We start from the raw sequence: 57,671 nt of genomic DNA, 5'->3' as shown, positions 1-57,671 counted from the left end.
GTAAGGATACACCGTATTGTCCGCCAATGTAATAGTGATGTTCGGCTGCCAGGAACGAGAAGAGTCCTGTTGCCCGATATTAATATTGCGTTCTTTGCTCTTCAAATAATCCAGAGCAGTCATACTGAAATCTACCAGTACAGTGTCACTTTTCACAACTGTAGCCAACAGCGATTTACCACCCGGTCCCACCAGAGTTCCCAAGTCCACGTTACGCTCACTGATATGACCCGACAGCGGAGAACGAACCAATGTATAACCCAGTTCCAACTCGGCCTGTGCCAGATCTGCCTCGCTCATAGCGACGGTCGCCACCGCACTTTCATAAGCTGCCTCCGCATTATCCAGATCCAACTGACTGGCCGCATTTTGCGCATACAACGGCTTGATACGTTCCAAATCCCGTTTTGCCTTCAATGCTTGTGCTTCATCTTTTTTCAATTGTGCCCGTGCCTTATCTGCTTTGGCACGATACTGATCCTGATTGATCACAAACAGCACCTGATTTTTATTCACATACGTTCCTTCGGCAAAAAGCATACTTTCCAGATATCCTTCCACCCGCGCCCGAACTTCGACAAACTGTTGTGCACGTATACGCCCCACATACTCTCCGAAAATCTCTACATTGTCCCTTTCTGCCGGTTCTACAATCACAGTAGGTATCTCCGGCTTTGCTTTATGTGGCCGCGTCAGAACCCAGTAAATGCCTACCACCAAAGCCAAACAGACGATGCCCACTATTGTTCTTTTTCTCCTTAGTTTCAGCTCTTTTCTCGTTAAAAATAGTCTCATGCTTGTTTGTATTATTAAAATTAACTTATCCTTTCTTAGCTACTTTACAAATCAGATACCAAACTATGTCCCGAATATATCTTTTTAACTAAAAAGCTCTCTCCAATGCCCTGAAGAAGCTGTTTTAGTGATCTTCCGAACATAACTGCCGTTTATCCAAAGTGTGGAATTGTGTCCCTGATTGGGGAATTATTCCACAAAAGGGTCACAAAGATAATTCTTTTCTGCATAAGTTCCATAACTTGCACTTTTAGTGTCATTCACTACTTACTTACCAAATAATAATATAAATTTGTAGTGCATTCATAAAAATAACACTATAATGAAAAAACATTTGTCACTGATATTAGTTCTGTTACCGGCTTTTTTTCTGGCATTGCCCGCTATGGCACAGCAACGTAAAAAAGTCGGAGTGGTACTCAGCGGAGGAGGTGCGAAAGGGGTAGCACATATCCAGGCTCTGAAAGTCATTGAAGAAGCCGGCATCCCAATCGATTATATAGTAGGCACCAGTATGGGATCCATAATCGGTGGATTATACTCCATCGGATATACTCCGCATCAACTGGACAGTATGGTACGCAAACAAGACTGGATGTTTTTACTCAGTGATCGTGTAAAGCGTAGTGCCATGTCACTCAACGAACGCGAAAAATCAGAAAAATATGTCTTTTCATTCCCCTTTACCAAAAGCCCCAAAGACGCCGTTTCCGGTGGAATCATAAAGGGACAGAATCTGGCCAACCTATTTACGGAACTGACAGTAGGCTATCATGATTCCGTTGATTTCAACAAACTGCCTATCCCCTTTGCGTGCGTATCACAAAACATCGTAAATGGCGAACAGATTGTATTCCACAATGGAGTGCTTGCCACAGCAATGCGAGCCAGCATGGCGATTCCCGGAGTGTTCACACCTGTGCGCAAGGATAGCATGATTCTGATTGACGGCGGCATGATTAACAATTATCCCGTAGATGTAGCCAAATCGATGGGCGCCGATGTTATCATCGGTGTAGATGTGCAAAACAACTTGAAAGGGATCGACAAACTTAACAGTGCTCCGGACATACTCTCCCAAATCATTGACCTGACGACCAAAAACAATCATCAAAAAAATATCAGCCTGACCGATACCTATATAAAGGTGAACGTTGAGGGATATTCTTCGGCCAGTTTTACCCCTTCGGCCATTGATTCTCTGATGCACCGAGGAGAAGAGGCAGCTCGTAAGCAATGGAACTCCCTGCTCGCTCTTAAAAAGAAAATCGGTATTGCAGACACTTTCAAACCCGAGTCACATGGTCCTTATACCTTATTTTCAAGCACCCGGACTTTGCCAGTGAAGGAAATTACTTTCTCTGATGTAGAAGAAAACGACAAGAAGTGGTTAATGAAAAAATGCAAACTGCAAGAAAACAGTGAAATCAGCATGCGACAGATTGAACAAGCACTATTCATTCTGCGCGGGAACCAATCTTACTCAAACGCCAGTTACACGTTAACCAATACCCCTGAAGGCTATAATTTAACCTTCCTGTTAGAGAAAAAGTATGAGAAAACTATCAATGTAGGTCTCCGCTTCGACTCGGAAGAGATAGCTTCGCTATTGATAAATGCCACAGCACAATTAAAGACCCACATTCCTTCCAAAGTTTCTGTTACCGGACGACTGGGCAAACGATACATGGCCCGGGTAGATTATACCCTGGAACCCATGCAACAAAGAAACATCAATTTCTCGTACATGTTCCAGTACAATGACATCAACATTTATGATCATGGCGACCGTGCCTACAACACAACTTATAAATATCATCTGGGTGAATTCGGATTTTCGGATGTGTGGTATAAAAATCTCCGGTTTGGATTCGGCGCACGAATCGAGTATTTCAAATACAAAGATTTCCTTTTCAAGAAACCGGAATTTACAATGGATGTCAACTCCGAATACTTCATCAGTTATTTTGCGCAGTTACGTTACAACACCTTCGACAAAGGATACTTCCCATCCAAAGGCAGCAACTTCTCCGGTGCTTATTCATTGTATACGGACAACTTCGCCCGATATAACGGACATGCCCCCTTCTCCGCACTCAGTGCCTCCTGGGAAAGTGTGTTCTCTGTCAGCAACCGTCTGGCCCTGATCCCGGCTATTTACGGCAGAGTACTGATCGGGCAGGAAATTCCTTATGCCTACGAGAATGCGTTGGGAAGTGACGTGTTCGGACGTTATTTGCCCCAGCAACTCCCGTTCGCCGGAATTTACAATATAGAATTAACGCACAATTCCGTTGCCGTGGCTTCTCTAAAGCTGCGCCAACGCATGGGGAGCAAACATTATATAACGTTAGCCGGAAACTTTGCCTTGAGTGACGATAATTTTTTCAAGATCCTGAAGGGCAACCGGATTTACGGTTGTAGCATCGGATATGGCTTGGACAGCATGTTCGGTCCATTAGAAGCATCATTGGGGTATTCCAACCAATCCAAGGACGTAGGATTTTACGTAAACCTGGGATTTTCTTTCTGACAATACCAACCTCTTTCTTCCGGCAGGGGGTGTAGCCCCACGAGGTAAAGGGTGTAGCCCTCCCGCCAATAGGGTGTAGCCCCGGCATACGGATGGCTACACCCTCTGCTAAAATGCGTCTGTAACCACCAAACAACAAGACAGACATAGCACGGAATTATTTAATTATTTCAAATTTATTACTCAGAACCGAAGAAAGTCGTTATCTTTACCGAAAATATTTTCTATATACTCACATAAAACATTTAGAATTATGGCAAAGAGAAGAGAACTTAAAAAGAACGTAAACTATATCGCAGGTGAATTATTTTCAGAGTGTTTGATCAACAGCATGTTCGTACCGGGTACAGATAAAGCAAAAGCTGACGAACTGATGGCGGAAATCCTGAAAATGCAGGATGAATTTATCAGCCGTATCAGCCACACCGAACCGGGAAATGTGAAAGGATTCTACAAAAAATTCCGTGTAGACTTCAATGCAAAAGTAAACGAAATCATTGACGCCATCGCGAAACTGAACTAAGAATGAAAAAAGCAATATATAGCTTTATTTACTATCGCCTGCTGGGATGGAAGATGAACGTGACAGTACCCAAATATGATAAATGTGTAGTTTGCGCAGCTCCCCATACCACTAATTTAGATTTGTTTATTGGTAAACTATTTTACGGTGCCATGGGAGGAAAGACCAGTTTCATGATGAAAAAAGAATGGTTCTTTTTTCCTTTAGGGCTGCTTTTCAGAGCTGTAGGAGGTATTCCTGTAGATCGTAGTCGCAAGACCTCATTGGTAGAGCAAATGGTTCATCACTTCAATACCAGCAAAAAGTTTCACCTCGCTATTACTCCCGAAGGAACGCGTAAACGCAACCCCAACTGGAAAAAAGGTTTCTATTACATTGCGCTCAAAGCACAGGTACCCATTGTCCTGGTCGGCATCGACTATACAACCAAGACCATTACGTCGACTAAAGCAGTCATGCCAAGTGGAGATATTGACAAGGACATGCGTGAAATAAAACTTTATTTCAAAGATTTCAAAGGGAAACACCCCGAAAACTTCTCTATTGGAGACGTTGAATGATTTATGAAAATCTCGATTGTACAAACAGATATTATCTGGGAAAATAAACAGGAAAATCTCCGTTTGCTCCGCGAAAAGCTACTTCCTCTTCGCGGAACAACGGAGATTGTTGTTTTACCGGAGATGTTCACAACGGGATTCAGCATGAACAGCCGGACATTGGCCGAACCGATTTCCGGTTTCACCATCCGGACCCTCAAAGGGTATGCCGCAGAGTTTCAGTTCGCATTGGTCGGAAGTTTCATCTGCGAAGAAGCAGGTGCTTATTATAACCGGGCCTTTCTGATTACTCCGGACGGTCAGGAATTTTACTATGACAAACGCCATCTCTTCCGCATGGGATGCGAAACTGAACACTTTTCGGCAGGCAACCGGAGGGTGATCGTCCCCTATCGGGGGTGGAATATCTGCCTTCAGGTCTGTTATGATCTTCGCTTTCCTGTCTGGAGCCGGAATATAAACAACGAATACGACCTTCTTATTTACATAGCCAGTTGGCCTACTCCACGCATCCATGCATGGAATACACTACTTTGCGCACGCGCTATCGAGAACCAATGTTACGTATGCGGTGTGAACCGTACAGGACGAGACGGCAACGGACTTCACTATCCGGGATATTCAGCCTTGTATAGTCCTAAAGGCGAGATACTGACAGGGACTCCCGACTCAGAAGAAAAGATACAAACCATCGAACTTGATATAGAAACCCTCACTGCCTTTCGCCATAAATTCCCCGGCTGGAAAGACGCAGACTCTTTTCTCCTTTATTAAATCTACAGGACATAATTTCCGCATTTAATAAAAATATCTCTTGAATTATAGTATATAAATGCAAAAAAGTATCTAATTTTGCCAGACAATCAATTTATTGTACCAAAAAACAAACCCTAATTTAACTCATAACACGAATGTTAACCCAATTAATTAACGCACGTATACTCACCCCCCAAGGATGGATGAAAGACGGTTCCGTGCTTATCAGAGACAATAAGATTTTAGAAGTCACAAACTGCGATCTGGCCGTTATCGGAGCTGAACTTATTGACGTCAAAGGTATGTATGTAGTTCCCGGTGGGGTAGAAATCCACGTGCATGGTGGTGGAGGCCGCGACTTTATGGAATGCACGGAAGATGCCTTCCGGGCAGCGGTCCATACTCACATGAAACATGGCACTACAAGTATCTTTCCTACACTTTCATCATCTACAGTCCCCATGATCCAGCAAGCTGCTGAAACCTGCACCAAACTGATGGAAGAGAAAAACAGCCCTATTCTGGGACTGCACCTTGAAGGTCATTACCTGAACATGAAAATGGCAGGAGGACAAATTCCCGAGAACATCAAGAACCCTGATCCGAATGAATATATTCCGATCGTAGAACAGTATCATTGCATCAAGCGCTGGGACGCCGCTCCGGAACTTCCGGGAGCCATGCAGTTCGGAAAATATATTGCTGCCAAAGGCATTCTCCCTTCCGTGGCACATACACAAGCCGAATTTGAAGACATCCGTACGGCATATGAAGCCGGATATACCCATGCCACCCACTTCTACAATGCAATGCCCGGTTTCCACAAGCGCAGAGAATACAAGTATGAAGGTACAGTCGAAAGTATTTATCTGTTGGATGATATGACCGTAGAAGTAGTAGCCGATGGAATCCATGTACCTCCTACTATCCTGAGACTTGTATATAAAATAAAAGGTGTAGAAAGAACCTGCCTGATTACAGATGCCCTTGCTTGCGCCGACAGTGACAGCAAAGAAGCTTTCGACCCGCGTGTTATTATCGAAGACGGAGTATGTAAGTTGGCCGACCATTCTGCTTTGGCAGGAAGTATTGCCACAATGGACCGCCTGATTCGTACCGTCGTACAGAAAGCAGAAATTCCACTGGAAGACGCAGTCCGTATGGCTTCTGAAACCCCGGCACGTATCATGGGTGTATACGACCGTAAGGGTTCCTTGCAAAAAGGCAAAGATGCCGATATCCTGGTACTCGATGAGGACCTCAACGTAAGAGCCGTATGGGCCATGGGTAAGCTGGTGCCTGAAACCAATACGCTGTTTTAATCGAATAGACGTTTTTTGAACATAAACGGTGAACAATGAACAGACCATTATAACGCAGCCTGTTCATTGTCCACCGTTTATCGTTTAACCTTCATCGTTTTATCACTCCCCTCCTCCCCATTTATAGGTAAAAAAAGATTTTAATTTAAATTCCCTGTCAACCTTATCGCATAGTTGATTGTTTTTATATATATTTGTTCAGAGTTTCCGATAACGACAAAGACTCAGTCAAACTTAATTAATAACAAACTTATGAAGACAAATCTTAGTTCTCAGATTACACTCAACAGGGTCTCCCCCAGGTATTATAGACCGGAGAATGCATTCGAGAGATCGGTATTAACCCGATTAGAGAAAATTCCTACAGATATTTATGAGTCTGTGGAAGAAGGTGCAAATCATATCGCTTGCGAAATAGCACAGGTCATTCGCGATAAACAAAAAGCAGGACGTTTCTGCGTACTGGCATTGCCGGGTGGAAATTCACCACGCAGCGTATACACCGAATTGATTCGCATGCACAAAGAAGAGGGACTCAGTTTCCGTAATGTAATCGTATTCAATATGTACGAATACTATCCATTGTCCCAAGACGCTATCAACAGCAATTTCAACGCATTGAAAGAGATGTTCCTCGATCACGTTGATATTGACAAGCAGAATATCTTCACTCCGGATGGTACGATCGCTAAAGATACCATCTTTGAATACTGCCGCCTGTACGAACAGCGCATCGAGAGTTTCGGCGGTATCGATATCGCCTTACTGGGCATCGGCCGCGTAGGTAATATCGCTTTCAACGAACCAGGTTCACGCCTGAATTCTACCACCCGATTGATTTTGCTGGACAGCGGTTCACGCAATGAAGCATCCAAAATATTCGGAACCATTGATAATACGCCAATCAGTTCCATTACAATGGGTGTGGCCACTATTTTGGCAGCAAAGAAAATCTATCTGCTGGCATGGGGTGAAGAAAAGGCGCACATGGTGAAAGAGTGTGTGGAAGGTAATGTAACAGATACCATTCCGGCATCTTATTTACAGACTCACAACAATGCACATGTAGCCATCGACTTGTCGGCAGCTTCCAACCTGACACGTATTCAGCGTCCATGGCTGGTCACCTCTTGCGAATGGAACGATAAACTGATCCGCAGTGCTATTGTATGGTTGTGCCAGTTGACCGGAAAACCAATCCTGAAACTGACCAACAAAGACTATAACGAAAACGGACTGAGCGAACTGCTTGCCCTATTCGGATCTGCTTATAACGTAAATATCAAGATATTCAACGATCTGCAGCACACCATCACCGGATGGCCGGGTGGCAAACCGAAGGCAGACGACACCTATCGTCCCGAACGTGCCAAACCGTATCCGAAACGGGTTGTCGTATTTTCTCCACACCCCGATGATGACGTGATCTCCATGGGAGGTACGATTCGCCGTCTGGTAGAACAGAAGCATGAAGTCCATGTAGCATATCAGACTTCCGGAAACATTGCCGTAGGTGATGAGGAAGTAGTTCGTTTCATGCATTTCATCAACGGATTCAACCAAATCTTTATAAACAGTGAAGATCAGGTGATCAGTGAAAAATATGCCGAAATCCGTAAATTCCTGAAGGATAAGAAAGACGGTGATATGGATACACGCGATATCCTGACCATCAAAGGCTTGATTCGCCGTGGTGAAGCACGTACAGCTTGTACCTATAATAATATCCCACTGGAACGTTGTCACTTCCTGGATCTGCCTTTCTATGAAACCGGTAAAATCCAGAAAAATCCGATCAGCGAGGCTGACGTAGAAATCGTCCGCAATCTGCTCCGTGAAGTGAAACCTCACCAGATTTTTGTAGCCGGTGACCTCGCTGACCCGCACGGCACACACCGTGTGTGTACAGATGCCGTATTTGCTGCTGTAGACCTTGAAAAAGAAGAAGGAGCCGAATGGTTGAAAGATTGCCGTATCTGGATGTATCGTGGTGCATGGGCCGAATGGGAAATCGAAAACATCGAAATGGCTGTGCCTATCAGTCCGGAAGAATTGCGTGCAAAACGTAACTCCATCCTGAAGCACCAGTCCCAGATGGAAAGTGCTCCGTTCCTGGGTAATGACGAACGCCTGTTCTGGCAACGTAGCGAAGACCGCAACCGGGGTACCGCAGCTCTTTACGACAGCTTGGGATTGGCCTCTTACGAAGCAATGGAAGCATTTGTGGAATACATTCCACTATAATCAGAGCTTATTAGTGAAATAAAAATAAAGAAGAGTGAGGAGTTTGAGACTCTTCACTCTTCTTTTCTTTAATAAAAAGACAAATCATACATGAAACAAGAAGAATATCTCCGTCTTCTCCCTGTCGAGGGAGCATATAATATGCGCGACTTGGGAGGTTATCCCGCAGCAGGCCATAAACACGTAAAGTGGAAAACATTTATCCGTTCGGGCGATCTCAATAAACTGACAGAATCCGACCTGGCCTATCTTGCCTCTTTATCCATCCGTACGGATATTGACTTCAGAAGTATACAGGAAAAGAAAGTGGCAGCAGACAGAATACCGGCAACGGTAACGCAATACATTCCTCTGTCCATCGAAGCCGGTGACATGACCGACATGGCTCACTTCAACCTGAACAACATTCCGAAAATACTTGAACAGGCATACGTCTATATCATCCAAAATGCCCAGGATACTTACCGGGAGTTTTTCCGGATTGTTTCGGAAGAACGGAACACTCCTCTTTTATTTCACTGTTCGGCCGGAAAAGACCGTACCGGTATTGCCGCCGCATTATTATTGGGAGCATTGGGTGTAGACAGAAAAGTGATTATGGAAGATTATATGCTGTCTGCCGAATACCTAAAAGGCAAATACGATGCGATCGTACAGGCCCATCCCGAATTCGCGCCTCTTACCACCGTGCGTAAGGAATATCTGGAAGCAGCCTTCCAGGCTATTGATTCCGATTACCAAGGTCTGGAGAACTTCCTGAGAAATCAATTAGGAGCAGATATCGACAGACTAAGGGCGTTGTATACCGAATAAACGGTTCATTAACAGTCTGAATTGCTAATGACTTATCGGGATCACCGGTTTTTCATTTATTTCTTCTATTTTTGTACCCGGACTATTACTCAACCGAATATATGAAAAAACTATGTATACTCCTCCTGTTGCTCCTTACGGGCACAGGTATCTTATTTGCGCAAGAAATTGAAAAGAGCGTAAAAGAACGGCTTAGCAATTACTTTGAGACTTACATCCCGGCATCTGCCAATACCGGAAGTAGTAAGTTAAAAAGCGTAGATATTGACTTTGAAGGTAAAAAACTATCCATCTATGCTTCCGAAAGTTTTGCTTATCAGCCCTTTCTATCGGAAACAGTAGATGAAATCTACCATCAGATAGCAGAGTTACTTCCGGGCCCTGTACGCTTTTTCCGAACCACGGTTTATGTCAACGACCAACCCATCGAAGAGTTAGTCCCCAACTTCTTTCGTGGGAAAAAGAAAGATAAGTCGCGACTCTCGAATGCGGAATACAAAGGAGCACCTTGGGTAAAAAATGTTTCCCGCCCCTATGAAGTAACCAAAGGACTGCAAAACCGTCACATCTCCCTCTGGCAAAGCCATGGCAAATATTTCAAAAACGATAAAGGCGAATGGAGTTGGCAACGTCCGCGACTGTTCTGTACCACAGAAGACTTATTCACGCAATCTTTCATCCTGCCTTATGTCATTCCCATGCTTGAAAACGCTGGAGCTAATGTTTATACTCCGCGTGAACGGGATACTCAGAAAAATGAAGTGATTGTAGACAATGACACCCGAAACGGTTCCATCTATCTGGAAATGAAAAGCCGCAAGGCCCGTTGGAATCAAACAAACGGTTATGGATTCGCACAAAGAAAATCTGTCTACAAAGATGGAGAAAATCCCTTCCTGACAGGTACCGCACGCTTCACCCGTACAGAAAAGAAAAAGAATAAGGCATTCGCCGAATGGATACCTACCATTCCCGAAGCGGGAAATTATGCGGTATATGTATCTTACCAAACACTCCCCAATAGCGTCAGTGACGCCAAGTATCTGGTATTTCACAAAGGTGGTGTAACGGAATTCAAAGTCAACCAGAAGATAGGCAGTGGCACATGGGTATACCTTGGTACATTTGAGTTTGACAAAGGCAGCAATGATTACGGCATGGTGGTACTGAGCAATGAAAGCAATGAAAGCGGAGTTGTCTGTGCCGACGCCGTACGTTTCGGCGGAGGAATGGGAAACATTGTCCGGGGTACTACAGTGAGCGGATTACCCCGCTATCTGGAGGGTGCGCGTTATTCCACCCAATGGGCAGGAATGCCTTATGACGTTTACGGAGGAAAACAGGGAGAAAACGATTATGCAGACGACATCAATGCACGCTCCAACACCATCAATTATCTGTCGGGGGGCTCCGTATTCAATCCCGTACAGAAAGGATTGGGTGTACCGTTAGAAATGAATGTGGCACTACACAGTGATGCCGGATACAGTAAAACGGACGATATAGTAGGGTCACTCGGCATCTATACAACCAACTTCAATAACGGACTGCTCAACTCGGGAAATAACCGATATGCTTCGCGGGATCTGGCCGACCTCATGCTTACCCAAATACAAAAGGATATTCGTGCCAACTTTAATATACAATGGACCCGACGCAGCATGTGGGACCGCAATTACAGCGAAACCCGCCTGCCTGCCACCCCATCCACCATCATCGAGTTACTGTCGCACCAGAACTTTGCCGACATGAAACTCGGACACGATCCGAATTTCAAGTTTACCGTAGGACGCGCCATTTATAAAGCCGTACTGCAATTTGTCAGCAGCCAGCACAACAAAGAGTATGTGGTACAACCACTTCCCGTAAGCAACTTTGCCATCGGATTCGGTAAAAAGAAAAATACTCTGGAACTTTCATGGCAGGGAGAGAATGATCCATCGGAACCCACTGCCCGTCCTCGTGAATATATAGTATACACCCGCATCGGATATGGTGGTTTCGACAACGGGGTACGTGTGGACAAGCCTTCGTACTCTCTAAAAATAGAACCGGGTCTGGTTTATTCATTTAAGGTTACGGCTGTCAATCGGGGAGGAGAAAGTTTCCCGTCTGAAATTCTGGCGGCCTACAAAGCCAAGCGAGAACACGGAAAAGTGCTTATCATTAACGGTTTCAATCGGTTAAGCGGACCGGCAGTTATTGACACACCGGATGAAGCAGGCTTTGATCTGGAACAAGATCCCGGTGTCGCCTACCAATATAATATTTCGTTTTGCGGAGCACAAACAGACTTTGATCGCTCTCAAGCTGGAAAAGAAGGAAAAGGAAGCCTGGGTTATAGCGGCGGCGAACTGGAAGGAATGAAAATTGCCGGGAATACCTTCGACTATCCATTTATACATGGCAAAGCGATTCAGGCTGCCGGAAACTACAGCTTCGTTTCATGCAGTGACGAAGCCGTTGAAAACGGACGTGTCCAACTGGAACACTATCCGATCGTAGATTTCATTCTGGGCCTGGAGAAAGATGATATCCAAAGTGATCCGGCCCGCAAAACGTATTATAAAACATTCTCTTCACCTATGCAGCGCTTACTGACAGCTTATTGCCAGTCAGGAGGAAACCTGCTTGTCAGCGGATCCTATATAGGCAGCGACATGAGTAATTCGCAAGGTAACCGAGAATTCACAGAGACTGTACTGAAATACGGCTATCAGAGTTCATTAAGTGATACCCGTTCCGGACAGATCTCGGGCCTGGGAGGTACCATACAGATTCCCCGCTTGCCTAACGAAAAGTCTTATGCGGTAACTGCTCCCGACTGCATTGTGCCGGTAGGCTCTGCTTTCCCGGTATTCGCATATCAACCCGGGCAACGCAGTGCCGGAATTGCCTATAAAGGAGATTATCGGGTATTCGCAATGGGATTCCCATTCGAAAGCATTGAAAGCGAAACGGACCGTGCCACAGTAATGGCAGCAATACTAAAATTCTTCGGAGAAAAATAAACTTTCAATAAACATGGTTATGTCCCGGTATTTGGTATTAGTCTTTTGTCTGCAAAGAACAAGTTCTTTGCAGACAAAACTGTCATAATGTCTGTTATTTACGTGAATTTATTTTAAGATTTACTGCCATCTGACATAATGGCTGCTATCGTTTTTGTTCCTGCCGTCATTCGGTTGTCCCATTACCATTACTGTTTTTGCCATCTTATCTTTTTCTAATTTCATAATAGAGTCTTCTAATCTGATTATTTATGATTGGATAATCATTTGTGGCATTTTAGATGAACCAATTTTTTATAATTATGAAAACAAAAATGTTTTTTTTAGTAGTAGTCATGCTACTTTGTAGAGGTGTAGCTTATGCATACAGCCCTTCCGTGAACATTCCGATTTTAAAGGTGGAAGGAATCGAACAAGATATTCCACCTCCTCATGTTCCGCCTCCCCCACTGCCAACTCAGGTCTTTCTTCATGTGGGTGAAATAGCTGATATTCCATATCCCATGTTTGGATCAATGGTATGGGAATGCGATAATCCACCGGAAGGCATAGAACAGGAAGAGTCATACGTACTTGGGCCTATGATTATTCTGCGTATAAAAGGAGTTATGGCAGGAAGATATCAGGTTAATATGAAATGGTACAATCCGCTCAATCCGGGGCAGCCCCCATTAGGACGGCAAACCATTCAGATTATTGTTCAGCCATGGCCTTGACAATTGACGGATAAACAGTCATAAGGTTCCCTCCGTGAGCATGTCTGCTCACGGAGGGAATTCTATGAAAATATGAATTCATCAAAAAAAATCCCTGCTGCATACTCCATTCTTCATTTTAAATTCTATCTTTGCTCCTAATAATAACTATTAAAATAAAAACACTATGTACACAATACAAGCAAATCCGAGCGGTACACGCAGCATGGAAATATCTGAAGAGAATTTGGTAACCATCGAAAAATACTCTCTATTCCAGCATCTGATAGACAGCAATGGCATCGTAGATGAAGCCGTTTTGGAGAAGCTGAAACTGAATATACGTTCGCTGATAGCAAGCCAGGAAGAAGACAGTAAGGACCTGCTCGACCTCTGCATAGACGTGATTTATCACAATAATATGAAAGCATTCGGGTTGCAGCAACTCATCAAACTTTATCTCACCTGGCTATCGAAGCAGGAAGCAGAAGAAGAGGAGGAAGTATGATTACCATTGATACCTGCGGAATGACAAACTATAGCCCGTTGATTCCGGCCATAAAAGCGATGTGTAATGCCAGTTCCGGTGACAAGATGGAGATTGTAACGGATCAGGTAGCCGCATTTCAGGATCTTAAGGAATATTTATCAGAACAAGGTATCGGATTCCGCGAAATATATGATGGAGAGCGGATGACTTTACAGTTTACTATCTTATGAGCGAAGTACAAAATCAAATAAAGAAATGGCCGGTAACGGCAATCAAAAAAATAAAAAATACATTCGGTAGCGCAGAAAAGTTCTACGCTACCGTTTATCTTATTGCCCGCAACGAGCATCATTGTCAAATGATGGGAGTAGCCGGAGCCGAACAGCGCTTAAAAACGATTCATGCCTATCAGGGTATGATCCGTTTTATGCTTGATGAAGAAGGACTTAACGGTAAGGAAGTTCTTGAAACCATAGCCAGCGACTATCTGGAGGATTTCGTGAACTATCGTGAGCAAGACTTCGGAATGACCAACGAGGAATTCATTGCTATTATTAAAAGAATCGGCTGAGCGCATGAATTTATTCCTGATTATTTTGGGCAGTATCTGCCTGCTTGTCGGATTGGCCGGATGTATTGTCCCCATGTTGCCGGGACCTCCTGTTGCCTATCTGGCATTGGTATGTCTACACTTCACCGATAAAGTTTCCTTCACTATTCCGCAACTGTTCCTTTGGCTGTTCATTGTGGTACTGATACAAATACTCGACTATTTCATTCCAATGTTTGGAGTGAAAAGGCTCGGAGGTACTTCATGGGGTAAATGGGGATGTATCATCGGTACCTTTGCCGGTATTTTCCTGTTTCCTCCCTGGGGGGTATTCATCGGTCCGTTTGTAGGTGCAGTAGCAGGCGAATTGCTGGGCGGTAAAGAGACCAAATACGCCCTGAAAGCCGGATTCGGAGCATTTGCAGGTTTTCTGTTGGGTACTGTGCTGAAGGTGGCCGTATGTGGTTGGTTCATCTTCTGCTTTATCCGTGCCCTCGTATAGCAAAATTATCCGTATCTTTGCTCCCATGAAAGAATATCGACTTACTGATTGGTTACCCACCACTAAGAAAGAAGTAGAGCTTCGCGGCTGGGACGAACTGGATGTCATCCTTTTTAGCGGTGATGCTTATGTAGACCATCCTTCCTTCGGAGCGGCCGTCATCGGCCGTATCCTTGAAGCCGAAGGTTTACGGGTGGCCATCGTACCTCAGCCCAATTGGCGTGACGACTTGCGCGACTTCCGCAAACTGGGACGTCCCCGCCTTTTTTTCGGCATCAGCGCAGGTTGCATGGACTCCATGGTGAACAAATATACAGCTAATAAACGTTTGCGCAGCGATGACGCCTACACACCGGACGGACGTCCGGATATGCGACCGGAATACCCCTCAATCGTGTACAGTCAGATCCTGAAAAAACTCTATCCCGATGTACCGGTCATTTTAGGAGGTATTGAAGCAAGTATGCGCCGCCTCAGCCATTATGACTATTGGCAAGATCAGCTTAAAAAAAGCATCCTTTGTGAAAGTGGTGCCGACATGCTGATTTATGGTATGGGTGAAAAGCCCATTTGCGAACTGGTCCGCAGATTAACAACACACAATGAATACCGGGACAGTACGACTTCACCGTTTAACATCTGTCGTTCTTCACTGACTACTATTCCGCAAATTGCTTATCTGACCGATGAATATGAGCCTGATGAGCAAGATATTGCCCTCCATTCCCACGAAGAATGCCTCGCTGACAAAAAGAAGCAGTCCGCCAATTTCAGGCACATTGAAGAAGAAAGCAATAAATATGCAGCAGCCCGGATTATTCAAGCTGTAGACAACAAAGTAGTAGTGGTAAACCCACCCTATCCACCGATGACACAGGAAGAATTGGACCATTCATTCGATCTTCCTTATACACGCTTACCCCATCCCAAATACAAGGGAAAACGTATTCCGGCTTACGACATGATTAAATTCTCCATCAATATCCATCGGGGATGTTTTGGAGGATGTGCCTTTTGTACGATCTCCGCCCACCAGGGAAAATTTATTGTGAGCCGAAGCAAAGAGAGCATTCTGAAAGAGGTAAAAGAGGTGGTACAACTACCCGACTTCAAAGGAAATCTTAGCGATTTAGGAGGACCTTCTGCCAACATGTATAAAATGGGTGGAAAAGACCTGGCACTTTGCAAACGTTGCAAACGTCCTTCGTGTATCCATCCCAAAGTATGCCCGAACCTCAATACAGATCATCGGCCATTGCTGGATATCTACCATGCAGTAGATTCTTTACCGGAAATCAAACGGAGCTTTATCGGCAGCGGAGTACGCTATGATTTACTGCTTCATCAAAGCAAAGACCCTTCCGTCAATAAAAGTACGGCGGAATACACCCGCGAACTAATAGCACGCCACGTCAGTGGCCGCCTGAAAGTAGCACCGGAACACACCAGTGACCGGGTACTGAGTATCATGCGTAAACCTGCCTTCAGCCAATTCGGGGAGTTTAAAAAGATATTTGACAGAATCAACCGGGAACTTGGCTTACGCCAACAATTAATCCCCTATTTCATCTCCAGCCATCCCGGATGTAGAGAAGAGGATATGGCAGAGCTGGCAGTAATTACCAAGCGGCAGGATTTTCATTTGGAACAGGTGCAGGACTTCACTCCCACCCCTATGACCGTAGCTACCGAAGCCTGGTACACCGGCTTCCACCCATACACACTCGAACCGGTATTCAGTGCCAAAACCCAACGGGAAAAATTGGCCCAAAGACAATTCTTTTTTTGGTATAAACCGGAAGAACGACGGAACATCATCAATGAACTGCGCCGCATCGGACGGGCAGACCTGATAGACAAGTTGTACGGAAAAAGATAATTCATGCTTTATTCACTCCGGAGAACACAGAGGACACAAAAGTTTCGCTCTTTGAAGATAAAATTTATCCTCTGTATCCTCCGAAGTGAACTGTCTATTCTTTTTCTCTCACCGGCAATGCCACTATCTCCTGAAGCACACTGACGGCGGCTTCCACATTCGGAATGTCTTTCACCAACATAGACCGACGTCCGTTCTGCTCCCTCAAATCGCATCGGCGGGTATATTTCATCATATAATCGATCATCTTGCCAAAAGCGGCACTCTGATAATACGGGCTATCCGGATTGCTGACAAAGAACAGAGTCATACGCCCCCCTTTCAGGAATACTTTTTCCACTCCCAAACGTGCAGCCAGACGCCTTAGCGGTACAATACGTAACAATTCCTCCGTTTCGGGAGGAACAGGGCCAAAACGATCCTCCAACCGTAAACGGAAAGCATTTACATCTTTATCAAGAGTCAATCCGTCCAATTCACGATACAGTAACATACGTTCGCTGCTACCTGTCACATAATTGGCCGGTAACAACAATTCCAGATCGCTTTCCACCTGGCACTCTTCTACAAACTCTTCACCACTTATGATGCCTTCCCCCTTTAATTCGTCGGCATAGAGCTCTGCAAATTCATCTGTTTTCAGTTCATGTACAGCCTCGGATAATATTTTCTGGTAAGTTTCATAGCCCAGATCAGCAATAAAACCACTTTGTTCGGCTCCCAACATATTTCCTGCACCACGAATATCCAGATCCTGCATGGCAATATGAATGCCACTCCCCAAATCACTGAAATTCTCAATAGCTTGCAGACGACGTTTAGCTTCAGGCGTCAACGACGATAACGGGGGAGCCAGTAAATAACAAAAAGCTTTTTTATTGCTACGTCCTACACGTCCGCGCATCTGATGCAAGTCACTCAGACCAAAGTTCTGAGCCTGATTGATAATAATAGTATTGGCATTCGGTATGTCGATTCCACTCTCAATAATGGTGGTGGCAATCAACACATCATAATCATAATTGACAAAACCGAAGATAATCTGCTCCAATTCCACCGGCTCCATCTGCCCATGCCCGATAGCAATCCGGCAATCTGGAATACGACGGAGAATCATCGCTTTGAGTTCCGGGAGATTGGCTATACGATTATTGACCAGAAAAACCTGCCCATTGCGGCTCATTTCAAAATTAATGGCATCGGCAATCACCTCTTCACTGAACGTATGCACTTCCGTCTGTATCGGATAGCGGTTGGGAGGCGGAGTAGAAATCACACTTAAATCACGTGCTCCCATCAATGAAAACTGCAACGTACGCGGAATCGGAGTTGCCGTCATCGTCAATGTATCCACATTCACTTTCATCTGGCGCAGTTTCTCCTTGACCGACACACCGAATTTCTGCTCTTCATCAATGATCAACAGGCCAAGATCCTTGAACTTGACATCTTTACCCAGAATACGGTGAGTACCGATCAGAATATTTACATCTCCGGTTTCCAATCCTCTGATAACTGCCTTTGCCTGTGCTGCCGTACGGGCACGACTGAGATATTCTACCCGACAGGGAAGCCCTTTCAGACGGTCACGGAAAGTCTGGAAGTGTTGGTATGCCAATACCGTAGTAGGCACCAGGACGGCTACCTGCTTATTGTCCGCTACAGCTTTAAACGCGGCACGTATGGCCACTTCCGTCTTGCCAAACCCCACATCTCCGCACACCAACCGGTCCATCGGCATATCCCGTTCCATGTCCTGTTTCACATCTGCCGTAGCTTTACTCTGATCGGGGGTATCTTCATAAATGAACGAAGCTTCCAGCTCCCGTTGCAAAAAGCTGTCGGGACTGTATGCAAACCCCTTCTCCTCACGACGTTGTGAGTAAAGTTTAATCAGATCACGGGCTATATCTTTAATCTTTGTCTTGGTACGCTCCTTCAACTTCTCCCAGGCACCGGTGCCCAGCTTGTTCAACCGGGGAGCTTCTCCTTCTTTCCCTTTATATTTTGAGACTTTATGTAACGAGTGGATGGAGACAAATACCACATCTTCATTCTGGTAAACCAGTTTCATCACTTCCTGCGTCGTATCTCCGTTAGGAATACGCACCAAACCGGAAAAACGTCCTACTCCATGATCGGTATGCACCACATAATCGCCGGGAGTAAACTGATTCAGTTCTTTCAGTGAAAGAGCAACTTTTCCCGAACGGGCTTTATCACTCTTCAAGTTATATTTATGGAAACGGTCGAATAATTGATGATCCGTAAACAGGCAAAGTTTCAGAGTGTCATCCGCAAACCCCTCATGCAGTGTCCGTTCCACAGCTGTAAACTGAATCCGGTCTCCACGGTCCTCAAAAATAGCCCTGATACGGTCTGTCTGTTTCGTACTGTCACTACAGATATAAAGTGTGTATCCCCGGCTCAGATAATCTTTGAAAGACTCTGCCACCAAATCGAAATTCTTATGGAAGATGGGCTGTGCCGTAGTATGGAAAGTCAACGTGGCATCCGGTGTACCGGTTGGCTTGTTGCCAAACTCCATCCGCCGGAAATCTAAGGCACGGACAGTAAATTCACTACCATCAATCAGTTTGCCTTCCAGAGTGATGCCTCCGTTCTCTTCCGCCTCTTGTGCAGCAAGAGCCTGTGGTGTAAGCGATTCATCGCGAACAGCCTGAATGCGTTCCCGCAACCAGAGAAAATCACGCATTGCCAGAGTCGTGTCTTTCGGAATAAAGTCAAGGAAAGAAGTAGTAACTTTTCCGGTTACGGCAAGGTCGGGTACAATGACAATGCTTTCCTTTTTCTCTTTCGATAGCTGTGACTCTACCTCAAAAGTACGGATACTCTCCACATCATCACCAAAAAAATCGATACGATAGGGATACTCGGACGAAAAAGAAAATACGTCAATAATACTGCCGCGAACAGCATACTGTCCCGGTTCATACACATAGTCGACATACTCAAACCCGTAACTATGTAATACATCCGTGATAAAACCGGTGTCCACCTTCTCGCCCACATGTAACTTCAATGTGTTTTCACTCAATTCCTGGCGCGAGACTACCTTTTCGGCCAACGCATCCGGATAAGTGACGATGCACAACCCTTGCTCACCTTTCTGAAGCCGGCTGAGTACCTCGGTACGCAATATCTCGTTGGCCGCATCTTTTTGTCCATACTTCACCGAACGGCGAAACGAAGAAGGAAAAAACAAAATCTGCTCCGTACCCAATACCTGAGTAAGATCATGATAAAAATAACCGGCTTCTTCCAGATCACCCAATATGAAAACAAACGGGCAAGGACTCTTCTCTACCAGTGCCGAAGCGAATAAGGAAGCAGCGGAAGCATACAGGCCACCGCAATAGATATGTCTGACTGCGGGCTCCCCTAACAGTTTGTTCAAGGCTTCCACATTCGGGTGCCCGGCATATTGATGTTGCAGTTCAGTAATCGTCATAAATAGCATTTTAGTCCATCACAAACGCACCAACTCACACAGATCGCTCAAAATCAATTTCCAATCTGTGTGAATCCATGTAACCCGTGATGCAAATTCACCGCAAAAGTACTAAATTATCCTTAGTTTTAATGCGCTATCTTTGGTTAGTAGCGGAAAAGCGTTACATTTGTCTTCAAATTTAGACACAATATGCAGACATCGGACAGCATCGTAATCATCCCTACCTACAACGAACGGGAAAACATAGAGAACATTATCCGTGCCGTTTTCGGACTGGAAAAGATTTTTCATATTCTTATCATAGAAGATGGCTCTCCGGATGGAACCGCCACCATCGTAAAAACCTTGCAGCAAGAGTTCCCCGACCGTCTCTTTATGATAGAACGCAAAGGAAAACTGGGATTGGGAACAGCATATATCACTGGGTTCAAGTGGGCACTGGAACATTCATACGAATACATTTTTGAGATGGACGCCGATTTCAGCCACAACCCCAATGACTTGCCACGGCTCTACGATGCTTGTGCCAACCAAGGAGGAGATGTAGCCATCGGTTCCCGCTACGTAAGCGGAGTGAACGTAGTGAATTGGCCGATGGGACGCGTCCTCATGTCTTATTTTGCATCTAAATATGTTCGCATCGTTACCGGACTACCGATACATGACACTACTGCCGGTTTTAAGTGTTATCGTCGTCAGGTACTCGAAACCATCGATCTTGACCACATCCGTTTCAAGGGTTACGCTTTTCAGATAGAAATGAAATTCACCGCTTACAAATGCGGGTTCAAGATTATCGAAGTACCGGTGATTTTCATTAACCGTGAACTGGGCACATCAAAAATGAATAGCAGTATTTTCGGAGAAGCGGTATTTGGAGTTATCAAACTGAAAGTGAACAGCTGGTTCCACAAATTTCCGCAGAAAACAAAATGAATTAAGATATGAAAAGAACATTAATACAAAACGCCATCATAGTAAACGAAGGACGCTCCACACGCGGTTCGGTAGTCATCGAAGGTGAAAAAATAGCCGAGATACTGGAGAAAGGACAGAAACCGGTCACTCCCTGTGAAGAGACAATCCATGCCAACGGATGCTATCTGCTTCCGGGTGTCATCGACGATCATGTGCATTTTCGCGATCCGGGCCTAACCCATAAGGCCGACATATCTACCGAAAGCCGGGCTGCTGCAGCAGGAGGGGTAACCTCTATTATGGACATGCCCAATACCAATCCGCAAACCACCACACTGGACGCACTCAATGCCAAGTTCGATTTGCTTGCCGAGAAATGCAGTGTCAACTATTCATGCTATTTCGGAGCAACAAACAATAACTATACCGAGTTTGACAAACTGGATAAAAGCCGTGTATGCGGAATCAAGCTCTTTATGGGATCGAGTACAGGCAATATGCTGGTAGACAAGATGAACAGCTTGCTGAACATCTTCAATGGAACCGATTTGCTGATTGCCGCCCACTGTGAGAATCATGAAACAATTAAAAAGAATACGGAGAAATACGTAAGAGAATATATTGAAAAATATCCTTATCAGTACTACCATGTTCACCACGAAACCCTTCCGATGGGTTACCATGCAAAGATACGTTCGATAGCAGCCTGCTACGAGTCGTCCGAACTGGCTGTACGCCTGGCACGCATTGCAGACGCTCGTCTGCATATCCTGCATATCTCCACAGCCAAAGAGCTTTCTCTTTTTGATAATGATATTCCATTGGAAGAAAAAAGGATTACGGCAGAAGCTTGTGTTTCGCACCTGTTATTCGACTCTTCAGATTATGCGGAATTAGGTACACGTATCAAATGTAACCCTTCCATCAAAGCTAAAACCAACCGGGATGCACTTCGTCAGGCTGTCAACTCCAACCTGATAGACGTGATTGCCACCGATCATGCACCACACCTGCTCAGTGAAAAAGAAGGAGGCCCGTTAAAGGCAATGTCAGGCATGCCTATGATCCAGTTCTCTCTGATCAGTATGCTTGAACTGGTGAACGAAGGTATCTTCACGATTGAAAAAGTCGTTGAGAAAATGTGCCATGCACCCGCTCAAATATATAATATCCATAACCGCGGTTTCATTCGTCCCGGTTATCAGGCAGACCTGGTACTGGTTCGGCCGGACGCATTATGGACGGTAAGTGCAGAACAAATCTTAAGCAAATGTGGATGGAGTCCGCTCGAAGGACGTACCTTTGACTGGAAAGTAGAAAAGACATTTGCCAACGGACACCTATTGTATACTGACGGACAGGTAGATGAAGCTTATCGCGGACAAGAAATCTATTTTAAACGATGAACAATTTCTGAACGATCAACCATCTAAATGATAAACAAGGAGAAGGGGGTAAACCGGGAACGATAAATGCAGAAGAATGGGAAATATATTGAAAGATAAAAGCAGGACCTTCGCGATACGAATCGTAAACCTACATAAGTCTCTGAATGAAAGAATTGTTATTTAAAACCGAATATTTATCTGAAACTGAATATTCAAGCATGTTTGCCAACGCAAACGGATCAATGAAACTTATTATCACCAGCATTAAAACAGTCAAATATGGAAAAGCATAACCCGTCATCATCCCCCGTCCATCGTTCAGAAACAGTTGATCGTTCAGCGTTTGAAAACCGTTTATCGTTCAGTGTCCATGATTTATCCCCCTACATCAACTGGATTTATTTTTTTCACGCCTGGGGGTTTCAGCCGCGTTATGCTGCCATAGCCAATATCCACGGATGTGACGCCTGTCGTGCTTCCTGGCTGACAACCTTTCCGGAAGAGGAACGGGGCAAAGCTTCCGAAGCCATGCAACTCTATAAAGAAGCCAACCGGATGCTGGACGAATTGGACAGGGACTTTGAAGTGAAAAGCGTTTTTAAACTTTGCCCGGCCAATGCCGACGGAGACAACCTGATTATCGACGGTATCACTTTCCCGCTGCTCCGGCAGCAAGTCAAGAAAAAAGAGAACGAACCTTTCTTATGCCTCAGCGACTTTGTACGTCCTCTGACTTCGGGAATCACTGATACAGTAGGAGTTTTTGCCTCTTCCATTGATGCGGATATGGAGGGACTTTACGAACAAGACCCTTATAAACATCTTCTGGTACAAACACTCTCCGACCGTCTGGCCGAAGCTGCCACCGAAAAGATGCACGAATATGTCCGCAAAGAAGTATGGGGGTATGCAAAAGACGAAAATCTCTCTATTCCCGATCTTCTTGTCGAAAAATACCAGGGTATCCGCCCTGCTGTAGGCTACCCATCTTTACCCGATCAGTCTGTGAACTTTATTCTCGACGAAATTCTTGATATGAAACAGATCGGTATCCGCCTGACAGAGAACGGAGCCATGTATCCTCACGCTTCAGTATGCGGATTAATGTTTGCACATCCGGCTTCTCACTATTTCTCGGTGGGGAAGATCGGTGAAGACCAATTGGCGGATTATGCCGCGCGAAGAGGAAAAAGCGTTGGAGAGATGCGTAAATTTCTGGCAGCAAACTTGCAGTAAATCTTTTCTTTCGATATATTTGTAACTGATCCTATACTTTAAAATAGAAAAAGTTATGAAAAAGGTTCTTATTCTGTTATTATGGTTACTTCCCTCCTGTAGCGTAGTGATCCTTGCACAGACTCAGCGGATAGCGGGTACTGTTGTAGTTGGTGACGGCCAACCCGCCGTCGGTGCCGCCATTGTTGTCAAAGGCACCAATATTGGTGCCGTAACCAACGTGGATGGCAAGTTTGTAATAGCAGAAGCACCTGCTTCAGCACAGCAGCTTGTTGTCTATCACGTAGGCATGGAACGCAAAGAGGTAGCCGTAGCTCCCAACGTCTATATTCAGCTCCAGCCCGTAGAGAAAGGTTTTTCATGGAATGTGAAAGCGGGAGTCAGCCTGTTCAGTTTTCGCCGCCCGGACGGCTTGGACGAACGCACCGGATTCAGTGCCGGTGTCGGTGCGGAATATAATTTCAGCAGGCATTGGGCTATCCAATCGGGACTGATGGTCACCAGCAAAGGAGCAACTGCCGAGTACGACGGGTATTCTCCGCTGTCCTCGTCTACCGAACCTATTTCTTATAAAGCCAAAATAGCTCCTATTTATCTGGACATCCCTATTCTGGCAGCTTTTAAGATGGATGTGTCAAACCATGTTAAGTTTGTAATCAATATCGGACCTTATTTAGCCGTAGGCATGGGTGGAAAGTATGAACTGACGAACAAAGGCGGCCATAAAGGTGAGTCGCATAACCCTTTCAAATCCTACTCTTCCTTAGCTGAAGCGAAAAATAAAGATGCCTTGTTGAAACGTTTCGACATCGGGGTTCAGGGAGGCATCGGTTTTGAAATATGGAAACATTACCTGGTCAATGCCTCTTTCCAGCACGGATTCATGGAGCCGGTTAAAGGAGGAACACTGTACGCAGGCGATACCGAGAAACATTACCCGATCGGAGGGATTCTGACAGTAGGATACAGATTTTAAATACAATACGTTATCACCACAGATTTCACAGATTATCACAGATCATAATTGCCAATAATCTGTGAAAATCCGTGTAATCTATGGTGAACTTAGAAACGATATCCTATTTCAAAAGCGACATCCAGAAAACCTTCCGAGTGATTCCATGAAGTACACCCCACTCTTCCGGTTCCTCCTATCAGGAAGTGCCCGTATTCCACTCCGATTCCATAGGCAAATCCTCCGGTAAACCGTTTGCCGAACAATGACTGGTTTTCAGTAACATATTCCACTCTATTATAATCTCCACTACTATCATAAGAACGCTTGCGAAATTCTTTCTTAACGTCTCCACTGATCCCCAAGTCAATATAAGGACCGAAACTGAATACCAGATTCAGATCATTTCCTATTCTATACTTCAGTGCAAACAGTAAAGGAATCTCCAGATAGAACGGATTGTAAGTACCACTCACCTGATCATAAGAAACGGATGAAGAGCCATCACCGTTATTTTCCGTATAATAATCATAGAAATCATACCCTTTCATTTTACGGGAAACCAACAAAAGTGAGGGTTGGAAAGCCCAGTGTTTCGACATCCGGATATCGGCCCCTACCCCTCCATAGATACTAAGACCGTCTTTCAGTTTCGATTCGGGTCCTTGCATAAACTTACCTGCTCCAATTCCGGCCTTCACGATCAACGAGAAGCGTTGCATCACTTGTGTACGCATTTGTATACGCATCGGGAGATCTACATATCCGCTGCGTTTACCTTTTGTCACCTGTAGTGAGTCGAAATAGACAGGTACTTCTTCCAGTACAAAAACTCCATTTTTATCGGTGACAGCCTGTTGGTTCGTACGTTTCAAGGTAACTACCGCCCCGTCTACCGGATAGTAATCTTCATCCACGATCTTCTCTACCACTTTTTGTTTTTGGGCCATAACGTCTGTCAGTGCCAGGCAGACCAATGCCAATGCTATATATCTTTTCATATCTTTTTATTTTTTACATTCAACATCCGATTATTCATATCCGCTTGATCAGAAACGGTAAGTAAGTCCCAAAGTAAGTGCCAGGTTATGTTCTTTCGCTTCAAAACCTTCATCATCCTGTCCCAAACACATACTCTTTCCAGAAACACCTACCAACCACTTCTTGTATTCCACACCTATGCCATAGGCAACACCAAAGCTGAAAGGATGTAACAAAGAATGTTTCCCGCCATAATAATCATATTCATACTCTTTGCTATAAATGTCATACTCTTCATCGGGTTTACCTGTTTCCGTAGCTTTTACTTTTCCTGCAAAGCCATACGAAAACACAGGTCCCACAGAAAAGGTCAGATTCATTTTACGGGCTACCGGATAACGAAGAATGAACAACATCGGCAAATCCAATGAAACCGGATTCCAAGTTTCCTGATATTTCACACCGTTTCTTTCGGCATTGAACTCTGCTCCACGGTTACAAATTTGCAGAGTAGGCTGGAAAGCCCATCGTTTTGACATGCGCACTTCAATACCCAAACCAAACTCATATCCCACCTTAAAATCGGAACCATATGTAGTGTACTTACTCATGCTGATCCCGGCATGTGCCACAAACGAAAGCTTCTTACGCTTTCCGGTGAGCTGTACCGGTACATTCAGGTCCACTTCCCGGGTCTCCATACCGATGGAAGTAACAATCACCTTTTTGACCGAAAGAGGAACTTCCTGCAAGAAGAACTTACCGTCGACATCGGTTATTGTGCTGATATTGGTCCCTTTGGCTGTGACTAATGCCCCCACAATGGGTTGCTGCTTTCTGTCAAATACTACTCCTTTTACATCGTGTGTCTGTACCTGGGCCATCACGGTGATTGCACAAATACAGGCAATCACTCCTATTATTATTCTTTTCATTTGTTTTCGTTCTTTAAATCTATATTTTATTCTGCAGGGATCTCAATGGTCCGGTAATTACTGTAACTAATCCCTACTCCATTTTTCGCATAAACACGGAAAGCATAAAGCGTCCCGGGACGCAATCCGGTAACGATTTCATCAAACGTCTGTCTATAATCATCAGTAAAAGGTACTTCTATCATCTGTTCATTCGTCACCACTCCCGTTTCCTGTGAATAAACGCCATAACTATAACCATAATTTGTAATAAGGAAATCATTTGTATAGAAAGAAGCATACAACTCTACCGCCGTACCATTATATTGATACAACGAAAAATTATTGATAACCGGTTCTGTACCCCGTTCGGTCGTGAACTCAGCCACCGGCCCATAGCCTGTCCCCTCCTCAGTAGTCACATAGGGGCGTATATAATAGTGGGTAGCAGGTAGCAGGTCCATCACCTCCACCTCAAAATTCGAGTAATTATACATCCGGGTTCCCCGTGCCAATGCCTTCTGATCGGTAATTTCCGGCAATTCTTTGACTGAACTATAACAAGCACCTTGCTCTATAATTCCGGCATCGGTTTTAAAACGTACTTCCGCAGATAAATAATAACTGTATCCTGTGAACTGGGTATCGTGTACAATCAGTTTTGGCAGACCAGAAAGGCGGAATGCTTTTACTTCACTAAAACGTTCTTTGTTTGAATTTTCGCCCAATACATGATCCAGCAACCCCGGGCGTCCGCTATAGCCATACTGATAATCGTTCATTGCACAATAATAAGTTTCGCCCAAAGTCAGCATATCCGGATCCAGAAAAGCATAAAAGGTATTTCCTGTATTATGACGGATATAGGCTTCCATAATCACTTCCTTCATTTCTTTATCTTTAGCAATCAGAAACCTGGGATAGTAATAATGACCTGCTTCCCCACCTGTCACTTTTCCTATCATGACAGCGTCTGCCCGATACAGTTCTTCTGTATTCACTCCCATAATATCAGATAGCAGATTTACGGAATCTTGTGAAAGCGTAGCCATATCACAAATGCGCTCCAGCGTCAATGTTGTCTTGGAAGTTTCCATGGCTCCCCAATAATCCCCCTTATTGTCACAGGAGGTGGCCAGCAATGCCATCAGGCAGAGCAAGCCCAGTAATCTTCTCTTGTTCATCTTTGTCTATTTATAGTGTTAATTGCCGGCAAAGTTACAATATTTATTATAAATATAACAAAAGAGAACATTTTGATTCCAAACAAATCCGAAGTACCTCTGTCCTCTCTTCCAGTAACATACAAGAAGACGTGACAAAACTACATATCCGAAAGAAGTATTACAAAGATACAGAGACAAACTGTTGTGAAGAAAGCATGATTCAGGTATGGATGGGATATTATGGGACTCAATATCCCGGCATCCTCCTGTAGGGAAAAGATCCGGCCATTCCCATTCTGTCCGCCATTATCAGACAGGACAAAAAGACCAATGGGTATGTATGATTTTCCACTGTTCAGACGAATCCAGTTTAAATACTTCCGTACAATGCATCCTGAATGTCCGGTCATCTCTATAAGCTTCATAATCATATGCCAGAACAGCGACATCGGATGACAGCAATACAGTGGGTTCTATCATTTTATACCTGTCAATCTCGACTTTTCCCCGAATGCTGTTATAATACTCTTCCAGAGCCTTTTTACCTTCCAGTTTGTTTTTGAAAGCGGGGTCGATATAGACAACATCATCAGATGACAGTTCTATAAACCCATCCGGGTTTCCACGATTCCATAACTTCAGAGCTTGTTCTTCCAAAGATAAAATAAAGGCCTTCAGGTCCTCGCTATTTGAAGCCATACTTGTACATCCAGTCATAAAAATACGGATTTATTTAAAACGTTTCATACTTGACAAACTCCGTCACCCACAGATTCTTATCGTTTCCAAATATAATAAATATCCGGAAATAGTCCAAATTCCCACTAATTTCCGCTTTTATTTTGTGATTATTTCCTTTCCTTTGCGACTAACCATACAAAAGTAATCCCGAAAAGAAGACAATGAACCCCACCAGTCCGCCGCAAGCCAACGAACCCGTAGAACAAGAGTTCCTCTCCGTAGTCAGGGAGTACGAGCGGGTGATTTACAAGGTGTGCTATCTTTATACCACCCAGCACGCCACACTCGGCGATCTTTATCAGGAAGTGATTCTCAATCTGTGGAAGGCTTATCCCAGATTCCGGAAAGAGTGCAAAGTCTCGACCTGGATTTACCGGATCGCACTGAACACTTGCATCAGCTTTATCCGCAAAGAGAAAAACATTCCGGAAATCGTGGCACTCACCCGCGAAGCCGACTGGCTGACGGAAGAAAAAGACGAACTGACGGAAATGCTCCGGCAACTGTACCGGATGATCAATCAACTGGGACAACTGGATAAGTCGATCATATTGCTTTATCTGGAAGAGAAAAGTTACGAGGAAATCTCGGAAATTACCGGACTGACAGTGACCAATGTAGCAACCAAGCTGAGCCGGATTAAAGACAAACTAAAAAAGATGAAAAAGGAGGAATAAGATATGGAACTGGATGATCTGAAGAAATCGTGGAACGCACTGGATGAACACCTCAAAGGCAAGGAGTTCATCAAGGAAGAAGAAATGAAACAATTGTTGGGACGCACCCGGAACAACATTAACAGCATAGAACGGTTCAACAGAAAGCTGCGTTTTGCCGCAATCGGCATACTGGCATTGGCAGTGATCTTCTGGATATGTGATGATGCACTTACGGACTTTTATTATTGGATCGCCCTCTTCCTGTGCATCCCGGCCCTTTGCTGGGATTTGTATTCCGCCCATTACCTGGGACGGACCCGGATAGATGAAATGCCTCTGGTCACAGTAATCTCCCGTATCAACCGATATCACAGATGGATGGTTCGCGAATGGATCATAGGCATACTCTACCTGCTTGTGATGGCTACCTTTTTCTCTTTCTACAAACAGGTCTGGCAATACGGTGCTGCAGGAATCATCAGCAGTCTGATCGTGTGGGCCGTCGGACTTGGAATCTGCCTGTCGGTGTATCGCCGGAACCTCAGACATATAAAAGAAATAAAGAAGAACCTAAACGAGTTAAAAGAATTAAATCATACAGCTTAACTTAAACCGTACTTTACAAATTCTCTCTAACTTTGAAGAGGCGTTCGCAAGTCCCCCCGAGACATATCCTACGCCTCTTTTTATTTATTCAACCCATAGCTAAGAAAATATGCTGCAACGAGTTTTAGGCTTTCTGATCGTAATCCTTGTATTGCCGGACATTTACATTTACCGGACATTTATCAAACAAATGACTCTAAGTCTTTTTTGGCGAATCCTTTACTTCTTCCCCACTCTTTTCCTGATGGCGGGAGTAGTATCGTTAGCTTTCTTTGCCAACTATGAATACGCCGAACAACATACGTTATGGATAGGACGCTTCGCCGTTGTCTTCTTCTTGTTTGCCTCTCCGAAACTGCTCTTTACGATCTGTTCCATCATCGGACGCCCGTTCAACCGATGGCTGCACTGGCCCCGGACTCCTTTTATAGCAACCGGACTGGTACTGGCCGTGCTCAACGCAGTCCTGATACTTTATGGTTCGATGGTGGGCAAAGACCGTTTTGAAGTAAAAGAGGTTACCTTCCGTTCTTCCCGCCTGCCCGAAGCTTTCAACGGATACCGCATTGTCCAGTTGTCGGACATACACATCGGGAGCTGGCAAGGAAATGCCAAGAGCCTGCAACAGATGGTGGACCTGGTTAACGCGCAAAAGCCGGACTTGATCGTATTCACCGGTGACCTGATAAACAACCGGGCCATAGAATTGGACGGATTTGAAGAGATACTCTCGCAACTACATGCCCGGGACGGCGTATACTCCATCCTGGGAAACCATGACTACGGCCCCTACTATCGATGGAAAAGTAAACGCGACCAGGTAAACAACCTGAACGACCTGAAGAAACGGCAAGCCGACATGGGCTGGGTGTTACTGAACAACGAGCACACTCTACTGCACCGCGGAAACGACAGCATCGCCCTGATCGGGGTAGAAAACGAAGGAGAACCTCCTTTCTCACAGCACGGTGACTTGCCCAAGGCACAGGCAGGAACAAACGGCCTGTTCAAGCTGTTATTAAGTCATAATCCTACACACTGGAGACGTGAAGTGTTGCCCGAATCGGACATCGACCTGATGCTGGCGGGACACACGCATGCCATGCAGCTGGCCATCGGACATCATTCACCTGCTTCCTGGATCTATCCGGAATGGGGAGGCATGTACAAAGAAGGCAACCGGGGACTATACGTAAACGTAGGGATGGGATTCGTCGGACTGCCTTTCCGTTTCGGGGCATGGCCGGAGATTACCGTGATTACACTGGATAAATGAAAAAATACTGGCAAATACTGAAAGGCTACAAAGCAAGTCTGCTGGCATGTCCGCTACTGGTACTCGTGTCTGTAATGTGCGAAACCATTCAGCCGATGTACATGGCGGATATTATAGACAACGGAGTGATGCAGCGGGATCTCTCCGTCATTACTGCCGTAGGCGGAAAGATGGTACTTATCTCCATTGTCGGACTGATATTCAGTATTGCCAATGTATATGTCTCTTCGCAAGCCTCCATCGGTTTCGGGACCGACCTGCGCACCAAGCTGTTCGGCAAGATACAACAACTCTCTTTTTTCGATATAGACCGGTTCAGTACGGCTTCACTGATCACCCGGCTGACAAGTGACATCAGCCGCATTCAGCAAGTTATCCAGGTATCGATGCGTCTGATGCTGCGCTCTCCGCTGATGCTCGTCATGGCAGTGTTCTTCGTGGTACGTATCAACCCGGAACTGGCAGGCATCCTGCTGGCTGCCATCCCGGTGTTGGGTTTCAGTGTATTCTTCATCCTGCGGAAAGGGTTCCCCTTCTTCTTGAAAGTGCAACAGAAAGTAGACCAACTGAACGAAGTGGTACGCGAAAACCTGATCAACATCCGGGTAGTGAAATCATTTGTGCGGGAGGACTTCGAAGCACGCAAGTTCAAGGACAAGAGCGAGAGCCTGCGCGACACGGTGATTCACGCTTCCAACATCATTGTCGCCATTTTTCCGGTGATGCAACTGGTGATGAACCTGTCGATCATCGCTATCCTTTGGATGGGTGGGCAGAAGGTGATGGCAGGAGAGTTGAAAGTGGGCGAACTGATATCATTTGTCAACTATCTGGCACAAGTACTGATGTCGTTGATGATGCTGTCCATGATTATCATGACTTATGCCCGTGCCTCAGCGTCATCGAAACGTATCCTGGAGGTATTGGATACACAGCCTTCACTGACCGATACGCCCGAAGGAATGCGGAGCACCCGGCAGATCGAAAAGGGAGAGATTCGCTTTGAGAAGGTCAGCTTCCGTTATGGCGGAGGCGAGACGGATGTGCTGCGGAACATAAGTTTCCACATCCGTCCGGGCGAGACGGTGGCTGTGGCAGGCGCTACCGGATCGGCTAAAAGTTCACTCGTACAACTGATCCCCCGCCTGTATGATGTCAGTTCCGGTGAAATACGGATTGACGGCATCCCCGTACAAGACTACAACCTGCACGAACTTCATGCCCGCATCGGCATGGTGTTGCAGAAAAACGAGCTCTTTACGGGAACCATTGCGGAAAACCTGCGGTGGGGAAAACCTGATGCCACACAGGAAGAACTCGAAGAGGCCGCACGTGCCGCCGAAGCCCATGAGTTCATCTGCTCGCTGCCTGCCGGATATGACACCCAGTTAGGACGGGGCGGAGTAAACCTTTCCGGCGGACAGAAGCAACGCATCTGCATCGCCAGGGCTTTGCTGCGTAAACCCAAGATATTGATACTGGATGACAGCACCAGTGCCGTAGACTCTGAAACAGAACTCCGCATCCGGAACAACCTGAATGCATGGCTGCACGATACCACGGTGCTTATCATCACGCAACGCATATATACCATGCAATCGGCCAACCGGGTCATTCTGCTGGACGACGGAGAGGTAGAATCCATCGGAACACCGGAAGAATTGCTGGAATGCTCGGAGATGTACCGGGAAATCTATCACTCACAACAAATCGTTATCTGACCATGGCACACGGAGATCATCTGAAATACAGCGGAAAGCCTAAGGCGGGAAAGAAAACTTTCCTCCGCCTGGTATCATACGTGGCCTGCGACCGACGGTTGCTGATCGTAATCGGTGTACTGATCGTTGTGAGCATCGCAGCCAATCTCACCGGATCGTACATGCTCCGACCGATTATCAATAACTACATCCTGCCGGGAGACTTCCACGGATTGGTACGCATCCTGCTGATACTGGCAGGCATTTACCTGACAGGGGTAGCGGCTACTTACATCGAATATATTCTGCTGAATAAGATCGGGCAACGCACCGTAACCCGGATACGCGAAGAACTGTTCGGAAAGATGGAACGCTTGCCTGTCAAATACTTCGATACCCATCAGCACGGAGATGTCATGAGCCGGTACACCAATGATATAGACCGTATCAGCGACGCACTGACCGACAGCCTGTCCGACATGTTGTCGAGCGCACTGACAGTTGCGGGCATTTTCTGTCTGATGCTCTTCATCAGTCCGATACTGACAGCGGTAACACTGATTACCGTCCCCCTGATGTTCCTCAGCGCCAAAGGAATCGTAAAACGAAGCCGGAAATACTTCAAAGCACAACAGGAGTCATTGGGGATGATGAACGGCTATGTGGAAGAAATGATCAGCGGACAGAAAGTGGTGAAGGTCTTCGGACACGAACAAAAAGTGGAAACGGATTTCGGGATACTGAACCAAAGCCTGAAGGAGAAATCGCTGAAGGCACAATTCTACTCGGGGCTGATGATGCCGGTCATGCAAAACCTGAATACGCTGAACTATGTGATCATCACCATCGTGGGAGCCTTACTGGCCATCTTCCGCGGGTTCGACGTGGGCGGACTGGCGGCTTTCCTGCAATATTCCCGGCAATTCGGACGCCCCATCAATGAACTGGCGAGCCTCTACAACAGCATACAGGCAGCCATTGCCGGAGCCGAACGCATCTTCGAGATCATAGACGAAGCACCGGAGCAGAAGGATGCGCCGGATGCCATCACACTCGAAAAAACAAAAGGAGATGTAGCCTTGAAGAATGTATATTTCGGCTACCGTCCGGAAAAAACCATCCTGAAAGGAGTATCCCTGCATGCGGCTGCCGGAAAGAAGATAGCTTTGGTGGGCGCTACCGGAGCAGGAAAGACAACCATACTGAACCTGCTGCCGCGCTTCTTTGACATTCAGTCCGGAGAGATCACCATCGACAATCATCCCATCGACCGTATCAGGCGTGACAGCCTTCGCCGGTCGATGGCCATTGTATTGCAGGATACACATCTTTTCACGGGTACGGTACGGGAGAACATCCGTTTCGGCCGCCTCAACGCGACCGATGAAGAGGTAGTGGCGGCTGCACGGCTGACAGCGGCCCATTCATTCATCAAACGTTTGCCACAGGGCTACGACACGCTACTCGAAAATGACGGGGCAAACCTGAGTCAGGGACAACGGCAGCTACTGAACATCGCCCGCGCGGCAGTGGCCGATCCGGCTATCCTGCTGCTGGACGAGGCGACAAGCAACATCGATACACGCAGTGAAATACTGATTCAAAAAGGACTGGACCAATTGATGCAAGGACGCACCAGCCTGATTATTGCTCACCGCCTGTCTACCATCCGCAATGCTGATACGATTCTGGTGCTGGAACACGGGGAGATTATCGAGCAAGGCAGCCATCAGGAGTTACTCGCACTGAAAGGAAAATACTACTCGCTGAACGAAGAGCAGTTCAAGTAAAGTATCCGCCACAAAGGAGGATACGGAGGAGAACCGGGTTCGATATCCGGGACAGGGGGAATATCATAAAGAAAGGAATCACGACAGATAGGAATACATTAAGAAAGGAAATAAGCTGTTTTACAAACAGACTCTCTTAAAAAAACGGCAAATTAGGGGAAGAAAAGCCGGAAAACCGGTCTTACGGAGGTGAAGAGCCGGGGTTGAAGAGATGAAGAGCCGGGATTTTCGGCAAAAGCAGTAAGCATTTCCCGGAAAAGAAGTAAGCATTCGGTCCGAAAGAAGTAAGCATTTTCGGAATATGCTTACTTCTTTTTCAAATATCTCCTATTGTTTTTGTTCATTACATCTGTTGTTAGCATTTTTTTAGCTTATCGGACCTGTTTTTTCTCCAGTTATGAGTCCTTACAAGAGTTTACCCGAACAATAAAAAGACACGGTTTTTCCTTTCTTACGTACGTTACGGAAGAGATTGCGGAGCCTCACTTACATTCTACCGGCAAACACGAAAATTCTCTTTCCATCCGGTAATCAGAAAAGCTAAAATAAGGCGTTTTTTCCATTCAGCCCGCCGTCCGCCCCGAAAAAACGCAGCCTGACGATTTCCAATTATCAATTTGTCAAAGTGATAGCACTCTTCCCATTCGCCGCACGATGGAGTTGTACCTGTACGGCAATGCGCTCACTCATCTCCTGCACATGCGAGATAACTCCAATCTTCCGTCCTTGCATCTGCAACTGCTCGAGAGCTTCCATCACAGTGCGTAAACTATCGGCATCGAGCGAACCGAATCCTTCGTCGATGAAAAGTGACTCCACTCTCAGGTTATTGCTCGAAAGAGACGACAGCCCGAGGGCCAGCGCCAGGGAGATAAGAAAAGATTCTCCGCCGGAAAGAGAGTAGACGGTACGCACCTCGTCACACATATCGCAGTCGATCACTTGCAGGGCGAGTGTTCCCGGCACCTGCTGCAAACGGTAACGTTTCGAGAGATAAGACAGATGTTTGTTGGCATGCATCAGCAACAGATTCAACGTATAGCTTTGCGCAATCACCTTAAATTTTGTCCCGTCCGCACTGCCTATCAGCTTATTGAGTTTTCCCCATCGGTTGGCTGTCTCCTGTTTTTCGGTCAGTTCCTGTTCCAGTTGCTTCAACTTCTTCTGGTTTTGCTCCTGTTGCAAAAGACGTGCCTCTACGGTGGACAGACGACGTTCCGTCTCCTGATTGGTTGCTTGCTGGCGGGCGATCGTCTCCGGCAGATGTTCCGGATCGGCTATCTGTTCTTTCCGAAGCATCAGTTCGTCGATGGAACTGTTCAGTTGCCTGATCTCTCCCTGTATGCCGGAAATACGCGACTGGACTTCTTCTCCCTCCTTGCGCACCTGTTCCAGGGAGTCGTTTAATTGTTTCTCTTTTTTCCGAATAGCGGCTTCCGCATCCTCGACAGATTTGCCTTTCAACAGAGGAGCCCGTTCCTGACGGAGAGTTATCAACCGCTCACTGACCACCCGGAACTGTTCCCGAGCAGTCATCTCCGCCGTTTTCAGTAACGTAAATTGCTCTTTAGCAGCCAGAACTTGCTGCATCAACAGATGGCAGCGGGCTACACCTTCACGCAAAGCCTCACAAGCCGAGCGAAGTGTCCTGATCCGCTCCTCGTGCTGTTGCCATTCCTTATGGAGTTGCTGGTATTGGCGCATTTTCTCTGCGAGCAGATTTAGCTTCCCCTGTACGGTATGCAGTTGTTTCTCAAAATAGTCCGGATTCTGCTCTTCTTCCGACGAAGGACGTTTCTGTTCAACCTCCTGGAGCAACGCCTGCAACTGTACGGTTATCTGTCCGGACAGTTCCGTCTGATGGAGCAAATCCTGTTTCAAGGCGATATTCCAGTTATTTAGTTGCTGATACTCACCAGATGCGGTTTGATACTCCAATTCGATGTTATGATACAGGGTATGGACTACCTGCTCCTCGTTTCTATAAGGATGACCAATGCTCCCACATACCGGACACGGTTCATTCTCACGCAAATTCTGCCGCAATGTCCGAACGTCCTTTCCCATCGCGATACGGGCATTCTCAAAAAGGCGTTGCAGCACTTTCAGTTCAGTCTCCTTCTCCGCCAACCGGGTGGTCAGAGCGGCCATTTCTTTCCGCATCTGTTCTTGTTTGTGCACCACCTCTTCCTGCTGTACTTTCAGACGTTCGGCTTCTGTCCTCGCCTTTCCCCATTCCAACATTTGCTGGCGGGCATTCTGCAAACGGGTTTGTTCCTGTATCCATCGGGCTTGCTCGTCGGTCACCGCTTCAACCCCAAAAGCGTTCAGACGGTTCACACGCTCTTCGTTCTCTTTCTGAAGAATGGCAAGGTGGTCTTCCTGCTCTTTCAGCCTATTCCGAACAGATTCAAGAAACAGCCCCATCTCTTCCGTAACCGGTAGATCGATCTCTCCCGTCAGGTTCTTCAACGCATGGCAGGAAGTATGCAGAGTTCCCTGCACAGATTGCAATTTATCGGCTTGTGCAGTCGCTGCCTTTTCAGCACCTTGCAGTATCTCCTCCGCCTGCTTAGATTGGCTGACCAGTGATTGGATCTGAACATCCAGTTCACGTGCCCGGCTAAGATCGGGTTGCACGGCTTCGCACTGTTCCCTGAAGTGAATAAGATAGTCGGACTGGCGTGTGTGTTCTTCCCGGAGCTTCTTACTTTTTTCTTCATCCAGCCGCATGTCCTGCACTTTCTTATCACGCTGCTCCTGTTGCAACTTCAAAGTATGCAGCACCGATAGTTGCGCATTCAATTCTACCAAGGTTTTACTTCCCTGTTCACGAAGGTTGGTCAGACTCTCTTTTTCGGTCCGTAGAAGAGTGATTTCCTCTTCGGAAAGCAGTTCGATCAGGGCGGCATTGCTTTTCAGCTGATTCAGTTCTGCATCGGCTGTTTTGCTACGCAGATAGATTTCACTGGAAATACGGGAGTATATCTCCGTTCCGGTCAGCTTCTCGAGCAACTCGGCTTTGGCAGACTCACGGGATTTCAAGAAAGTAGCGAAGTCATTCTGGGCAAGCAGCACCGTACGGGTAAACTGTTCGTAAGTCAAACCGACCAAAGTCACCAATTGTGCCAACAACTCTTTCCTCGTTCCCTGCAGTTCCTGATTGGCAGTCAGATCGGTCACTTGTATCGTCTGCGACCGCAGAGAACCGTTAGCCCGGCTTCCTGTCCGGCGTACCGACCAACGAGAACGATAACAGTGTCCGGACGCTCCTAAAAAATCAACCTCGGCAAATCCCTCTCCCGTCCCTCTCCGAAGGATATTCTTCACATCGGCCTGATTCACCCGACTTTCACCGATATCTGACATATAAAGACTCTCGACCGAAGCGGAAAAGCGAGGTGTCTTATCATACAGTGCCAAACAGAGTGCATCCAGTATTGTCGATTTTCCGGCTCCCGTAGGACCGGATATCGCAAAAATCCCGGCAGAACGTAAAGGCTCGGCTTGGAAATCAATTTCAAAGGTTCCTTCTATGGAAGCCAGGTTCTTTAATCGTATGGTTAGTATCTTCATGGTTATTCGGTTTGCTTTCACCACAGATTACACGGATTAACACAGATCAATAGATGATCTCGTTGATAGTAAAGATTAAAAGATCTGTGTGAATCCTAATGGTGATCTGTGTAATCTCTGGTAATCTGTGGTGAATTCCTATTTGATTCATTCTAAATTGATTGTCCGGCAAGCCTCCTGAAACAGTTTTACCAGTTCTTCCGGCATCTCCGCCTGGTAACTGTTCTCAAAGGTTGCTTTCACAATCTGTAAGGGATTCATCTCCTGCAATCCGGCAGCCAGTACTTCTTCTTCCACGCTCCCCTCTGCCGCCTGCCTGTAAGAAGAAACAATACGGGCCAGCCGGACCGGCTTGCCTTCCAGTATTTCTTCTATTTGCTGCCGCAACATCGGCTCCGGTTCACTTAGTTTCACCTTGACTTCCAGATAGGGCTTCGGTCCATTCTCCGGAAGTTCCAGTCTGCACAATTCATCCAGTACCTCGTCCGGAGCCGCTGGCTCTTTGGCGGGTATACTCAGCAAACGTACCAAAGGTGTATATTCAAGTTTCTCTATTTCGACTGCCCACCCTTCATCCAGAATCACTTTTACTACTCCGTGGTGATAATGCTTCTCGGCAAACGACATAGGTAAGGGACTGCCGGCATAACGGATATTCTCCCTTCCCGATACGCGCTGAGCCTTATGGATATGCCCTAAAGCCGTATAAACAATTTGTTCGGGAAAAGACTCGGGCGATACACTCTCCAGACCACCGATGATGATGCGCTCACTATGATCTTTTTCGGCAATCTCCGAACCGGTTGCCAGCAGGTGTCCGACAGCCACCAATGCCTGCCCGTCCGTCCGCTTCTTCAAAGCATATTCCACCAAACGGGCATACAGTTCCTTTACTCCTTCCGCATACGGATTGCCTTCAGTCTCCACCACCGGATAATCTCCCTGCCGCAAGAAAGGTACTGCCAGGCAAAGAGCTTCTACCCTCCCCGATTCATTCTTCAGTTCTACCAGTAAATGACTGTAATCTATCTCTCCGTCCTGCTTACGGACAATCCCCTTAATCTCTGTCCTCATCTCCTGCAACAACGGCAGAGGTGACTCCAACCGGGCAGCCGAATCATGGTTTCCGGCTACAATGACCAACTGCAATCCCAGGTTCTCGGTTGTCACCCGGTGAATGAAACGATAGAACATTCGCTGCGAGGCGGCAGACGGATTGGAAACATCGAAAACGTCTCCGGCAACAATCAGTACATCAATTTTGTTCTTAGTCAGGACACCGGCCAGCCAGTCCAGAAAGTGTTCATGTTCCTGTGTCCGGTCATATCCGAAAAAGGTTTGTCCCAAATGCCAATCGGCTGTATGTAGTATACGTATCATGCTATTGAAATTTGAAACAAAGTTAGCAATTATTCAGGACAGCAATATTATTTTGTTTATTTTTGCACAAGCTAAAATCAAAATCATTATGAAGATACTATACTATATTTATCAAATCTGCATTGCATTGCCCATTTTGTTAGTATTGACTATCCTCACGGCGATTGTCACCATCATTGGTTCATTATTGGGAGGTGCCCACATCTGGGGATATTATCCGGGGAAAATCTGGTCACAGTTGATCTGCCTTTTCCTGTTGATTCCGGTAAAAGTGCGTGGACGCGAAAAGCTACATGGAAGGACCTCTTACATCTTCGTACCCAATCATCAAGGCTCGTTCGACATCTTCCTCATTTACGGCTTTTTAGGACGTAACTTTAAATGGATGATGAAGAAAAGTCTACGTAAAATACCTTTTGTAGGAAAAGCATGCGAAAGTGCCGGACATATTTTCGTAGACCGGTCGGGTCCGAAGAAGGTACTTGAAACCATTCGCCAGGCCAAAGACTCTCTGAAGGACGGTGTGTCATTAGTGGTCTTCCCGGAAGGGGCACGGTCTTTCACCGGGCATATGGGATATTTTAAGAAAGGAGCTTTTCAACTGGCGGACGACCTCCAACTTGCCGTAGTTCCTGTGACCATAGACGGATCTTTTGAAATCCTGCCACGAACCGGCAAATGGATTCACCGCCACCGCATGATTCTGACCATACATGACCCTATCCCCCCCAAAGGTCAGGGAGCGGATAACATTAAAGCTACCATGGCAGAAGCCTATACTGCTGTAGAAAGTGCACTCCCCGATAAATTCAAAGGGATGGTGAAGAATGAAGACCAGGACTTATAAACGGTTTTGAACGATGAACAGGATTCACCACAGAGAGCACAGAGTAACACAAAGTTTTTGTATCTTTAAGCAGGGATATTCAGTAAATGTCCCTGCTTAAAGATACAAAAAAGGCAACTAACTCGCAATGAATCAGTTGCCTTTAATTTTCTTATTTTAGGAATATCCCCAATCAATAACTTCATTTCTTCTCTGTGTTGCTCTGTGCCCTCTGTGGTGGAAAGAGTATTTGTTCATCGTTTCCCCACTCTCTTCTTCAGCACAAATACCGGAAGGAAGAAGAAGATTCCGATGATTGACATGACTAACCCACCGATGGTTCCTGCGGCCAATGGAAACCAGAACGCTTCCTTATCTGTACCTACCATGAAAGGAATAAAGCCAAGGATCGTAGAGACAACTGTCAGGAAGATAGGAATGATCTTCGCATTCCAAGCCTTGGTATAGGCCCTCAAGGCCGACATTCGGGGAGAACGTCTACGAATGGCGTTATACTCGTTAAGAATATAGATACTGGCGTTCACCGTAATACCACACAATAAAACAAACGAAGCAAAACCTCCCTGGTCAAAGTTCAGCTTAAACCAATAGAACGTCAGGAATACACCGATATATGACACCGGAATAATAAATATGATAGCCAAAGGCTGTTTCAATGAATTAAACAAGATACTTGTCGTGAAAAAGATAATGGCAATCACTACCAGCAAAAGCAGATATTGCTTATTATCTTTCTTTCCCCATCCCCAGCTATCCCGCTCCGATTGAGCCGTATACCCCATCGGGAGTTCTTTGTTAAACTCCTCCAGGTCACGTTTCAGAATTTTATTTCCTTGTTCCCCCGAACCGATATATTCGTATTGCAGGCACAACCTGTATTGCTGATTCTCTTTGGCAACCTGTTGCGGCATTTGTCCCTTTTCCATAGTAGCCAGTTCAGACAGTTTATACTGTTTGTCATCCGTTCCGTACGGAAAATATTGCATGGCCCAAATGTCATACTCCTGAGACTGTTTGGAGGAAAGCTTTATTTTTTCCGAACCATTATCCGCCACTACCGATCCGATCTCCATATTCTTACCATAAATAGGGCGGATCGTAGAGAACAGAATATTGGCATTGATGTTCTCCTGTGCCATACGTTCCCGGTTGAGGTCAAAGTAGAACTCTTGATAATCGTCTTTCCAATAAGAGAAATAAGAGTTTATTATAACTTCCTTGATCCGTCGGTGAGTCAGCAATTTGGCTTTCAACTTCTCAGCCCATTCATACAATTCATCGTAATTGTATCCATACATCTTCACCTGGAAAGAACCGGCTCCCTCACGCACATCATTACTGAACCCCTGATCCTGCAAACCGTATACCCCCCAACTGCCTCCACCCAATTGCAAGGCTTTGCTGATAATATTTGCTTTCAGTGTATAGGGGAAACCGCTATTCTGATGCTCTTTGGTAAAATAGACATTAATATTACCACGACGGGCACTGTACACCGAAGTCTGGAACTGTTTGATTTCCTTAAACTGACTCAGATAAATCTCCATCTTTTTAATCAGTTCATTCATCTGCTCCAACGTACTGCCGTTCGGAAGATTGGCATGAACATACAATACCACTTCTTCGTTCCGGGTGAAATAACTGCCTTCGTATACCTTCTGGATAAACAGGCGCAAACTGCCTCCCAGTGCTTTGTCCACAACCGGTTTCACTTTTTCTTTGTAAGTAGATGATCCTAAGGTCTTGTTATACCACTCCACGGCACGCCCTTCACCTTCCATCTTTTCCGGCAGCATAAATACCGGAAGTCCGAACAACAGTACCAACAAGATGCAGACAACCACACGCCAACGGCATAATTTACGTATCATCCAGCCATAGAAACGGGTAAAGTAAACTGTTATTCTCCGCGGAAGAGAAGCACGAAGAAGGAAGAAACGGGATTTGGTCTGACGGCGCTTTCTCTTTCTTAACCCGATCTTTTCGATCAGAGCCGGTACGAAGAAAAGAGCTACGAACAGAGATACAGCCAGATTGATAATCACTACGGCTGCAAAATCTTGCAGATTCAACCGTATCTTCTCGTCAAGGAAGAAAATGATGACCAAAGCTCCCATTGTAGTCAGGGTCGCAGCCAGAATGGACATAAAGGCTTTCAGGTTACGCCGGTGCAGGATATGGTCGGTCATCACAATCGTATTGTCTATCACCAGATTGAGCGAAACCGTAATACCGGCGAGTGAGTAGAGCTGCATTTCCAGTCCGAAAAGGTAATAGAAAATCACTGCTACGGCTATATTGATACTCAGACTGACCACGATCAAAAACAAATAGCGTGGATTCAACGTGATAAGCAGCACAAAAAACAGCAGAATCAGGACCGTAAGCCCGGTACGCAAATAAATCTTATTCAGCTCTTCGTGAATAAATTCCGTAGCATCGTAGCTTGTGTGGATCTCATATCCGGCTGGCAACACTTTCTGTATCGCCTCCATCTCTTCTTTAACCTGTGTACTCAGTTGCAACTGGTTGGCAGTTTCCTCGGCTGTAATCGACAAATAAATGGAGTTAAGTCCGTTGATACGATAATAGCTCTGAGGAGCTTCCTCCATGTGGCTCACCGTTACAAGCTCGTTCAGACTGATCAATTTTCCTTCTGTACTTTTCACCCGGATACGGGAAGCATCGAATCCTTCCTCTTTATACTCGGGCATCAGGGCCAGCCGGATCCACTCTTTACCACCTGAAGCCGACTCGATATTATAAGTTCCCAGAAACTCTTTTTGATAATAGCGGGCAACAGCCTGCTGAATATCGCTCAAAGAAATACCCAATCGTCTCAGTTGTTCGCTATCATACTCCAACACCCACTCCATGGGTGTGGCTCCGCTCAAGTCTATCTTATAGATACCCTGAATCTGTGCCAGCCTCGTCTTGATATGTTCATCGGCATATTGCTGAATCAAGATGGGAGTAGAAGGAGCATTAAGTGTAAACGACATAAAAGGACGTGAGGCATTATCGTCCGGACGCTTCATCCTGATATAGGGATAGCTCACTCCGTCGGGAAGCTGAGGCCAGGTCTGCCGGATAATGGTTGATGCCTCAAAACGTACCGCATCTATATCCGCATACTTGTCCAATTCAATGGTAATGCTCCCCGAACCGTTATCGGAGGTAGAATAGATGTTCTTTATACCTTTAATACGTGCCAACATGGCCTCCAGTTTACTGGTTGCCTCTATCTCCACTACCCTCGACGAAGTGCCGGGCATACTGAACTGTACCGTAAAACCCGGTAAAGTTCTTGAAGGATTCAGTTTTACGGGGAGCAGGGGAATCAAGGCCAAACCAATCAACGCCACGCATATAAAGGCGACAATCAGCGTGAAAGAAGAGGCTTTCGTCTGCGCTTTTATTTTAGAAGGATTATCCATCGTTTCAATGTTAGGTAGCACTATCTCACCAATTGTCCCCCCGCATAGTCAAACTTTTCAGTCAGCGGGATTCCGGTAGCAAAGTCATGCAACGTCAGTTTACGTATCTTATAATAGTTCAGCCAATAGTTCTGTAAAGCGGAAATATAGTTCTGCTGTGCTTCCTGCTGACGGTTCAGGGACAGAGTCAGACTGTTGATGTCCGCTTTCCCGATGATAAACCGCTGGCGGGTTTCGTTATAAGCCAGAATGGAAAGATCAAGTGCTTCTTCGGCACTGGTTATCAGGTTTTGCTGGATATTGAAATCGTTTACAGTCATAATCACTTCTTCATCCAGACTGATTTCATCCTGACGGGCAGAAGTCTTCACCACATTCAGGTTATTGCGGGCCATGTTATACTTACCCTTTCTTACCCCCCAGTCCACCAATGGAATGCTGACACTGACCGACACCAAATCCTGCTGCATGGGTTTATGGTACACATCCCCAAAGTTATCAGCTACCTGGTTGAAACCGATACTGGCGTTCACACTCGCATTAAAACGTGATTCTTTTTTGGTTTTATCCACATTGCGTTCGGCTTCAAGTACATTCTGCTTCAATCCCAGTAGCTGAGGATTGTTTTCATGTGCCATCTGCAAAGCCTTATCCACAGGTATCACCAATTCCTGCGGACGTACGGGCAAATCGATATCAATAACCGTATTCTTATCCAAATTCAGGAAAGAAACCAAAGAAAACATAGCACGTTTCAAGGCACTCGCTTTATTTTGCAATGTATTGCGTGCATTTACCACATCCAGTTTCAATGTCAACAGGTCCGCCTTCGAAATGGCTGCTATCTTCTGACGCTGTACTCCAATGCTGTATAACGTATCCGACGACACCATATTCTCTTTGGCCAGATTATATTCAGCCTGCGCCATTGCCAGGTTAAAGAAATAGGTAGTAGCCTGCACGGATACAGCCTCCACATTATATACAAACTCCTTCTTTACTTTCTCGTATTTAAGGGGTTCTATTTTTCTTTCCCACTTGAACGAATTATATCCTACCAGACTTTGTGAATATCCCAGTCGGATGGGCACACTGGTAAACTGTGTCGACTTACTTCCGCCAAAACTGCGCATATATCCCAATTGAGATTGCAGATAGAAAGTACCACCCGTCAAGTCGAAATTCTGCTGGATAGCCAGATTACCGGAAGCATAAAACGACTGTTGACTACGATAAACATCCAAGTCATTTTCCGAATCGTATCGCTTGGTAATATCCCGGTTATATTCGGCGGGAGTCATATTCAAAGTAAGGCTCGGCAGACGGTTGGCCTTGTAAGTCCGGTACTCCCAGTAACCGGAAAGATACATATTCTGTGTGCGGAATGCTTCCAGTGAACTATCATTGGCCAATTGTATCGTTTTCTGCAAATCAAGTTTTATATGATCCTGAGACTTCGCTACAGAAACTCCAAGCAGCAAAGTTGCCATTACTATATAATATCTTTTCTTCATATCTATCGTTTTACTTTATTTCTATAAATAAACCAGTACAGTAAAGGGATGATAAACAAACTCACCAGTGTACCGATCGTCATGGTGCCAATCATGGCAATGGAAAGCGGCTTCTGAAGCTCGGACCCAAGGTCGTACGAGAACAGCAACGGGACCATTGCGAAGATGGTGGTCAATGATGTCATAATGATCGGACGTAACCTTCTGCGCCCGGCTTCGTGAATGGCTTCCAGCAAAGGTACCCCTTCTTTACGCAATTCATTAATAGCATCCAACTTCAGGATAGAGTCATTGATCACGATACCGCAAGTCACAATCAACCCGATGGCCGACATCAGATTCAATGTATGTCCGCATATCCAGAGCAGTACCAATGCAAACGCCACGTCAATCGGTATTTCCATCAACACCAGCAAGGGTTGCATAAAGCTCTCGAACTGGGCTGCCAAAATAAAATACATCAGCAACAATGAAATAAACAGAATCACGACCAACTCGTCCAGCATCTTCTGATTGGAAAAGAAACTACCGGAAAAGCCGATGTCCCAATCTCCTGTTTCATTAGTCACTTCTTTCACCTCAGTCATTAACTGTTCGGCATCCTCCACTCCATAGAATTTATAAGGAATATACTCTCCGTTTCTTCCGGCCGTGATGCTCTTTAAATCTTCGGCGGGAGTTACCTTTATCAACTCACGCAAGGGGATGAAGTTCACCTCTCCCGTCTTACTATCCGGCTGGGTCTGAATCAACGTTTCCTGCAAAACCTGATTGACCGTTTTTTCGTCTCCTGCAATGCTGATAGGCAGATATTGTTGATAAGAATGCAACATAGCTACACTGTTCTCTTTGAAAGCAGTTCTCAGCACCCGGTACAGTTCATTATAAGAGATTTGATACAACAATAACTTTTCCTGGTTAATGCTAAGATTCAACTGATTTTCGAAAGCAATACCCGTCGGAGGTATTCCCGTTTTTTGCCTGAACGTCTGTTCCAGTCCGCGTAAGGTACCAGGTTCGGGTGCCTTGTCTTTATTACGGGCATACAACTCGGCCACAATATCAGCCTCCCCTGTCACAAACAGTTTTTCAAAAACAGTCTCCGGTGGAGAAAACGAAATTACCGCCAAGGGATAGCGCTCTTTCAGCCTTTTATAAATCTCTGACTGCAACGGAGCAATCTCCTTCGAAGTTTCTGTCTTAAAATACAGTTCTGCCTCTGATGACGACAACTCCTGCTCACGATTTAAGATGTAATCCTGCAGTCCGATGGAGGCCGTCTGCTCTACAGATTGCCCCTGCAACTCACGGAACAACTCGTCTACACGACGCTGATTTTCGTCCACATGGATGTTCTCGTTCCATTCGATACGGGTGATCAATTCATTTTCATCGATGTCCGGCATTCTCTCCTTATCAATAAAGAAGAAAAAGAAAATACATAGCGGGAAAGAAATAACGCAGAACAGTACACTCAGCGTTTTATGGCTAAATACCCAATCGACTCCTTTATCATAGAAACGATCCAAGGTATGTTCTTTCAACGGATTGTTAATCTTCAGCCTCAGCCATTTCGGGCCTCCTTTTATTCCGGTACGATAGACTAACATATACAAAACAGGAAGCAACATGATACCTGTAAAATATGAAACCATCAGTCCTACCGTTACGGCAAAGGCCTGATCGTAAAAAATAGCACCTGCGATACCGCTCATAAATACCAAAGGCACAAATACGGCAATTGTCGTAAAAGAAGAACTAAGCATAGGAGTTACCACCTCGCTTGTTCCTGCCACACAGGCTCTCCTCAACGAATAGCCCTTTTCCCGGTATTGTGATATATTTTCAGTTACAATAATCGAACTGTCGATCATCATACCCAATGCAAGGATCAATCCGGACAGGGAGATGATGTTGAGAGACATCTTACACAAGTAGAAAAACAAGAAACTGATGACAATGGATACCACCATACTCAGTCCAATAATAAAAGGAGATTTGATATCGCCCAGGAACAGTACGGCAACAATACAAATAAAGAAGAAACCAAGTGAAAGATTCTGCTGGAGATTGGATATCGTATAATCCAGCAGTTCAGTTTGATTTCGACTCACACTAAACTCGATATCCGGATAGATCTTTTTGAAATAGTCCATCGTTTCCGACAGTGCCTCCTTCATTTTATCCATGTTTTCGTCAGCTTGCTTAATGATGGCAAGAGTCACCGCTCTCTTTCCGTTCGAAACGGATACTCCTTTTTCTTTAACCGGCACCACCGCTATGCGACAGAATTCTTTCAACTGTATGATACGGTCTCCCTTCCGGATATAAATGTTCTCCACATCTTCCGAGGTACGAAGTAAAGTAGAAAATTTAATGTTGTATTCATAGTATCCATCCCGCACAGTCATACTCCCCGGCTCCACATTGTTTTGTGCCAAAGCCGTTTCAATATCTTCAATAGACAATTCGAGCATAGCCAGTTTGTCCATATCAGGCACAATCTGCAACTGTCTTTCCAATAATCCGGTAACGTCTACCATTGCCACTTCGGGCAATTGTTCGATACGGCGCTTGATGACCGATTCGGAAAACTCACATAAATTCAGAAATGCCCTTTGATCTGTCTCTTCATAAGCACTGTCCGTCTTCAGGGTCAGGTTCAGATAGAACACCGGAATATCGGTTGCACTTGCCTTAATCACCTTCGGACGGTCTGTATCTTTTGGCAGATAATTCATAGCCGCATCAATTTTTTCATTGACCTCTATGAACGCCAAATCCGTATTGGTACCAAAATCAAAATTAAGCCGGATAATACCTGCACCATCACGTGTTTCGCTGGACATGTCTTTCAAAGCAGCCACTTGAATCAATTGCTGGCGGATAGGCTTCACTACTGTGTTTTCCAATTCACGTGCCGAAGTATTCTTCGCTGCTACCTGTACGGTAATCTCTGGGATAGAGATATCCGGCAGCAACGATACCGGCAACGTGAAATACGTCACCAACCCCACTATGAAGCAAGCCGTAAAAGCCATCAATACGGCAATGGGACGTTGTATCAGGAATTTAATCATAATTGTTTTGTGTTAGTGATTCATCCTTATTCAATGATAGTGACCGGAGCTTCGTGTGCCAGATTGATGTTTCCGGTTACAATTACAGTATCTCCTTCTGTCAGTCCATCGGCAACACTATAGCTGTCAGCATTTTCCAGAGCGGTATGAATATAGTTCCACTGAGCCATCTTTCCATCTTTCAAAGTAAACACAACCTGTTTGCCCGACCGAAGCACCACTGCACTTTTAGGAATCACCAACTGCTCTCCCAACGAACGGTGCACACTGACACGCACATTCATTCCGCTAAACAGTCTGCCTGCCCCGTTCACCCGGGCTTTCACCTTCACCATTCCTTTATCGTCCACCAATGGATTGATTTCCGATATATTTCCTTCATGTACTGTCGCCGCATCAGAATAAGGTTTAATCACCACCTTATCTCCATTCTTTATTAAAGGCAACTCACTTTCCAGCACGGTAAAGTCTACTTCCATTCCCTGCATATCGATCACCGTGCAGAATATTTCCGAAGTATTCGCCAAATTATAAGGCTTCGAAAACAAGTTAGCAACTACCCCGGCAAAAGGTGCTATCAATGTAGCATGCTCTGCATTGTATTTTGCCATTTCATATTGCGATTTACTTTGGTCATAACCACTCTTCACCTTCGCCAATTTCATGGTTTCTTCGGGTACCTGACTGATATCATCTGCCGGATAACCTTGACTGATAAGCACATCACGCAACTCGAGCTCGGATTTTTTCAAAGCATCTTCTGCCTGTGACAACAGATTGTCAAGTTTGAACTTATCCAACTCTGCCAACTTTTGTCCCTTCTGCACCCGGTCTCCGTTCTTCACCCAAATATGAGCTATCACCTCACCACTTTCAAATCTCAGATCAGCCATTCCCTTGGCAGATACTTTTCCATTACTCACCAGTTCATGGTTGAATACCTGCTTCTTCAAGGTCATAACGGACACTTCATTTTTCGTGTCGGGCAACACAGTTTCCACTCCTTTTTCAGAAGCACTTTCTTTCTTCTCACCGGAACAAGCTGTCAGCATTGCCAATGCCAGGCAAAGCGTATAGAAGGGATATTGGTTTTTCATAATGTTATTAAACTTTTCTCTATTAATTTATGGTTGCAAATATAGTTGGTTATTTTCTAACACACAAAATAAATGGCGGACTAAATCCTACTGGCACACCGTCATTAAAACACTGATAATTTGCCATTTACGATTTTTACGTTACTAACAGAGGTGGACAAAAAACATTTCACCCCGGTTAATCCGTAAAAAATCAGATAATCCTATCGCATTTCATCATCTATTCTCACTATTATACTCATTCCTCTTCACGGTAGAAACCTGCTTATCTGATATCCTATTTCCGGAGAACAAATATAGCCGGCACTGAAACCAAAGCCGGAATGACCTCAATCGAGACCCTAAATATAATTGCTAATATTTAAAATGCCAAAAGAAAAAGCAGACTTTTTTTTGCATTTAAAACATATTAATCATTTACTTTTCTGCTTTTTACGATTTTTTCGTTACTTACATTTACAAGTAGCTTCCTAATTTCTTCTCTCATCTCTCTTACGGCAGTCGACTGCACTTTAGGTTCTTTAGTCAAGACCAATTCCGCCATTTTCTGTAATTTATCCCGTTGTAAATACTCAGGAACAGCATACAGTTTTGCCAGCAAGTAATATGGATAAATCCGGCCCGGCAATAAATGAGTGGAACGTAATAACCATTTTTCGGCTTCAGCATATTCTCCCTTTTCCTGAAAATTCTTACCAATAATATTTAGTATCATCGGATCGCAACTTCGGGTAGAAGCCTCTTTTAATAATAAGATTGAAGCATCCGCCTCCTTTAATTTATGCAAACAATGCCCGTACTCAAATAAAAAGGCCCCTCTTTTCTTCAACTTCGGATATAAACGCTCATAGCCTTCTTTGGCACTTTGATAAGCTCCTGCCTGATATAACATGCGACAATTAGCCCAGTCTTTACACTCTTTATATACGTCCGCCTGCTGCCAATAGTATCCGGAAATCCCCAATACACAGGCAAAGACCAGTTGCCAGGCAAGAAAACGATCTGCGACACAAGCCATCAATAAAACCACGAAAGAGATAACAAAGGCGGGCAACTGCATCGGATAAGAAGAAAAAGCAAACACCAGCAACGAGATTATTCCACCACATGCACCTAAACGCTTCAAGCCGACACCTCGCCACAGGCAAAAACCAACAAAAGCCAGGAAACAGAACAAAACCGGAATTCCCCGTTCGACTGCAATCTGCAAATATTCATTAAAAGCATACTCCGGACTTCCTGCCACCAGTTCTTCACGTAGAGAATAATCTCCTTTTGCAAAGTAAGTTTCCTGAGCTGTCCCGTATGCAAGTGCAAAACTCCCTTGACCATACCCTGTAAATGGTTTTTCCATAACAGCCTGCGTACTGATTTTCCACATGAACAATCGTCCACTGGCTGAATCTTTTTTCAGATAAAACAGACAAACTCCCCCCACCAGCACGACTATGCACAGAGCCGAAGCAATTGCTATCATCTTTGCTTTTTTACGCATCCATATCCTCTTCAGATGTACCGGCCAGGACTTATGTACACCATATACCCAAATACCGGAAACAATCGTAGCCAACCATGCCGAACGGCTCATACCTGCCGGAAGCACACAAAGTATAAGAAACAATACTGCCAATGCCCCATAATATCCGGTCCACTCGATCCAGTTTTTATTTATCCTTTTTCGCAATTTTAGCCATTGATCCAGACAAAGCGGAAAGACCATGGCCAGATAACCGGAATAAGGCCCCGGATTAAAAAAAGACCCGGTCAGGGAGTATAGAGAATGATGGGAAGAAGTAAAACCATAAAGTTGTCTTAATCCATAAACAGCCTCGGAAGCAGCCAACGCTATAAGACTCCAGACAACTACCTGATAAAAATCCCTCCCCATATCATACCTCTTTTTATAATAGACAAAAGCCAACAATAAAAGTCCTGTAGCAGCCCCCATAGCGGCCTTTGCCAGATAAGCCCATTGTCCGGACAGTTCACCTGCCGGAAGCATCGGATCATTTACCCATACCACAGACAGCAATGTGCACACTATCGCTAAAAGTCCCCCACGGAGTATAATATGTATATAATCTACCTTCATCTCCGTCATTTTATTTTTTTAAATACCCTATCCCAACGAATTTTTTCACGCAAAGGATCATCCGAACGCCATATCGTAAATGCTCTTCCTACAATATATGATTCGGGCAGCATGCCCCAGTAGCGGGAATCTTTTGAGTTTTCCATATTATCCCCCGATACGAAATAATAATTCTCCCTAAACTTATATTCTCTTATCACACTATCGCCCAGACAAACTGAATTCCCCTTTTGTTGCAATCTCTTTTTCTGTTCCCAATGAATCAATCTTCCATAAAGTAAACGGGACAACGTATCAATCTTCACTACCTGCCCCTTTGCCGGCACCGGAAGAGGACCGAACTCCTGAATGGTCCATCCCAAACGCCCGTCCCACGGAAAAGCATCTATCACAATCCCTCGCGAATCCTCCCTTCTGACCCGAGAAATCCGATGTTGTGCCTTCACATTCCCCAAACTGTCTTTTATCCCCTTGATATGATAATATCCCCTGCGTATTTCCAACGTATCTCCCGGAAGAGCAATGCACCGCTTCACATAATACTTCATTATATCGAATCCGATACTATCACTCCCATCCTGATAAGGGAAATTAAATACAAGCACATCGTTCCTTTTAAACGAGCCAAAGCCCGGCAGACGATAGATAGGAACGTCCTCACCCCGTAACGATGCAAAGATATTGAACAGTCGTGCCCCTCCGGTCCATTTATCCACTAATATCTTATCTCCCGAAAGTAAGGCCGGTTCCATCGAGTTTGAAGGGATCTTGAAAGAAGTCAAGCAAAATACCTGTAATACCATCCAGGCTACAAAAGCCACACAAGAATAGAAACAGATATTCACAATCCAGTTTCCGATTCGTTTCACCAGTTTCACCCAAACTTCTTTCTTCATATCTACATATATATTTTAATACGATCTCCTGTCAAGAATCGAAAGTAAAAGAGAGCAAATAAAATTCCCGGGTTTTAGATTCTGACAAGAACACAAAATAGTTATTAAACAAACATACAATAACAACTTCTTCCACATATATTAGTCAAGGCTACATATTATGATATTTTTTCTATACTCGCAAAAATAATACATTTTAAATTATAAACACATCTTATTCGTAAAAACATTACCAAATGTTTTAGATCCTGTTAAAAAATGATTGAAACAAAAGATTAAGAAGGTTTCCGTATCTGAGCGATAATAGCTTTATTTGAAGTGACTAAACTAATCATAAGGATGTATCATAACCTGTGCAATCCTGTGGTGAAAAGACACTTTCCTACAAAAAACGCATTTCGATCTTCCATCTTCCACCTTTTTAAGTTTAATTTATTAACAATCAATATAATAGCATGGTGGAAGATCGTGTTTTTAAGCCATTTATCTTCCACCTCCATCTTCCATCTTCCACCTCCGTTTTTAAGGGATAAACAAACAATAAACATCTGATACACAGACACATACAGCTAACCTCTTATCTATTTATGTCTATTATTGTATTTTGTTTTTCTTGCTATCTTTAGTGAAAATGGTCTTTTCTTTATCCCGTCCCGCATACCTGTGCCCATGAGCCCAGGTATGCGGGCCCATAAGCCCGGGTACACAGGCTCACAAGCCCGGGTACACGGGCTTAGATAACGGTGCAGAATAAAGACGTAATATTCTTATTATAAGCGTGTTAATAAAGGAATATTTTCTATATCATTTTAGAATAATCTTCGTTGTGGATATGGATAGTTTGTTCAAAACTGTTCCCTGGATCCCCAAAATCCCACTCTACTTTTTTAGGATTGCTAACCTGCAATACTACAGGATGACTATCAATCCGCTCATCGTTAAACAAGAAATCATTATTTTCGTCCACATATACATTTTTCTGCTGAAGCTTATCCCCCATTCTTAAACGCCATGCTTTCAAAGATGAAATATTCGTAAAAACAAAAAAGATACTATCATTTGTATTCCTTTTCAAAAAAGCCTCTGACTCCGAAATACATCCACCACAGCCCACATTAGATATAATCACAATATTTCCATACTATATCCAGTTTCCTCATAATTTTAATAGTTCAAATGTTTTAAAACGCATTATATCATCATCCTCTGACTCCACTTGAATGTGAAATCCATCCGGACCGACAAAACATTGATTTAATAAATAAAGTTCTTGGGGTAACATTGTTTCTCCCACAATTTGAAAGTTCTTATCTAAAATAGTCACTGACATTGGTTTGCGCAGCACCCCCTCTTTAGGATCAATACTACTGTCTGGATGTCCTGCCAAACGATAGTAAACCTCTCTATATGAGTCATAGTGAATGCATCCATAATTCAAACTATGGACATAGTGATCTCTATCGGCTTCTGGAGAAAAATGTTCGAAATCAAGACTTTTCTCAACTGGTTCAATAACGATATCTTCTTTAGTTCCGGCATAAAACTCATGATATTGCAGTGAGTCTACATGATGTACTCTTATATTATGATCGGCAGCAAAACTAATAACCAGTTCATTATTAGGAGACAAGGTATAATAAGGGAAACGATATGTAAAACTTCCTCCCCAATTTCCAGAATGATACATAGATGGATAACTATCAGAATACCTAAGAGTGTTCTTCTGCAAATTATAGAAAGCCATCACAGGACGATTTGAATCATTCTCACCCTCAAATTCATAAAAAAGAGTTCCGGACAACAATAATTCATCACCTATTTTTAAAATAGGAGAATTTGTACGTGGAAACAATTCAGAAGGTGCAAAAATGGAATCTCCTTTCAAACGTCTGACAATGTCTATTCGTTTCTTATCTTTCACATGACTACTATCATTCGTCAGGTACAGATAACGTGTCATCCTATCATACAAATAAATCGAATCTTTATTCAAAAACAAGTATGAAGTAATACTGCCAACTCCATTCGAGCCCTCCTGCTCAAACTTAATCTTACCCATATTTTTCACAGTCCCGTAATCATACAGTACAATCGAGTTATCATAGTTATTTATAAACGAAAAAACCAGTTTTCCATCCATATAGATCAATTGTAAATAATCTGATAATTGAACCGTTTCACTGTCCAACGGAAAACATTTATCTTCCTTCGCTACTAATGTATAATCATCAGTTCTATGAATTACAGTTTTCTTATCCTGCTGACAAGAACCTACAACTATCCCCAATAAAACTACAAATACAAAACTCCTAATCATTATCATAATACCAATAAAATGCTATATTTATACTATACTAAATTTTCAATTCCGCTCAGATTTCCTTTAACGATGCTACAATCCCTTTGACCTGTGGAAGTAATTCCAGAAACATAGAACAGGATGAGAAACTAATATAATACACGCATTTATTCCCTTGCAAATACCATTCGACTTTCTGTAGCGCTGATAATTCATTAGTTTCCGGATGGCGATCGGCTTTATAAGAAGAGACAATCATCTTTTTTCTACCATTAATCGATCTATATATAACCTTTACCCGAGTAGCATCTGCTAATGCCGAAACACTGTCCCTCTCAAATATTTCCTGATAACATTTACAGTTTTGTACTTCTATAATAGTCAAAACAGAACCACAACGATCTTTACGCTTAGAATATACCCTCATAAACTTTGTCGTTTCATACCCTTCTCTTGTACGCCTCAAAGGTTCATCACAGGAACGCACAGCAGAAGGGCGATTCCATCCTTTAGGCACTTCAATCACATACGTCTCACCACGCAAACGATCTCCGTGGGGTTGAGAAACTTGCGCAACAACCTGAGCACAAAATAAAAAACTTAAAAGAAGCAAAGCTGTCAATTTCATAACTGGGGTAAATTGAATACATAAATATGATCTTCGTCCTCCACAAAAACGCCATAAATCTTATGTGCAACTTCATCAACAGCAAAAGTGTTAATAAAACAGTCGAGTTTATATTGTATGAGTGGTTTCCCTTCCCAATCAAAGACTTGAATATTAGGGGTTGTTTTCCTATCCTCTACATCTTCTGTTGTCATATCCAGATTTAACGAATAAATGTAATTATCCGTCGTGTACACACATATAGGATGTATAAGCCTCATATTATCATCTACCTCCGGACATTCCTGTCCCGGGAAAAGATCTAAAATTACATCTCTTTTTAGTTTTCCATCCTGGCCATAAATTCTGAAACGGCGTATATGTTGGTAGAACGAAACGAAACAACTCTTATCAGGCTTGGCGACGGTCATCTTTATATACGCTTGATTCCTGCCCAAAACAGATCCGAAACGTTCCTCTGTTTCGGGATATTCTCCCCATGATTCATGATTTCCGTCAGGATAAAGAAACCTAAATTCTTTTTCATTCTCAAAGCCGCCATTACAACAGTAGCTGCTATCGGAAATACTTATCAAGTCATTAAAACAATTAAATCCATAATTTAAAGTCGAAGTCTGTACGGTAGCTTTATCTTTCTCAACACTAATATGTTTCAGGTTAATTCCGTCTAACATGACAAATCCATTCTTTTGATATTTCACAGGGGTAATAGAAGGGAGAACGAAATCATTCGGTCCCTGCCCCTGTGTTCCAAAACTATATTGAAAAGTCAAATCCGGCAAATGGAAGCATTGAAACATAGTATCCATTTTTTCATTGAATACTATCAGATTACTATCACATAAAACTAAACTCCGTGGATACAATAACACCGAAGGAACCTGTATTCTATCGGATTTCAAATTTATGGTATGCTCAAATTGAGCATAATGCATAATCCTATCAGATTCTATACAACTTGATACAGTTATCAATAAAATCCCCCATAAAAAACATCTAACATTCATTATTTATCTCTTTTAAAGTATCTGACTCTCGATTATAAACCGAGAGCCAAACTAATTAATTTCTATTTTCTACAATGAGATCTATCTTGCAAATTTCTCCCTTTCTTTTGATAACAATTGTCACAATCAATAAATGTTTGATCAGAATGAAACCAATCTGCTGATGTATAAGTAGTATAACAAATGTAACCATCTTTATCCACTTCATTATATTCAGCCAATGCTTCTATATTAGCTAGTGCTAATTCCGATAAAGTAATATCTTTCTGTGCTGCATAAATATTATAACCTGTGACAACCGCTACAACAGCAACAATCATTGCTGTAAGAATTTTCTTTCCCATAACTTCTGTTTTTATTTTAATGGGTTATTAATTTCATTTTCTTTTTCTCTTTCTTTCTATTGGAAAAAACAATCTATCGATTGCATAATTCCTGTTTTATCTCTAAGTTTGCATTCAAAAGTCCCTCCTCGGACTAATTTAGGATGGAGCAGAAGCTATACTTTGCAGAGTCCGGCAGAAGCTCCTCCTTCTTTAAATAAATATTCCTATTTTAGTAATGATGGCGTATACCACTATCATTCATCTCCTACCAAAATTGTTGTCTACCATCTGTCTTCTTAAAGATCCGTTCATCCTTTCCCTGCGTATGATTCTTTAAAAACAAAGCTACTCCTTTCGGAATTACATAATTCAATGAATCAGCTTCCGCTGTTTGCCGACCTAAAGAGTTCCACTTCCTATCATGCCAATAAAATAACTCATACACATCCCCTTTATGAATAAAATTATCGGAGTTACGTGGGATATAAGTAAACTTCTTTATCCGGTGGGGAGTGCCCAAATCTAACCCTACCCATCCCTCATCAGGTGTCTTATAATCCATATAAGTGTAGGGATTCCCATCATACACTTTATAATAATCGTGCGATCCATCTTCCTGAAAACAACCCGGAGTTCCGATGATCCGCCCTTTCAATGCTAACGTATCCGAAGTATCCTCAAAGAAAGCCATCTCTGCCATATTACAGTAACTACCCTTCGGTCCTTTGTACCGAACATAGCGGTAAGACTTTTCTTTCTCCGGGAAAATAGTGTTGTTCAAGCGGAAAGGCCATTCTTTCACATAATACAATGTATCTGCAGAGCGAAATAACGGATCATTACTTCCTTCGAAAACTCCTCCGGGCATACGAAGGATACCTAAGTCGCAGAACAGCGGAAACTTAAAATACAAGGTTATATCTTCTTTTTCATTTTGAGGAGTGAGCAAAGTAATCGTTCCAGACATCTTATCATAGGTAAACGGCTCGGACTGCATCACAAGACGTTTTCCAT

General features: G+C 44.4%; 44 protein-coding genes (2 of these 44 running past the window's edge). 24 read left to right on the top strand and 20 right to left on the bottom strand.

Going from position 1 to position 57,671, the window contains the following annotated elements; translation table 11 throughout:
* Positions 1-795, bottom strand: the 5' portion of a protein-coding gene (locus KO473_RS11500) for an efflux RND transporter periplasmic adaptor subunit (protein WP_005780164.1). 396 nt of this gene lie to the left of the window's left edge; the window shows 795 of its 1,191 coding nt (coding positions 1-795); the start codon lies at positions 793-795; its stop codon lies off the left edge, out of view.
* Between the two features lie 322 nt (positions 796-1,117).
* Between KO473_RS11500 and KO473_RS11495 the strand changes: the two genes are divergently transcribed.
* From KO473_RS11495 to KO473_RS11430, 14 genes are all read left to right on the top strand, one after another.
* Positions 1,118-3,328 (top strand): patatin-like phospholipase family protein, encoded by a 2,211-nt coding sequence (locus tag KO473_RS11495; RefSeq protein ID WP_005807345.1) that lies wholly within the window; start codon positions 1,118-1,120, stop codon positions 3,326-3,328.
* A 253-nt stretch (positions 3,329-3,581) separates the two neighbouring features.
* Entirely contained in the window at positions 3,582-3,851 is a 270-nt protein-coding gene (locus tag KO473_RS11490) for a hypothetical protein (protein ID WP_005780168.1), read from the top strand.
* 2 nt (positions 3,852-3,853) lie between these two features.
* Complete coding sequence (locus KO473_RS11485) at positions 3,854-4,411, top strand: 1-acyl-sn-glycerol-3-phosphate acyltransferase (protein ID WP_005780170.1); 558 nt, start codon at positions 3,854-3,856, stop codon at positions 4,409-4,411.
* 3 nt (positions 4,412-4,414) lie between these two features.
* Positions 4,415-5,185, top strand: a complete 771-nt coding sequence (locus tag KO473_RS11480; protein ID WP_216035115.1) for an amidohydrolase — start codon at positions 4,415-4,417, stop codon at positions 5,183-5,185.
* 137 nt (positions 5,186-5,322) lie between these two features.
* Positions 5,323-6,489: an N-acetylglucosamine-6-phosphate deacetylase gene (nagA, locus tag KO473_RS11475; protein ID WP_005780176.1), complete on the top strand. Its 1,167-nt coding sequence runs from the start codon at positions 5,323-5,325 to the stop codon at positions 6,487-6,489.
* A 252-nt stretch (positions 6,490-6,741) separates the two neighbouring features.
* Complete coding sequence (locus KO473_RS11470) at positions 6,742-8,733, top strand: glucosamine-6-phosphate deaminase (RefSeq protein ID WP_005780179.1); 1,992 nt, start codon at positions 6,742-6,744, stop codon at positions 8,731-8,733.
* A 90-nt stretch (positions 8,734-8,823) separates the two neighbouring features.
* The gene (locus KO473_RS11465) at positions 8,824-9,546 is read left to right on the top strand and encodes a tyrosine-protein phosphatase (protein WP_122130649.1); all 723 of its coding nucleotides are present in this window, start codon (positions 8,824-8,826) and stop codon (positions 9,544-9,546) included.
* A gap of 101 nt (positions 9,547-9,647) precedes the next feature.
* Positions 9,648-12,557, top strand: a complete 2,910-nt coding sequence (locus KO473_RS11460) for an N-acetylmuramoyl-L-alanine amidase (RefSeq protein ID WP_216035114.1) — start codon at positions 9,648-9,650, stop codon at positions 12,555-12,557.
* 314 nt (positions 12,558-12,871) lie between these two features.
* Positions 12,872-13,273 carry a hypothetical protein gene (locus KO473_RS11455; RefSeq protein ID WP_005823388.1) on the top strand — a complete coding sequence of 134 codons (402 nt, stop codon included), beginning with the start codon at positions 12,872-12,874 and terminating at the stop codon, positions 13,271-13,273.
* 166 nt (positions 13,274-13,439) lie between these two features.
* The gene (locus tag KO473_RS11450; RefSeq protein ID WP_005780191.1) at positions 13,440-13,760 is read left to right on the top strand and encodes a hypothetical protein; all 321 of its coding nucleotides are present in this window, start codon (positions 13,440-13,442) and stop codon (positions 13,758-13,760) included.
* A complete protein-coding gene (locus KO473_RS11445) occupies positions 13,757-13,972 on the top strand; it encodes a sulfurtransferase TusA family protein (protein WP_005807358.1) in 216 nt (71 codons plus the stop codon). Before KO473_RS11450 ends, KO473_RS11445 begins: the two co-directional genes overlap by 4 nt.
* Positions 13,969-14,313, top strand: coding sequence for a hypothetical protein (locus KO473_RS11440; protein ID WP_005823389.1), 345 nt, complete (start codon positions 13,969-13,971; stop codon positions 14,311-14,313). The genes KO473_RS11445 and KO473_RS11440 overlap by 4 nt, the downstream gene beginning before the upstream one ends.
* Before the next feature lie 4 nt (positions 14,314-14,317).
* Positions 14,318-14,794, top strand: coding sequence for a DUF456 domain-containing protein (locus tag KO473_RS11435; protein ID WP_005823390.1), 477 nt, complete (start codon positions 14,318-14,320; stop codon positions 14,792-14,794).
* Between the two features lie 25 nt (positions 14,795-14,819).
* Positions 14,820-16,673, top strand: a complete 1,854-nt coding sequence (locus tag KO473_RS11430) for a YgiQ family radical SAM protein (protein WP_005780199.1) — start codon at positions 14,820-14,822, stop codon at positions 16,671-16,673.
* A 94-nt stretch (positions 16,674-16,767) separates the two neighbouring features.
* Here the strand turns inward: KO473_RS11430 and mfd are convergent, their stop codons facing one another.
* On the bottom strand, positions 16,768-20,145 hold the full coding sequence (gene mfd, locus KO473_RS11425) for a transcription-repair coupling factor (RefSeq protein ID WP_005823394.1): 3,378 nt from the start codon (positions 20,143-20,145) through the stop codon (positions 16,768-16,770).
* A gap of 192 nt (positions 20,146-20,337) precedes the next feature.
* Here mfd and KO473_RS11420 point away from each other — a divergent pair, with 192 nt between their 5' ends.
* The 4 genes from KO473_RS11420 to KO473_RS11405 all read left to right on the top strand — a co-directional run bounded on the left by KO473_RS11420 (position 20,338) and on the right by KO473_RS11405 (position 24,666).
* Positions 20,338-21,084 carry a polyprenol monophosphomannose synthase gene (locus KO473_RS11420; RefSeq protein ID WP_005780203.1) on the top strand — a complete coding sequence of 249 codons (747 nt, stop codon included), beginning with the start codon at positions 20,338-20,340 and terminating at the stop codon, positions 21,082-21,084.
* Between the two features lie 8 nt (positions 21,085-21,092).
* The gene (locus KO473_RS11415; protein WP_122130647.1) at positions 21,093-22,472 is read left to right on the top strand and encodes a dihydroorotase; all 1,380 of its coding nucleotides are present in this window, start codon (positions 21,093-21,095) and stop codon (positions 22,470-22,472) included.
* A 261-nt stretch (positions 22,473-22,733) separates the two neighbouring features.
* Positions 22,734-23,690, top strand: a complete 957-nt coding sequence (locus tag KO473_RS11410; protein ID WP_122130646.1) for a vitamin B12 dependent-methionine synthase activation domain-containing protein — start codon at positions 22,734-22,736, stop codon at positions 23,688-23,690.
* Positions 23,691-23,745: 55 nt separating this feature from the next.
* Positions 23,746-24,666 (top strand): porin family protein, encoded by a 921-nt coding sequence (locus KO473_RS11405; protein WP_005823402.1) that lies wholly within the window; start codon positions 23,746-23,748, stop codon positions 24,664-24,666.
* 89 nt (positions 24,667-24,755) lie between these two features.
* On the opposite strand, the gene KO473_RS11400 is transcribed toward KO473_RS11405, so the two are convergent.
* The 4 genes from KO473_RS11400 to KO473_RS11385 all read right to left on the bottom strand — a co-directional run bounded on the left by KO473_RS11400 (position 24,756) and on the right by KO473_RS11385 (position 28,423).
* Positions 24,756-25,646 carry a porin family protein gene (locus KO473_RS11400; protein ID WP_005823403.1) on the bottom strand — a complete coding sequence of 297 codons (891 nt, stop codon included), beginning with the start codon at positions 25,644-25,646 and terminating at the stop codon, positions 24,756-24,758.
* A gap of 48 nt (positions 25,647-25,694) precedes the next feature.
* Positions 25,695-26,561 (bottom strand): porin family protein, encoded by an 867-nt coding sequence (locus tag KO473_RS11395; RefSeq protein WP_005823404.1) that lies wholly within the window; start codon positions 26,559-26,561, stop codon positions 25,695-25,697.
* A 26-nt stretch (positions 26,562-26,587) separates the two neighbouring features.
* Complete coding sequence (locus KO473_RS11390; RefSeq protein ID WP_005807380.1) at positions 26,588-27,724, bottom strand: fibronectin type III domain-containing protein; 1,137 nt, start codon at positions 27,722-27,724, stop codon at positions 26,588-26,590.
* 291 nt (positions 27,725-28,015) lie between these two features.
* Positions 28,016-28,423: a DUF4440 domain-containing protein gene (locus KO473_RS11385; protein ID WP_005823405.1), complete on the bottom strand. Its 408-nt coding sequence runs from the start codon at positions 28,421-28,423 to the stop codon at positions 28,016-28,018.
* Positions 28,424-28,608: 185 nt separating this feature from the next.
* On the opposite strand from KO473_RS11385, the gene KO473_RS11380 reads away from it, so the two are divergent.
* From KO473_RS11380 to KO473_RS11360, 5 genes are all read left to right on the top strand, one after another.
* Entirely contained in the window at positions 28,609-29,124 is a 516-nt protein-coding gene (locus KO473_RS11380; protein ID WP_005780219.1) for an RNA polymerase sigma factor, read from the top strand.
* A gap of 3 nt (positions 29,125-29,127) precedes the next feature.
* Positions 29,128-29,712, top strand: coding sequence for a hypothetical protein (locus KO473_RS11375; protein WP_005823406.1), 585 nt, complete (start codon positions 29,128-29,130; stop codon positions 29,710-29,712).
* 109 nt (positions 29,713-29,821) lie between these two features.
* Positions 29,822-30,988: a metallophosphoesterase gene (locus tag KO473_RS11370; RefSeq protein WP_005823407.1), complete on the top strand. Its 1,167-nt coding sequence runs from the start codon at positions 29,822-29,824 to the stop codon at positions 30,986-30,988.
* A complete protein-coding gene (locus KO473_RS11365; RefSeq protein ID WP_122130645.1) occupies positions 30,985-32,709 on the top strand; it encodes an ABC transporter ATP-binding protein in 1,725 nt (574 codons plus the stop codon). Before KO473_RS11370 ends, KO473_RS11365 begins: the two co-directional genes overlap by 4 nt.
* Before the next feature lie 2 nt (positions 32,710-32,711).
* Positions 32,712-34,478, top strand: a complete 1,767-nt coding sequence (locus tag KO473_RS11360; RefSeq protein ID WP_122130652.1) for an ABC transporter ATP-binding protein — start codon at positions 32,712-32,714, stop codon at positions 34,476-34,478.
* 612 nt (positions 34,479-35,090) lie between these two features.
* Here the strand turns inward: KO473_RS11360 and KO473_RS11355 are convergent.
* Both KO473_RS11355 and KO473_RS11350 read right to left on the bottom strand, forming a co-directional pair.
* Positions 35,091-38,054 (bottom strand): AAA family ATPase, encoded by a 2,964-nt coding sequence (locus KO473_RS11355; RefSeq protein WP_122130644.1) that lies wholly within the window; start codon positions 38,052-38,054, stop codon positions 35,091-35,093.
* A 147-nt stretch (positions 38,055-38,201) separates the two neighbouring features.
* The gene (locus KO473_RS11350; RefSeq protein ID WP_122130643.1) at positions 38,202-39,434 is read right to left on the bottom strand and encodes an exonuclease SbcCD subunit D C-terminal domain-containing protein; all 1,233 of its coding nucleotides are present in this window, start codon (positions 39,432-39,434) and stop codon (positions 38,202-38,204) included.
* Positions 39,435-39,522: 88 nt separating this feature from the next.
* Here KO473_RS11350 and KO473_RS11345 point away from each other — a divergent pair, with 88 nt between their 5' ends.
* Entirely contained in the window at positions 39,523-40,281 is a 759-nt protein-coding gene (locus tag KO473_RS11345) for a 1-acyl-sn-glycerol-3-phosphate acyltransferase (RefSeq protein ID WP_005780232.1), read from the top strand.
* 233 nt (positions 40,282-40,514) lie between these two features.
* On the opposite strand, the gene KO473_RS11340 is transcribed toward KO473_RS11345, so the two are convergent.
* The 12 genes from KO473_RS11340 to KO473_RS11285 form a co-directional block, all read right to left on the bottom strand.
* On the bottom strand, positions 40,515-43,718 hold the full coding sequence (locus KO473_RS11340; RefSeq protein WP_005823413.1) for an efflux RND transporter permease subunit: 3,204 nt from the start codon (positions 43,716-43,718) through the stop codon (positions 40,515-40,517).
* Positions 43,719-43,738: 20 nt separating this feature from the next.
* Entirely contained in the window at positions 43,739-45,232 is a 1,494-nt protein-coding gene (locus tag KO473_RS11335) for a TolC family protein (RefSeq protein WP_005780236.1), read from the bottom strand.
* Between the two features lie 2 nt (positions 45,233-45,234).
* Positions 45,235-48,312, bottom strand: coding sequence for an efflux RND transporter permease subunit (locus KO473_RS11330; RefSeq protein WP_005780238.1), 3,078 nt, complete (start codon positions 48,310-48,312; stop codon positions 45,235-45,237).
* A 26-nt stretch (positions 48,313-48,338) separates the two neighbouring features.
* On the bottom strand, positions 48,339-49,409 hold the full coding sequence (locus tag KO473_RS11325) for an efflux RND transporter periplasmic adaptor subunit (RefSeq protein WP_005780239.1): 1,071 nt from the start codon (positions 49,407-49,409) through the stop codon (positions 48,339-48,341).
* Positions 49,410-49,818: 409 nt separating this feature from the next.
* A complete protein-coding gene (locus KO473_RS11320) occupies positions 49,819-51,510 on the bottom strand; it encodes an O-antigen ligase family protein (RefSeq protein WP_005823415.1) in 1,692 nt (563 codons plus the stop codon).
* Entirely contained in the window at positions 51,507-52,397 is an 891-nt protein-coding gene (gene lepB / locus KO473_RS11315) for a signal peptidase I (protein WP_005807398.1), read from the bottom strand. Before lepB ends, KO473_RS11320 begins: the two co-directional genes overlap by 4 nt.
* Before the next feature lie 799 nt (positions 52,398-53,196).
* Positions 53,197-53,526, bottom strand: coding sequence for a hypothetical protein (locus KO473_RS11310; RefSeq protein WP_232303489.1), 330 nt, complete (start codon positions 53,524-53,526; stop codon positions 53,197-53,199).
* Between the two features lie 27 nt (positions 53,527-53,553).
* Positions 53,554-54,720: a DUF4221 family protein gene (locus tag KO473_RS11305; RefSeq protein ID WP_032537755.1), complete on the bottom strand. Its 1,167-nt coding sequence runs from the start codon at positions 54,718-54,720 to the stop codon at positions 53,554-53,556.
* Between the two features lie 49 nt (positions 54,721-54,769).
* The gene (locus KO473_RS11300) at positions 54,770-55,324 is read right to left on the bottom strand and encodes a hypothetical protein (protein ID WP_005823418.1); all 555 of its coding nucleotides are present in this window, start codon (positions 55,322-55,324) and stop codon (positions 54,770-54,772) included.
* Positions 55,321-56,331 (bottom strand): BF3164 family lipoprotein, encoded by a 1,011-nt coding sequence (locus KO473_RS11295; RefSeq protein WP_005823419.1) that lies wholly within the window; start codon positions 56,329-56,331, stop codon positions 55,321-55,323. The genes KO473_RS11300 and KO473_RS11295 overlap by 4 nt, the downstream gene beginning before the upstream one ends.
* A 62-nt stretch (positions 56,332-56,393) precedes the next feature.
* A complete protein-coding gene (locus KO473_RS11290) occupies positions 56,394-56,675 on the bottom strand; it encodes an NVEALA domain-containing protein (RefSeq protein WP_005823420.1) in 282 nt (93 codons plus the stop codon).
* A 247-nt stretch (positions 56,676-56,922) separates the two neighbouring features.
* Positions 56,923-57,671: the 3' portion of a transglutaminase domain-containing protein gene (locus tag KO473_RS11285; RefSeq protein ID WP_005823422.1), read on the bottom strand. Its footprint extends 1,213 nt past the window's final position; 749 of the gene's 1,962 nt are visible here — the last part of the coding sequence; its start codon lies off the right edge, out of view — the gene reads right to left on this strand; it ends in the stop codon at positions 56,923-56,925.

The sequence above is a fragment of the Bacteroides sp. HF-4919 genome (assembly GCF_018860125.1).
Note: the sequence above shows the minus strand (reverse complement) of the source record. Positions and strands in the feature narration are given on the sequence as shown.

Excerpts from the sequence above, each read along its gene's own strand:
- KO473_RS11375 (WP_005823406.1), top strand. The coding sequence starts at position 29,128 with ATGGAACTGGATGATCTGAAGAAATCGTGGAACGCACTGGATGAACAC.
- KO473_RS11445 (WP_005807358.1), top strand. The coding sequence starts at position 13,757 with ATGATTACCATTGATACCTGCGGAATGACAAACTATAGCCCGTTGATT.
- KO473_RS11435 (WP_005823390.1), top strand. The coding sequence starts at position 14,318 with ATGAATTTATTCCTGATTATTTTGGGCAGTATCTGCCTGCTTGTCGGA.
- KO473_RS11295 (WP_005823419.1), bottom strand. The coding sequence starts at position 56,331 with ATGAATGTTAGATGTTTTTTATGGGGGATTTTATTGATAACTGTATCA.
- KO473_RS11495 (WP_005807345.1), top strand. The coding sequence starts at position 1,118 with ATGAAAAAACATTTGTCACTGATATTAGTTCTGTTACCGGCTTTTTTT.
- KO473_RS11330 (WP_005780238.1), bottom strand. The coding sequence starts at position 48,312 with ATGATTAAATTCCTGATACAACGTCCCATTGCCGTATTGATGGCTTTT.
- nagA (WP_005780176.1), top strand. The coding sequence starts at position 5,323 with ATGTTAACCCAATTAATTAACGCACGTATACTCACCCCCCAAGGATGG.
- KO473_RS11430 (WP_005780199.1), top strand. The coding sequence starts at position 14,820 with ATGAAAGAATATCGACTTACTGATTGGTTACCCACCACTAAGAAAGAA.
- KO473_RS11300 (WP_005823418.1), bottom strand. The coding sequence starts at position 55,324 with ATGAAATTGACAGCTTTGCTTCTTTTAAGTTTTTTATTTTGTGCTCAG.
- KO473_RS11440 (WP_005823389.1), top strand. The coding sequence starts at position 13,969 with ATGAGCGAAGTACAAAATCAAATAAAGAAATGGCCGGTAACGGCAATC.
- KO473_RS11370 (WP_005823407.1), top strand. The coding sequence starts at position 29,822 with ATGCTGCAACGAGTTTTAGGCTTTCTGATCGTAATCCTTGTATTGCCG.
- KO473_RS11405 (WP_005823402.1), top strand. The coding sequence starts at position 23,746 with ATGAAAAAGGTTCTTATTCTGTTATTATGGTTACTTCCCTCCTGTAGC.
- KO473_RS11485 (WP_005780170.1), top strand. The coding sequence starts at position 3,854 with ATGAAAAAAGCAATATATAGCTTTATTTACTATCGCCTGCTGGGATGG.
- KO473_RS11340 (WP_005823413.1), bottom strand. The coding sequence starts at position 43,718 with ATGGATAATCCTTCTAAAATAAAAGCGCAGACGAAAGCCTCTTCTTTC.
- KO473_RS11385 (WP_005823405.1), bottom strand. The coding sequence starts at position 28,423 with ATGACTGGATGTACAAGTATGGCTTCAAATAGCGAGGACCTGAAGGCC.
- KO473_RS11365 (WP_122130645.1), top strand. The coding sequence starts at position 30,985 with ATGAAAAAATACTGGCAAATACTGAAAGGCTACAAAGCAAGTCTGCTG.
- KO473_RS11360 (WP_122130652.1), top strand. The coding sequence starts at position 32,712 with ATGGCACACGGAGATCATCTGAAATACAGCGGAAAGCCTAAGGCGGGA.
- KO473_RS11470 (WP_005780179.1), top strand. The coding sequence starts at position 6,742 with ATGAAGACAAATCTTAGTTCTCAGATTACACTCAACAGGGTCTCCCCC.
- KO473_RS11325 (WP_005780239.1), bottom strand. The coding sequence starts at position 49,409 with ATGAAAAACCAATATCCCTTCTATACGCTTTGCCTGGCATTGGCAATG.
- lepB (WP_005807398.1), bottom strand. The coding sequence starts at position 52,397 with ATGAAGAAAGAAGTTTGGGTGAAACTGGTGAAACGAATCGGAAACTGG.
- KO473_RS11480 (WP_216035115.1), top strand. The coding sequence starts at position 4,415 with ATGAAAATCTCGATTGTACAAACAGATATTATCTGGGAAAATAAACAG.
- KO473_RS11290 (WP_005823420.1), bottom strand. The coding sequence starts at position 56,675 with ATGGGAAAGAAAATTCTTACAGCAATGATTGTTGCTGTTGTAGCGGTT.
- KO473_RS11320 (WP_005823415.1), bottom strand. The coding sequence starts at position 51,510 with ATGACGGAGATGAAGGTAGATTATATACATATTATACTCCGTGGGGGA.
- KO473_RS11420 (WP_005780203.1), top strand. The coding sequence starts at position 20,338 with ATGCAGACATCGGACAGCATCGTAATCATCCCTACCTACAACGAACGG.
- KO473_RS11350 (WP_122130643.1), bottom strand. The coding sequence starts at position 39,434 with ATGATACGTATACTACATACAGCCGATTGGCATTTGGGACAAACCTTT.
- KO473_RS11460 (WP_216035114.1), top strand. The coding sequence starts at position 9,648 with ATGAAAAAACTATGTATACTCCTCCTGTTGCTCCTTACGGGCACAGGT.
- KO473_RS11450 (WP_005780191.1), top strand. The coding sequence starts at position 13,440 with ATGTACACAATACAAGCAAATCCGAGCGGTACACGCAGCATGGAAATA.
- KO473_RS11355 (WP_122130644.1), bottom strand. The coding sequence starts at position 38,054 with ATGAAGATACTAACCATACGATTAAAGAACCTGGCTTCCATAGAAGGA.
- KO473_RS11400 (WP_005823403.1), bottom strand. The coding sequence starts at position 25,646 with ATGAAAAGATATATAGCATTGGCATTGGTCTGCCTGGCACTGACAGAC.
- mfd (WP_005823394.1), bottom strand. The coding sequence starts at position 20,145 with ATGACGATTACTGAACTGCAACATCAATATGCCGGGCACCCGAATGTG.
- KO473_RS11395 (WP_005823404.1), bottom strand. The coding sequence starts at position 26,561 with ATGAAAAGAATAATAATAGGAGTGATTGCCTGTATTTGTGCAATCACC.
- KO473_RS11490 (WP_005780168.1), top strand. The coding sequence starts at position 3,582 with ATGGCAAAGAGAAGAGAACTTAAAAAGAACGTAAACTATATCGCAGGT.
- KO473_RS11380 (WP_005780219.1), top strand. The coding sequence starts at position 28,609 with ATGAACCCCACCAGTCCGCCGCAAGCCAACGAACCCGTAGAACAAGAG.
- KO473_RS11455 (WP_005823388.1), top strand. The coding sequence starts at position 12,872 with ATGTTTTTTTTAGTAGTAGTCATGCTACTTTGTAGAGGTGTAGCTTAT.
- KO473_RS11390 (WP_005807380.1), bottom strand. The coding sequence starts at position 27,724 with ATGAACAAGAGAAGATTACTGGGCTTGCTCTGCCTGATGGCATTGCTG.
- KO473_RS11305 (WP_032537755.1), bottom strand. The coding sequence starts at position 54,720 with ATGATAATGATTAGGAGTTTTGTATTTGTAGTTTTATTGGGGATAGTT.
- KO473_RS11335 (WP_005780236.1), bottom strand. The coding sequence starts at position 45,232 with ATGAAGAAAAGATATTATATAGTAATGGCAACTTTGCTGCTTGGAGTT.
- KO473_RS11465 (WP_122130649.1), top strand. The coding sequence starts at position 8,824 with ATGAAACAAGAAGAATATCTCCGTCTTCTCCCTGTCGAGGGAGCATAT.
- KO473_RS11345 (WP_005780232.1), top strand. The coding sequence starts at position 39,523 with ATGAAGATACTATACTATATTTATCAAATCTGCATTGCATTGCCCATT.
- KO473_RS11410 (WP_122130646.1), top strand. The coding sequence starts at position 22,734 with ATGGAAAAGCATAACCCGTCATCATCCCCCGTCCATCGTTCAGAAACA.
- KO473_RS11415 (WP_122130647.1), top strand. The coding sequence starts at position 21,093 with ATGAAAAGAACATTAATACAAAACGCCATCATAGTAAACGAAGGACGC.